Below are 55,199 nucleotides of genomic sequence, written 5' to 3' on the forward strand. Positions count from 1 at the left end.
ATGGGCCGAGTAATCCGTAGCCAACACATAAGCGACTTGAAGTATGAAGGGTATATATAACCAAGCTGAAACAGAACCTTACCAGCCAGCGATATCAGTTCAGGATTTTCAGGATAAAAACGCAGTAACGGCAAAAATACCGCCTCACCGATAATGCTCCGGCTATTAGCATGGTTTGGGCGCAATCCCCAGATATTCTGATAAGTGACCGGCACGACCTGTCCATTCATGCTTGTGTTACCGATATACAGCATAATATGCCCTGGAATATAGACCAGCGTAGTAAACGGTTTTCCATATCTGGTGAGATAATCGATCCGCATTTGGGGATTTTTATGACTAAGAGCCTATCCCACCAGGCGTTATTGGCGCAGCCAGTTTGGATACGGACAGCGCGCAAAAAACGGAGCGTACACGTAGTACGTGAGGATTTTGAGCACTGCCCAGGACCAAAATGGCAAGTAAAATAGCCCTAATGGGATAGGCTCTAAGATCGACTACCCGTCCAGCAGCTTCTACCTGCGCGGATGAATGTCTGGCCAGGAATATGCCAAACGGCATTAACAGGCTGCGGACTTCGGCTGAACAATCATTATAAAAGTTAAAATTTCCCCAACCGTAGGGGGCGCCGTGCATTGCTTTTATTAGCACGGCGATATTTTCCACGGCATAGCCGTAAACTCGTTACCGCTTAGCCAGACCCAATGGATAAACGCGCGACCGTTGCTGTCGCGAACTGGCGCCGCAATCAGAAACTGGCCCGCCCGTTGATGTCGGAACGGTAAAATAGTGCCCGGCCGCCCGGTGAAATAATAGACGCCTGCGGCATGGACAGAAACCGGCGCGTTGATAAATGCCCCCAGTTGCTTGTGAGCAAGCAAAACCCACTGTGTTATAAATTTCTGATCCGCACTGGCAATATCTTCACTATGAACCCAGCCTGTTACCGCTGGTGAAACGACATATTGCCAGCGTTGGTCTTTGCTCTCCGTCAGCGTATAGACCGGCGTACCGGGACGCAGCGAAGACATTTGTAAATTATCAAACGGGTACCCCTCGCCCGCCTGACGGGGATCGTTAAAGAGCGGATCATCCGTTGGCAGCGCTCTGACTAAACTTTCTCTGACCATAATGCCTCGCCGGGAGGCATGATAGATATTGTCAATCTGCGTATCCGTATTCCCTCTAACTCCCGCTTTCCAGTGAGAGGTATAAAGTCTGAAGTTTTCCCCCCAATAAGCACTGCCGTTGCTAAGAAACTGCTTAATACTGGCATCCCGCGCCTGTGCTGCGCTTTTTTTCAGCAACACGGTAATATAAAAACTATTCCACGGCGAGTGAGCTTCACTGTCCATTCCGAAATAATGAGATTTTAGTGCGCTAAAGTAGCGTTGTTGGGTTGCACTATCAATAACCGGAATAGTGTAATCAGCCGAGTCCGGAGGTATCCATTTATCAACCGACTGTGAATAATCCGCTAACGGAAAGCGTGTTTTGTCGGGTCAATATAGCTCCCTGCGAGAATTTCATATTTGGCTGTTGATCGGCAGGTCGTCTGGTGGCAAGCGGTGAGGCACAATGGCATCAATAAAACGACCCAGGTTTTCTTTTGCATCATCATCGCCATAAAACGGGGAAAGCATAATATAGAGACTGACCAAAACCACCATTCACGAAACCCGAAATTATCTATAGTTGACCCGTTATTAAGACAATATTGCAAAACGTGATTAAAGCATGATGCGGATCACATTACCTTGCGATGAATATTAGCCCGCTATCTACCTTTAATTAAATTGTACAGAAAATACCCCTGAACAGTTATATACTCGTTTAATCTGCATAAATACTCCACTGACCCGCCCCTGTTTTTTTCAGACAATACATACTGTAGCGCGTCAGTTCTACTGTTTTTATATACTCGGCAAAATCATTTGCATCGACGTAGCCAATAAAATTACGCGCATCACATGCCGAAGAGGAAAGCTCACCTGGAAGAGAGTAGGTTACGATTGCACTCTCAGGCTCATACAAAATAAAAAAAAGTAGAAAAGTGCAACCTACAATCCCAATATTAATGAAGCTAATAAATAATTTTGCATTATCGGTATATTTCACTGGCAGACCTACTCTCTTTATAAAGCAGGCATAAAACATAACAGCATTTTTTATAGAGATTAATGAATTTTATCGGCTGATTTACCCGACGTTTAGTATTTACCAGGCATAAGTTCTTGCGGGTCGGTAGCACGATAACTACTGTACTGGCAGAAATGCCGCTACCGGTGTTTTTTTACTGTGTATCGCGCTGGAGAGTTCACGCTCGCGGTCGGCATACAAACTGAAGGCACAAAAAAACCACCCGTAGGTGGTTTCACGACACTGCTTATTGCTTTGATTATTCTTGTCTTTCCCATGGTACCCGGAGCGGGACTTGAACCCGCACAGCGCGAACGCCGAGGGATTTTAAATCCCTTGTGTCTACCGATTCCACCATCCGGGCTCGGGAAAAATTGGAGGCGCGTTCCGGAGTCGAACCGGACTAGACGGATTTGCAATCCGCTACATAACCGCTTTGTTAACGCGCCAAATTTTTTTGGCTTTCAGCCAGCATCCGCTTTACGCCAATGCTTTTAAACTGGAGCGGGAAACGAGACTCGAACTCGCGACCCCGACCTTGGCAAGGTCGTGCTCTACCAACTGAGCTATTCCCGCAGTATCAAGCAACTTTGTTAATCACTTGATTTTGTTATCGTCTGGCAATCAGTGCTGCCGTTCGATGCGTTGCATTCTACTTACCTGACGCACTGAGTCAACGATATTTTTCGTCACTCACGATCGTTTGCTGAAATTTGCGGCGAAACGATCACTGATCAAGCAAATCTCCGCGTGCAGCGCTCAAATATTGCAACATGGACCACAACGTTAGTACCGCTGCGACAAAGAAAAGCGCGATCCCGGCATACTCTACCCAGATATTCGGACGCCACAAGAGCCACGCCAGCGCCACCATCTGCGCGGTAGTTTTGACTTTACCGATCCAGGAGACCGCTACACTACTGCGTTTGCCCAGCTCCGCCATCCATTCACGCAGAGCAGAGATAATAATTTCGCGGGCTATCATCGTCGCCGCAGGTAACGTCACCCACCAGCTATGATAATGCTCGGTGACCAGCACCATGGCGATCGCCACCAGCACCTTGTCGGCGACGGGGTCGAGGAAAGCGCCGAAACGCGTACTCTGGTTCCAGCGTCGCGCCAGAAAGCCGTCAAACCAGTCGGTAATAGCGGCAATACAGAAAATCAGCGCGCTGACCATCGGCGCCCAGGCGAACGGCAAATAAAACACCACGACAAAGAATGGAATCAGGATGACGCGAAACAGCGTGAGCAACGTAGGGATATTAAATTGCATAGTGACGGGTAACTATCTGTTGTCAGTGAAATTACCCCTATGTTGCTACAGTGGCCTCAATGTTTCAACGACCAGAAGATCTTTTCTGCCAGACCTTGCGAAATACCCGGCACTTTTGCAATTTCTTCTACGCTGGCGTTACGTAGTCCTTGCAAACCGCCCATATATTTCAGCAGCATCTGGCGACGTTTAGGTCCAACGCCTTCAATAGTTTCCAGCGTACTGGTATTTTTAACCTTCGCGCGTTTTTTACGGTGCCCGCCGATCGCGTGATCGTGCGACTCATCGCGAATATGCTGAATAACATGCAGCGCCGGCGAGTCCGGCGGCAGGCTAAACCCCTCGCCTTCTGGTTCAAAAAAGAGTGTTTCCAGACCAGCCTTTCTGTCCGCGCCTTTGGCGACGCCGAGCAGCAAAGGGCGATGCTTATCCCAGGGAACATCCAGCTCAGCGAAAACGGCTTTCGCCTGGGCGAGCTGCCCTTTTCCGCCGTCGATCAGAATAACGTCCGGAATCTTACTTTCTTCTATGGCCTTGCCATAACGCCGACGTAGCACCTGATTCATCGCCGCGTAGTCATCACCCGGCGTGATGCCCGCGATATTATAACGACGATACTCGGCGCGTAACGGCCCGTTAGCGTCAAATACCACACAGGATGCGACCGTTTGCTCCCCCATGGTATGGCTGATGTCAAAACATTCCATCCGCTTGATCGCAGGAAGTTTTAATACCGCCGCCAGCGCAGTCAAACGCTGCGTGATGGTGGACTGCTGCGAGAGTTTAGTGATTAAGGCCGTTGCCGCGTTGGTCCGCGCCAGCTTGAGATAACGGGCGCGATCGCCGCGCGGTTTTGTCTGGACATGAATACGCCGTCCGGCAAGTTCCGACAACGAGTCGGCCAACAGCGTTTTATCGCTAAGATTAAAATCGAGTAGTATCTCGCTCGGTAGCGTGCGCATCTGGCTACCCTGCAGGTAAAACTGCCCGACAAAGGTTTCCACCACTTCGCCCAGTTCCGTACCGCCAGGCACTTTTGGAAAATAGCTGCGGCTACCCAGCACCTTACCCTGGCGAATAAACAGCACATGCACACAGGCCATACCCGCATCAAAAGCCACGCCGATAACGTCGAGATCGTCGCCCGCATTGGAGACAAACTGTCTCTCCGTGACCCGGCGTACCGCCTGGATCTGATCGCGAATACGCGCCGCCTCTTCAAATGCCAGATCCTGGCTGGCCTTTTCCATCCGGGCAATCAGCTGTGTTAAGACCTGGTCGTCCTTGCCGGACAAAAACAACCGGACATACTCCACCTGTTGCGTGTACTCCTCCTCGCTGACCAGTCCGGCAACGCATGGGCCTAAGCAGCGGCCAATCTGGTATTGCAGGCAAGGACGCGAGCGGTTGCGATACACGCTGTTTTCGCACTGGCGGATAGGGAAAATTTTCTGTAACAGCGCCAGCGTTTCCCGCACGGCATAGCCATTAGGAAATGGACCGAAGTACTCGCCTTTCGCATGTTTGGCGCCACGGTGCATCGCCAGACGCGGATGGGTATCGCCGCTCAGAAAAATAAAAGGATAGGATTTATCATCACGCAACAACACGTTGTAACGCGGTTGATACAACTTGATGTAATTATGCTCAAGCAGCAGCGCTTCCGTTTCGGTATGCGTTACCGTGACATCAATGTGTTGAATTTGCGCAACTAGCGCTTCGGTTTTACGCGAAGCCAGGTTGCTGCGAAAGTAGCTGGAAAGACGCTTTTTCAGGTCTTTTGCTTTACCGACATAAATAACCGTACCGCCGGCGTCATACATACGATAGACGCCGGGTTGGCTGGTAACGGTTTTCAAAAACGCTTTTGCGTCAAACATTTCACTCACTGGCTTGTTAACGTCTCCGCATTACACAGGCCATGGCGGATTGCCAGGTGAGTCAGCTCAACATCACCATGAATGTTTAATTTACTGAACATACGATAGCGATAGCTGTTCACCGTTTTAGGACTGAGATTCAGCTGTTCTGAAATCTCATTGACCTTCTGACCCTTGGTGATCATCAGCATAATCTGCAACTCGCGTTCAGACAAACTGGCGAACGGCGTTTCCGTTTTTGCAGGCTCGATCTGACTGAGCGCCATCTGCTGAGCGATATCGGAGGCGATATAACGTTGTCCGGAATACACCGAACGAATAGCGCTCACCACCTCCTGAGGCGCAGCGCCTTTGCTGAGATAGCCAGCTGCGCCAGCCTGCATCACTTTGGCGGGCAACGGGTTCTCCGTATGGACGGTCAGCATGATCACTTTGATATCCGCTGTCGATCGGGCAATTTTACGCGTCGCCTCAAGGCCGCCAATACCGGGCATGTTCATATCCATCAGCACGACGTCAACGGCGTTAGTACGGCACCATTTTACCGCATCCTCTCCGCAGCACGCTTCACCGACAACTTTAATGCCCTTTATATCTTCAAGAATGCGTCGTATCCCTGCGCGCACCAGTTCGTGGTCATCAACAAGAAGAACGTTGATCAAAGGAATATCTCCAGAATAGGGATAACGCTACTGATAGTTAATCGTCCTTATATTAGCTGGTTTTATCTCAACTTTGAAACGTAAAAAAACACCGGGTATTCGATTTTGCTCTCGTTTTTGGAAATTATGTTGTACGTCATGCGGAAACTGCCAACGTTGTCGCCCCTTCTGGCGGCGCTGTTCCGGGCTGCCATTTCATAATGGTGACAAAAATTTCACGTTCCGCTGTCTAAACACTAATTAGGGAATCAACTTTGTAACAATAATTAACGAATGAAATACGCGTAATAAACAAAGAATGAAGAAAATATATGCATCACGCGGCAACGTTTATTTTGTGGGTAAACCTTCCGCTTCTTGATCAAAAAACAACCACTGCTATTTTTAGCGTAGCTTATGGTATACTCCGCCGCCTTAACATCTGCTATCGCACATTTTCACTGAAACATAACGAGGAAAATAAATGAGTACGCCTGATTTTTCCACCGCTGAGAATAATCAAGAACTGGCTACTGAAGTCAACTGCCTGAAAGCCATGTTAACGCTGATGCTGCAGGCGATGGGCCAGGCCGATGCAGGGCGCGTGATTCTTAAAATGGAAAAACAGATCGCGCAGATGGATGATGAAGCACAAGCGGCGGTATTTTCCAGTACGGTTAAGCAAATTAAACAGGCTTACCGCCAGTAGTAAAAAACCGGCTGTTAGCATCGCTTTCAGCCGGTTTCGCGTCTGGCGCGAAGCATCGTCAGCACGTCATATCAGACCTGTCGCCGCAGCGTAGCAGGCAATCTGTGTTTTATTTGGCGCATTGAATTTCTTCTGCATGTTTTTCTGATGGAAGTTAACGGTATTTTCAGAAATAGACAGAATAATGGCGATTTCCGATGAGGTCTTCCCTTCCGCCGTCCACTTCAGAATCTCTTTCTCACGTTTACTGAAACGCATCTCAGGCGCCATCACCGTGTCGTCTTCAAGTCTTGTCAGCGCCGAAAGACTCTCCCGCGCCAGCAGTTGCAACCTCAGCTCCACTTCATCGTAGGTAAACGAGGAGCAGCGTAAACTGCTACGGGAAACAGATAAAAAGCCCAGCGCCCGGTTCGGCAACATCACACACTGGGTTACGCCTCTGCGTAATCCGAAACGCTGGGCGGCATCCCACATTGCCTGCGCTTCATGAAATAGCACGTCATCCCAATGTAAATGACCCTGCCTGAAATTTTCCGGCTTTAATACCGGATCGATCGCAAAATAGTTTTCGGACTGGTAATGCGTTACCCACGCCGGAGGATAAGTGGTACGAAGCGATATTTTAGGCCGGGTAAAGGGGACGGGATGACGAACACACAGGGCATAATAATCAAATTCCAGCCGCTGTGTCTGATATTGCAATTCAGTATAAACATCCTCTGCTGCCGCCATCTCCTGAAAGCGTAACAACATTGCGCGTCGCCAGGTGAAGAAATCATTTTCCTGCATATTTTATGGTCACGCCTTTGATATTGATAATCATTATTATGAATGACTTAAATTAACACATAAATAGCGTTTATATATAAGAAATATCGGACGAAACGTAGAATACTTGAGCGGCATTACAGTTTTTCGGCTTCCGCCAGAGAGCGAGGTTAATAATCTGGCAGAATGACTTCATAATTATTCATTGCGCTCGCCCAAGGCGCGGCTAATTCGGGCGAGCGTTGAAAAGGTATTATTTCACTAAAAATTTCTCAAGGAACTGGCGGGTACGCGGATGCTGAGGATCGGCGAACAAGGTTTTCGCCGGCCCCTGCTCAACGATTTGCCCCTGATCCATAAATATTGCCCGGTCAGCCACGTCACGCGCAAAGCTCATTTCGTGAGTGACGATCACCATCGTGCGCTTTTCCTGCGCCAGCTGGCGAATCGTATTAAGCACCTCGCCGACTAATTCAGGATCAAGCGCCGACGTGGGCTCATCAAACAGAATCACTTCCGGGCGCATCGCCAGCGCACGCGCAATCGCCACGCGCTGCTGTTGCCCGCCCGACAGGCGGCGCGGATAACGGGTCTCTTTACCGGCCAACCCGACTTTGGCTAACAGTTCCCGCGCCAGCGCCGTCGCCTCGGCTTTCGGCTCTCCCTTTACAATCACCGGACCTTCAATGATATTTTCCAGCACGGTACGATGCGGGAACAGGTTAAAACTCTGAAAGACAAAGCCAACATGCTGACGTAGCTGGCGAATCAACCCTTTTTGCTGGCTAAGTGGGCGGGCGGTATCGATGATAATATCGCCCACTTTAATGGTGCCCGCTTCCGGTTGTTCCAGCAGGTTAATGCAGCGTAATAACGTTGTCTTCCCTGAGCCGCTCGGGCCGATAATGGCGACGACTTCTCCGGGCTTCACCTCAAGGTCGATACCGTGCAGCACCGTTTGACCATGAAATTTTTTGACCAGGTTGGTGACTTCGATCGCACTCATTTTGGCTCTCTCTCCTGGCGGTTAAGCTGGTTTTCAAAATAGTTTTGCAGTGCCGATAAGACGGTCGCCATTACCCAGTAGATTAACGACGCGGCCAGATACATGGTAAACACCTCCAGCGTTCGCGAGGTAATTAACTGCGCCTGGCGGAACAACTCCGGCACCTGGATCGTCGCGGCGAGCGACGTATCTTTCACCAGGCTGATAAAGCTGTTGCTCAACGGCGGAAGCGCAACGCGAGCGGCCTGCGGCAAAATAGCGCGACGTAGCGTTTGCCACGGCGTCATGCCAATGCTCGCCGCCGCTTCCCATTGCCCCTTGTCGATAGCCGAGATCGCCGCGCGCAGCGTCTCGGACGTGTAAGCCGCGGTATTGAGCGATAAACCAATCATCGCCGCCGGGATAGGGTCCAGCTCAATACCAAATTGCGGCAGGCCGTAATAGATCATAAATAACTGGGCGATAAGCGGCGTACCGCGAAAAATCGAGATATAAAAGCGCGCCAGCCAGCGAACCGGCCATAGCGGAGACATCCGCATCAGCGCCAGCACAAATCCCAGCAGCAGACCAAAAAACATACCGCCAATACTCAGTTGCAGGGTAAAGACGGCGCCTTTAAGCAAATACGGCAGCGATTCAATAACCAGTTGGATACTTTCTTGCATTCGCGTTGATTACCTGGAGGTTATACATGAGGATGGTAGGCAAACAGCGCAGGCGCCCCACCGGTGTGAATAAAGAGAATCGGCCCATCATCGTTAAAGCGTTTCTGGCTGATGCCGTCTATCAGACCCGCCATCGCTTTGCCGGTATATACCGGATCCAGCAGCACCCCCTCCAGGCTCGCCAGCAGTTTCACCGCCTCCATCCCCGCGTCATTTGGCACGCCGTAACCTGGGGCAAAATAGTCATCCCATAAATGAATATCCGCCGTCGCCGTCAGCGCCAGCTGACCGGCAATAGCCTGCTGCAAGGCAATCACTTTGGGTTTCTGCTCGGCGACAGAACGTGAAACGGTCACGCCAATCAGTTCGACATCCGGCATCAGATGTTCCAGCCCGACAGCTAACCCGGCGTGCGTTCCGGCGCTGCCGGAGGCCACCACCACTGAAGAGAGCCCGACGACCTCTTCACACTGCTGGGCGATTTCCAGGGCGCTCTCTACGTATCCCATTGCGCCCAGCGCGCTGGAGCCGCCGACCGGAATCACATAGGGCCTGAACCCTTGCGCCTCAATGCGCGTCGCCAGCGTTTGCAGCTGCGCATCCGGATCGGTCAGCGCATCGCACATCTCAATTTGCGTATTAAATAAATCCAGTAACAGGCGATTACCATTCGTCAGGTAATTTTCCGCGGTGGTACCGATTGGATTTTCCAGCAAAGCGACGCAATGCAGTCCCAATTTGGCCGCGACTGCCGCCGTCTGACGGACATGGTTCGACTGAATCGCCCCTGCGGTTATCAGCGTATCCGCCCCTTCTCGCAGCGCGTCGGCCACCAGAAACTCCAGCTTACGCAGTTTATTGCCGCCCATTGCAATGGGCGTAACGTCATCGCGCTTAATGTAAATCTCACGGCCAAGAAAATCAGACAATCGCGGCAGGTATTCGAGCGGGGTCGGCGCGCCGATAAACTCCAGGCGAGGAAAGCGCGTTAAGTGATGTAGTGGCATTGAGCCTCCGGTAACGTTGTGGTGTGTTCTTTTTATTATGCACGTTGATCTAACGGAAATAAAAAAGGCGCCGATTCACGCGCCTCCGTTTGCTGACATAGTATGAGGTTGATATTGCCCGGCGGCGCACTGCCTGCCGGGCAACGTAGAGCATTATTGGGTCACGTCAGCGCCAAACCATTTTTCAGAGAGCGCTTTTAAGGTGCCATCTTTTTGCATTTCCGCAATGGCGTTATCTACCGCCTTCAGCAAGTCTTCGTTGCCTTTACGTAACGCAACGCCGGACTCCTGACGCGAAAACGCATCACCGGTGACGGCCAGCGTACCTTTGGTTTTTTTCACCAGATCCAGCGCCGCCAGACGATCGACTAAAATCGCGTCAATACGGCCTACGCGCAGATCCTGGTATTTTGTAGGATCATCGTCATAAGTACGGATATCCACACCCTGAACATGTTGACGTAGCCACTCTTCATAGTTAGTCCCCAGCCCAACGCCGACTTTTTTGCCCTGCAGATCGGCCGCCGTTTTGATCGTGCCTTCATTGCCTTTTTTCACCAGCGCCTGAACGCCGGAGATAGTGTAAGGCGTAGAGAAATCATATTTTTTCTTACGGACGTCTGAAATCGTGACCTGGTTTATCACTACATCAATGCGTTTAGCGTCCAGCGACGCCAGTATTCCGTCCCATTTGGTCGGCTTCAACGACGCTTTAACGCCCAGATGTTTTGCCAACGCCTCGGCGAAATCGACTTCAAAACCGGTTAATTTGCCGTCTTCGCCCTGAAAGCTAAACGGCGGATAGGTACCTTCCAGCCCTACCAGCAGCGTGCCGCGTTCTTTAACTTTGTTCAGCAAACCCTCATCGGCAAAGCTCTTCGCGCTCATTCCCGCCACCAGCGCTACAGCCATTACTCCCATCAGTGCCTGACGTCCCAGCAGTGCTAATTTCATAGTAACCCCGAATATTGCCGTTAATGACCATAGACTGTGTCCCGCCATGGCGCATCGTCACGTCTCGCGAACCTTTGGGGGACTCAGCCTAATGTAGAAGGTTTGCCACGTTTCACCAACACGACTCTGCTACATCTTATGCTTTTTTAATATATATCAGAACTGGCGGTAAAGGGGGATTTCTGTCTGGGCGCAATCTGCTGATGCGCTTTATATTGCTGGTATTTACGTAGTGCGATACGGTAATTACTGGTGCTGGTTTCCGGCAACCATGGCGCCAGGCTTTCATCGAGAAAACCGTCCTGCAGCAGATCGTGGGAAATGTTTTGCTCGCTGAGGTAATTGCCAAGACGTCGTAAACGCACGACATATTCCCGCACCGTGCCATGGCTCATCTCGGTTTGTTCAAACAAATACTGCTTGAAACCGATAATATCGAAAAAATCACTCTGCTTTTTGCAGTGCAAATCGCCGCAAAATCGACACAGCGCCACCCACTCCTTCTGCTCCCGCTGCCAGGCAGCGTCGTCAAGTAGCATATCCAGCTGTGAAATAGCGATTTTATTAACGATCTTGCCACGGCGAACCAGCGTAATGCGGTCGAGCAGTTTGTGACAATGCGCGCAATGCGTCTGGCTGTGTTTAAAGTCTTTAAGATAGCGGCTCAAGGGCCGCCTTTTAGGTTGCTGCACCGTCATGAGAACTCCTGGTAGTCTATACGTTGTGCGGCACTTTTCGGGTGCGACCATGCGCGACCTATAACTTACCCAGTTTGGTGCGTAATCGTTTGATGGCCTGACTATGCAACTGGCTGACCCGCGATTCGCCGACTTCCAGTACTGCGCCAATCTCTTTGAGATTGAGCTCTTCCTGGTAATACAGCGTTAACACCAGTTGCTCGCGCTCCGGCAGCGATTCAATCGCATCCATTACCCGCTGTCGCAGGTCGCCCTCCAGCAGTTGATGTAACGGGTTTTCCTGTTGATGTTCTTCAGTCACCAGTTCGATGCTATCGCCATGCTCTTCCCGCCACTCATCGTAAGAGAAAAGTTGGCTGTTGTTGGTATCGAGCAACATCTGACGATACTCCGCAACAGGAATGCCAAGACGTTCCGCCACTTCGGTTTCCGTCGCATTACGCCCCAGTTCCTGCTCCAGTTGTCCCATCGCCTGCGCCACTTCGCGGGCATTACGCCGGACGCTACGCGGCACCCAATCGCGGCTGCGTAATTCATCCAGCATCGCCCCACGAATACGCTGCACTGCGTAAGTGGTAAATGCCGTTCCTTGCAAAGCGTCATATCGGTCGACCGCATTTAATAACCCGATGCCGCCCGCTTGTAGCAGATCGTCCAGTTCCACGCTCGCCGGCAATCGCACCTGCAGGCGCAATGCTTCGTGACGCACCAGCGGTACATAACGCTGCCACAGCGAGTGTTTATCCATTACACCTTCAGCGGTATACAGTGAATTCACGATAAACAGCCCTGCGTTAAATGAGTTATCGGCATGATTATCCGTTTCTACAGAGGGTTCTATCGAAGGAATAAGGCTATAAAAGAAGGGTTATTTCACTTATGTAACCTGTAGCGCCTTTTTAGCGGCTCAAAGAGCAGAATAAAATCAGCCAGATAGGATAAACGGGATGCGCAAAAGCCCACCCCGAGCAAAACTATGTCAGAAGATGAATCATCGACAGATCGTCGCCAGTACGCACCGTTTCTATATGGCGATGAAAATTCTTCGCCACCTCGCTGTTATGCTGGCTGCGGGAGTGAAAACTATACACAATATTAGTAACGTCATCCCACTCAAGCCGCCCGCGCTCATGCACGCTGGCTGCCGTTAATAGCTTAATAAAGGCATATTCCGCCACGATAATATACAGCGCGCGTAATGGGTCGACATTCGGCTGGTTGGGGAAATTATTTTCCCAAATTTTATAGAGAATTAAATTTCTGAAAGCCCAGTTCTTCTGCTGCTCATCCGCCTGTAAACAGCGCGCTAATGAGGACTCAATATCGCTAACCTTCTGCTCCATTGAAACGCCCTCTTCCGCCGTCAGCACCCGTAGAAGACACTGGATGTAGTGATCGAGGATAACACTGCCACGATTAAGCGGGAGCGAGCGGAAATAGTTCTGCATCTGCAATACCAGCGAGGTTTTTACCTTGCTATCCGGCGCGATATTCATCAATTCCTGCGCCAGCACGCCTGTCTGCAATTGCTCAAGTAACGCGGCATACACTTGTTCCAGTTCACCCAGCGCGGCATCATCAATTTTGGCAAATTTCTGCGCATACATGACAAATTTAATCAACGCATAGAGCGCGGCTTCCGTACTGCTGTTGGCATGATTGATCAGACTCAGGCAAAACAGATTGAGTAACTTTTGCTGCGCTGGGAATAACGGCGCAGTATTGAATGTCTGCTGAATGATAGTTTTTTCGCTGAGTGCCATTGCGTCAGGATCGTTCAAAATGCGGGACGTCACCTCCGGGCAGGCAAGACTCAGGGAATTACGTACCTCATTTTTGTAGGTATGATGCGCCCGCGGGAAAGAGGAACAGGTATGACTTAATGCCTTTGCGCCTAACGTTTTTTGTACCCGGCACAGACGGTCCTCATCCAGATAAGGGCAATTTCCCAGCGCGAAAGGCAGCTTAATTTCGCCCCAGTGGCTGTTGTTCTTTTTCAGCAGGATAATATGCTCTTGCGCGATGGTACGAATCGTCGTGTCTTTACTGGCGAGATACTTTTTAACCGTCGTCTTATCCAGCGTGATTTTCCAGCCCTTACAACAGTGGTCGCGACAGGCCGAGCCAGAACAGGAAAAGCGGGTGACAAAGGCAGGTTCAGTGACGGTGATTTCTTTCATTACACAGGCTCCGGAATTAAAAAAGGCAGCTTTCGCTGCCTTGATTGTGTACCACGTGTCGGTGAATCAATCGCCGGATTAACGCAGTAAAGAGAGGACGTTTTGCGGAACCTGGTTAGCCTGCGCCAGAACGGATGTACCGGCCTGCTGCAGAATCTGCGCGCGAGACATGTTGGAGACTTCGGTCGCGTAGTCGGAATCTTCGATACGGCTACGCGCTTCAGACAGGTTGTTTACGGTATTGCCCAGGTTGGTGATAGCGGAGTTGAAACGGTTCTGAACCGCACCCAGGTCAGAACGCAGCGCATCCACCTGCGCCAGCGCGGCATCAATTTTAGCCAGCGGGTTTTCAGTTTTAGTAGTTACAGCCTCGCTTAAAGCGCCACCACTCTGGAAATTATGCCCTTTTACATCACTAGCCTGATAAGTATTACCATCAACGGTGGTCACAACTTCAGTTTTACCATTCGCACCGCCAAATTTCACAGCACCGGTTTTTGTCGCACCAGTAGCGTCAGTATAATTTACAGTTTTAGCTTTTATCTCACCAGTTTTTTCATCGTAATCAGCGGCATAATAATCATTTCCAACTTTAAGCGCGTAACCCGCATCAGTAACTTTGCCATTTTTATCTTCAAATGACATTTTAACCAAGCTGGTATTACCTGTCGCACCTGTCACACCTGCATTGGTCAATGCAGTAGCTGCTGCGACTGTATCAACTGGCGTCGGTGTAACAGCGTCCACAATTTGGTTTTCGGTAACTGTGCTAGCCCCAGTTACTGTTGCTTTATTTGCGGTCATTGTCACCGCGCCAGCTGCATCAACTGTAGCTTCATACAGACCATCTTTAGCTGTACCGGTCACCTCAACGAAGTAGTTACCGTCTTTAAATTTCACAGCCGCAGTACCCGCCGCACCAGTCGTACCTAAAGCGGTATCAATTGCTGCTGCGTTAGGTGCTGCAAGAGTAGTACCACCATCTTTATAGGTGGTAACATCTCTGGTAACAGCGGTACCTTTTGGCGTATAGGCATCCTGTACACTTAAAGTATCCAGACCCAGGGTCTGAGAGTTGATCTGCTTCAGATCGATATCAATAGTTTCACCGTCGTTGGCACCAACCTGGATGGTCAGGGTGTTGTCCTGCGCCAGAACTTTCACGCCGTTGAACTGAGTCTGGCCGGATACACGGTCGATTTCGTTCAGGCGCTGGGTGATTTCAGCCTGGATGGAGTCGAGGTCAGATTGGGAGTTGGTGCTGTTAGCAGACTGAACCGCCAGTTCACGCACACGCTGCAGGTTGTTGTTGATTTCGTTCAGCGCGCCTTCAGTAGTCTGCGCAATAGAAATACCGTCATTAGCGTTACGGGAAGCCTGAGTCAGACCTTTGATGTTCGCGGTAAAACGGTTAGCAATTGCCTGACCTGCCGCATCGTCTTTCGCGCTGTTGATACGCAGACCGGAAGACAGACGCTCGATAGCGGTGCCCAGAGCAGACTGGGATTTGTTCAGGTTATTCTGGGTCAACAGCGACAGGCTGTTTGTATTAATGACTTGTGCCATGATCTTTTCCTTATCAATTACAACTTGATGTTATTGGGCTGTTGCCCACGGTTTCTCACCGTAACCCTTGTATCGGCACCTGAATTTCGAACTTTAGAAAATTTTTCACTTCCCCCGATCTTTTTCTTAGCCTGCGAAATAGCCGCTTTATGCATCATTATTCCGCGCATTATTTTTGCAAAATTATCATTAAACTTTGCCTCCAGATTGCCGATAACGCGCTTAACTACTGTTTGCAATCAAAAAGGAAGAAGGCATGGCTTCAATTTCATCATTAGGTGTGGGATCAAACTTACCGTTAGACCAGTTGTTGACAGACCTGACAAAGAACGAAAAAGGACGCTTAACGCCAATTACCAAACAGCAGAGCGCGAATTCGGCAAAGCTAACCGCCTATGGCACATTGAAAAGCGCATTAGAAAAATTCCAGACGGCAAATACCGCGTTAAATAAAGCGGATTTATTTAAGTCTACCGTGGCGTCCAGCACCACTGAAGATCTCAAAGTCAGTACTACCGCTGGCGCTGCCGCAGGGACTTATAAGATTAGCGTAACCCAGCTTGCCGCCGCACAGTCGCTGGCGACAAAAACCACCTTCGCGACCACCAAAGAGCAGTTGGGCGATACGTCGGTCACGTCCCGAACGATTAAAATTGAACAGCCGGGACGTAAAGAGCCGCTGGAAATTAAGCTGGATAAAGGCGACACCTCCATGGAGGCGATCCGTGACGCCATCAATGACGCCGACAGCGGTATCGCCGCCAGTATCGTTAAGGTCAAAGAGAACGAATTCCAGTTGGTGCTTACCGCCAATAGCGGTACCGACAATACGATGAAGATCACGGTGGAAGGCGATACAAAACTTAACGATCTACTCGCTTATGACAGCACCACCAATACCGGCAATATGCAAGAGCTGGTGAAAGCAGAAAACGCGAAGCTGAACGTAAACGGCATCGACATTGAGCGTCAGAGCAATACCGTAACCGACGCCCCTCAGGGAATTACGCTCACCCTGACCAAGAAAGTGACCGATGCGACCGTGACGGTAACGAAAGATGATACCAAGGCGAAAGAGGCGATTAAATCCTGGGTGGATGCCTATAACTCGCTGGTGGATACCTTTAGCTCATTAACTAAATATACCGCCGTTGAGCCGGGCGAAGAAGCCAGCGATAAAAACGGCGCGCTGTTAGGCGATAGTGTGGTTCGTACTATCCAGACCGGGATTCGGGCACAATTTGCCAATAGCGGTAGTAATTCTGCGTTCAAAACAATGGCGGAAATTGGCATCACCCAGGATGGGACCTCCGGCAAACTGAAGATTGATGATGATAAGCTGACCAAAGTACTGAAAGATAACACAGCCGCAGCGCGTGAACTGCTGGTAGGCGATGGTAAAGAAACGGGTATCACCACCAAAATTGCCACCGAAGTGAAAAGTTATCTGGCAGATGACGGTATTATTGATAATGCGCAGGACAACGTTAACGCCACGCTGAAAAGCCTGACGAAACAGTACCTGTCCGTTAGCAACAGCATCGATGAAACCGTTGCCCGTTACAAGGCCCAGTTTACCCAACTGGATACCATGATGAGTAAACTGAATAACACCAGTAGTTATTTGACCCAGCAATTTACAGCTATGAACAACTCCTGATAACAGAGGTCACCATGTACACCGCGAGCGGTATCAAAGCTTATGCGCAAGTCAGCGTGGAAAGCGCCGTGATGAGCGCCAGCCCGCACCAGTTGATTGAAATGTTATTTGATGGCGCGAATAGCGCTCTGGTGCGCGCTCGCCTGTTTTTAGAACAGGGCGATGTTGTCGCGAAAGGTGAAGCGTTAAGCAAAGCCATCAATATTATCGATAACGGTCTGAAAGCCGGCCTCGATCAGGAAAAAGGCGGTGAGATTGCGACGAATCTTTCCGAACTATACGACTATATGATTCGCCGTTTACTGCAGGCTAATTTGCGTAACGACGCTCAGGCCATCGAAGAAGTGGAAGGGTTACTCAGCAATATTGCAGAAGCCTGGAAGCAGATTTCACCGAAAGCATCTTTCCAGGAGTCTCGTTAATGACCTCAACCGTGGAGTTTATCAACCGTTGGCAGCGTATTGCGCTGCTCAGTCAGTCGCTACTTGAACTTGCGCAGCGAGGTGAATGGGATCTCTTACTGCAACAAGAGGTCTCCTATCTGCAAAGTATTGAAACGGTGATGGAAAAGCAAACTCCACCGGGTATTACGCGTAGTATTCAGGATATGGTCGCCGGGTACATCAAACAAACGCTGGATAATGAGCAGCTCCTGAAAGGGCTGCTGCAACAGCGACTGGATGAACTCAGCAGTTTGATCGGACAATCCACCCGCCAAAAATCACTCAACAACGCTTATGGCCGTCTTTCCGGTATGTTACTCGTGCCAGACGCGCCTGGCGCCTCATAATATTTTCCCGTCTCGTATGAAAATTCTTCCATACTCCAGAGGTCGGCTAAACGACTTCTGGAGCACGGAAGATGAAAAACCCCACGTTATTGCAGTACTTCCACTGGTATTATCCCGACGGCGGTAAACTCTGGTCTGAGCTGGCGGAACGTGCTGATGGGCTGAATGATATCGGTATCAATATGGTCTGGCTACCGCCCGCCTGTAAAGGCGCCTCCGGCGGCTATTCCGTAGGCTATGATACCTACGACCTGTTTGACTTCGGCGAATTTGACCAAAAAGGAACTATCGCGACAAAGTACGGCGATAAACGCCAGTTACTGACGGCGATAGACGCGCTCAAAAAAAATAATATTGCGGTGCTGCTCGACGTCGTCGTGAACCACAAAATGGGCGCAGACGAAAAAGAACGTATTCGCGTTCAGCGCGTGAATCAGGATGACCGCACGCAAATCGATGACAACATCATTGAATGCGAAGGCTGGACGCGCTACACCTTCCCTGCCCGCGCGGGCCAGTATTCCAACTTTATTTGGGACTATCACTGTTTCAGCGGCATTGATCACATCGAGAATCCCGACGAAGACGGCATTTTTAAGATCGTCAATGACTATACCGGCGATGGCTGGAACGATCAGGTTGATGATGAGCTGGGTAATTTCGACTATCTGATGGGTGAAAATATCGATTTTCGCAATCACGCGGTTACGGAAGAGATTAAATATTGGGCTCGTTGGGTCATGGAACAAACCCATTGTGACGGCTTTCGCCTGGACGCGGTAAAACATATACCCGCCTGGTTTTATAAAGAATGGATTGAGCATGTACAGGCGGTTGCGCCAAAACCGCTGTTTATTGTCGCAGAATACTGGTCGCATGAAGTGGATAAACTGCAAACGTACATCGATCAGGTCGACGGGAAAACCATGCTGTTCGACGCGCCGTTGCAAATGAAATTTCACGAGGCCTCGCGCCAGGGCGCGGAGTATGACATGCGCCACATATTCACCGGCACGCTGGTAGAAGCCGACCCTTTTCATGCGGTGACGCTGGTCGCTAACCACGATACACAACCGTTACAGGCGCTGGAAGCACCGGTAGAACCCTGGTTCAAACCATTGGCCTATGCGCTGATCCTGCTTCGTGAAAACGGCGTACCGTCGGTGTTTTATCCCGATTTATACGGTGCCAGCTATGAGGATAGTGGCGAAAATGGCGAGACCTGTCGGGTCGATATGCCGGTGATTAACCAACTGGATCGGCTGATCCTCGCTCGTCAGCGTTTTGCGCACGGTATACAAACACTCTTTTTCGATCATCCTAACTGTATCGCCTTTAGTCGCAGCGGCACTGAAGAGAATCCGGGCTGTGTGGTTGTACTTTCCAATGGCGACGACGGTGAAAAAACCCTCCTGCTCGGCGACAATTACGCTAACAAGACCTGGCGTGATTTTCTGGGAAACCGCAGTGAGCATGTTGTAACTAATGATCAAGGCGAAGCGACGTTCTTCTGCAACGCAGGCAGCGTCAGCGTGTGGATCATTGAGGACATGTGATGAGCGTTCCCGGCGGCAGAACGCGGCCGGGAAGCGAAATTACGGCAGCGGCGTCGGCAGCGGCGTTTTTTCTAACGCGGCGGCGCACTCCGGCGTCGGACGAGCGACCCGTTGCAGCGTCATGCCATCATATTCCAGAGTATTCCCGTCGCGCTCAATTTCATAGAGCTCACGCTTAACCGTAACATTGGTTAAGTCATCGGAGAGCATGGTCAGCTTGCCCGGCAGAGCAATAACGCGCTGCCACTGGCGGCAGTCCAGCGTATCGCCTTCTTTAGTCACCACCAGGCTGGCGATAGCTTCAGGGCTCACCAGCTTACGTTGCGGGCCTTTTGACTGCCAGTACCCTTCCAGACCGGCCGGCGCGGGCGTTTTCACCACATCATTATAGTTTTCCACCTCGGCGCATCCGGCCAGAACCAGCAATGCGCCAACGATCGCTACTTTTTTCATCATTCATCCTGCATCAGAAGAAAGAGGAATTGTGGCATTAAAGCCCTGACGCCGCCAGCCTTTCCAGGCGCTTGCCGCAATTTGATCCAGTCGGTATTACCGCTTATTAGGTGTAGGCAAATTCTGTGATCGGTGTAGTATGCGCACTTCTTGTTTCACACCTTCTGAGTTCAGAGGCTAAACACATGTCATGGCAACACTTCAAGCAAACCTGGTTAATTAAATTCTGGGCGCCGGCCCCTGCGGTGATCGCAGCCGGTATTCTCTCTACCTACTATTTTGGCATCACCGGCACGTTCTGGGCCGTGACGGGCGAATTTACCCGCTGGGGCGGGCAAATTTTGCAGCTTTTTGGCGTTCATGCCGAACAGTGGGGCTACTACAAGCTGATTCATCTGGAAGGTACGCCGCTGACGCGTATCGACGGCATGATGATCCTCGGCATGTTCGGCGGCTGTTTCGCCGCGGCGCTGTGGGCCAACAACGTAAAACTGCGTATGCCGCGCAGCCGAATCCGTATCGTACAGGCGGTGGTCGGAGGCATTATCGCTGGCTTCGGCGCGCGCCTGGCGATGGGGTGTAACCTGGCCGCCTTTTTTACCGGAATCCCGCAGTTCTCCCTACACGCGTGGTTCTTTGCGCTGGCGACCGCTATCGGTTCCTGGTTCGGCGCCCGCTTTACGCTACTGCCGATATTTCGCATACCGGTGAAAATGCAAAAGGTCTCCTCGGCTTCGCCACTGACGCAGAAACCGGATCAGGCAAGACGGCGTTTCAGGCTCGGTATGCTGGTCTTTATCGGCATGATTGGCTGGGCGTTATTAACAGCAATGCATCAGCCGAAACTGGGGCTGGCGATGCTGTTCGGCGTCGGGTTTGGGCTGCTGATCGAGCGCGCGCAAATCTGCTTTACTTCGGCCTTTCGCGATCTGTGGATCTCCGGACGCGCCCATATGGCAAAAGCGATTATTTTCGGCATGGCGGTCAGCGCCATTGGTATTTTCAGCTACGTGCAGTTGGGCGTTGCACCTAAAATTATGTGGGCTGGGCCGAATGCGGTCATTGGCGGACTGCTGTTCGGTTTTGGCATCGTGCTGGCGGGCGGCTGCGAAACCGGCTGGATGTACCGCGCCGTAGAAGGCCAGGTGCATTACTGGTGGGTGGGCCTCGGCAATGTCATCGGTTCGACCATCCTGGCTTACTACTGGGATGATTTCGCGCCCGCGCTGGCGACCAGTTGGGATAAAGTTAACCTGCTGAATACCTTTGGTCCGCTGGGCGGTCTGCTGGTCACCTACCTGTTATTATTTGCCGCGCTGATGTTAATTATCGGCTGGGAAAAACGTTTTTTCCGCCGTGCGGGGCTGACGCCTGCTAAGGAATCTGTATGAAAAATATCGTCCCTGATTACCGTCTGGATATGGTTGGCGAACCTTGCCCGTACCCGGCGGTCGCCACTCTGGAAGCGATGCCACAGCTAAAAAAAGGGGAGATCCTGGAAGTGGTGAGCGACTGTCCGCAGTCCATTAATAATATTCCACTGGATGCGCGCAATCACGGCTATACGGTGCTGGATATCCAGCAGGATGGTCCGACAATTCGTTATCTGATTCAAAAATAAGCACATACTCCCGCTGTACGTTACGGCGGGAGACCTTTTTACGGCATAACCGGCAAAAATCTAAAACGCATAAAAGAAATCAGACAAGGTCGTCTTGTGCGCCGTGGCATAAATCTATTATATAACGTATACCGTTTTAATTTTGTCTGAGCCGATGAAAAATCCAGGGTTATTTTAATCAAAATATAAAATAATTATTATTTTCCGTCTACGTCATAAAAGACTATCAGATATTAATACTTTTACTCACTGACGTCATCAGGTGATGATTTATTTATGCACAGCAGAAGCCAAAAAAATGATAAAAATTATTTTCATCTCCATTATTGGAGTCGTCTGTCTTGCCGCTGCCCGTTACTCACCCGTCACAGTGGTCAATGCACATCCGAGCGTCATTGCCCGCTGTCTCGCTGATAATCTGTCCCCGTATGGGTATATACTGGATCTCCATGAAACAGATATTCCAGGCATTAGTAAAGAATTTACCGTGTATTATCGCAACGGTGCATATATTGCAGGAACATTCTGGATTGCAAACTCAATGACAACAGCGCCAGAACGAATAGTAGGAATGAATGGCGTCAGTAAACAGGCGTACCCTATTTTTAATAAGTCTCTGCAACAATGTGCAACCCGCTTATCAATAAAATGAGCGCGCCTCGCAAAAAACAAGCCCACATAATCACGCACTGGTTGCATGGGCGTCGCGTCCCCCGCCGCTGACTGAGGTAAGCGCCCGGGAGTTCGCTGCGGATGTGTTGTCAGCTCTGGCTTAAACCTGCATGGACATGACTTCCTGATACGCGGCGACCAGCTTGTTGCGCACCTGAATCCCCATTTGCATGGAGACGGACGCTTTTTGCATATCGGCCATCACGTCATTAAGCGCAATGCCCGGCTCACCCAGAGTGAATTTTTCCGCCTGAACGCGCGCCGCCGTCTGTCTGTCGCTAATACGATCCAGCGCAGCATGTAGCTGGCCGGCAAAACTCACCGTCGACTGCGAGTGCGTGTCTTGCCCGCGCGCGGCCATCGCCGTCGCCTGTAACTGGCTAATAACCCCTTCAATCCCCTGTATTGCTGCCATGCTATTCCCCTGGATGATTTTTTACACAGCAGAGATTACCAGTTTGTCAATAAGATAAAGGCGTTAAATAACGATAAAAAACCTCGGTTTTTAGCGCATAGAAAAATTCGAAACCACAAATAATGAGACCGTCAATTTTTCGAGTTTGCTGACCCGGGAGTGAGTCTTGTTCCACTTTGCAAAAAACGCCGTCCACGATCAGTCACGAGGTGCGAGATGAGTGCGACTGCATCGGCTGCAACCCAACCTAAACCTCTCGAGTGGCTTAATCGCCTACGCGCGAATCCCCGAATTCCGTTAATTGTGGCGGGTTCCGCTGCCGTGGCGATCGTCGTTGCGATGGTGCTGTGGGCTAAAACGCCCGATTACCGCACGCTATTTAGCAACCTTTCCGATCAGGACGGCGGCGCGATCGTCGCGCAGTTGACCCAGATGAATATCCCCTATCGCTTTGCCAATGGTAGCGGCGCGATTGAAGTGCCCGCCGGCAAAGTGCATGAACTGCGTCTGCGTCTGGCGCAGCAGGGACTGCCTAAAGGCGGCGCGGTAGGCTTTGAACTGCTTGATCAGGAAAAATTCGGAATCAGTCAGTTCAGCGAGCAGGTGAATTATCAGCGCGCGCTGGAAGGTGAACTGGCCCGGACGATCGAGACTCTGGGTCCGGTAAAAAGCGCCCGCGTTCACCTGGCGATGCCAAAGCCGTCGCTATTTGTGCGGGAACAAAAATCCCCTTCCGCCTCCGTCACCGTCACACTGGAACCGGGCCGGGCGCTGGATGAAGGACAAATTAGCGCTGTGGTACATCTGGTTTCCAGCGCTGTCGCCGGTTTGCCGCCAGGAAACGTCACTCTGGTCGATCAATCCGGTCATCTGCTCACGCAATCCAATACCAGCGGTCGCGACCTTAATGACGCGCAATTAAAATTTGCTAATGATGTGGAAAGCCGCATCCAACGCCGTATCGAAGCCATTCTGTCGCCTATCGTCGGGAACGGTAATGTTCACGCTCAGGTAACCGCCCAGTTGGATTTTGCCAATAAAGAACAGACGGAAGAGCACTACAGCCCGAACGGCGATGCGTCGAAGGCCACCCTGCGTTCACGTCAGTTGAATATTAGCGAACAGGTAGGCGCGGGCTATCCCGGCGGCGTGCCTGGCGCGCTGTCGAACCAACCAGCGCCGCCTAACGAGGCGCCGATCGCCACGCCGCCGACCAATCAACAAAACGCGCAGAATACGCTACAAACCAGCACCAGTACCAACAGTAACAGCGCTGGCCCGCGCAATACACAGCGTAATGAAACCAGTAATTACGAAGTGGACCGCACCATTCGTCACACCAAAATGAATGTGGGCGATATTGAGCGTCTCTCCGTGGCCGTCGTGGTGAATTACAAAACGCTGGCGGATGGCAAACCGCTGCCATTGACCGCCGATCAGATGAAACAGATCGAGAATTTAACCCGTGAGGCGATGGGTTTTTCTGATAAACGCGGCGATACGCTAAACGTGGTGAATTCACCGTTTAGCGCAGTGGATGAAACCGGCGGCGAACTGCCCTTCTGGCAACAGCAGTCCTTTATTGATCAGTTGCTCGCGGCAGGTCGCTGGTTACTGGTGCTGGTGGTGGCCTGGATTCTGTGGCGCAAAGCGGTACGTCCGCAGTTGACGCGCCGCGTTGAAGAAGCGAAAGCGGCGCAGGAACAGGCACAGGTTCGCCAGGAAACCGAAGAAGCCGTGGAAGTACGCCTTAGCAAAGACGAGCAGCTCCAGCAACGCCGGGCTAACCAGCGTCTGGGCGCTGAGGTGATGAGCCAGCGTATTCGCGAAATGTCAGACAACGATCCGCGCGTAGTGGCGCTGGTCATTCGCCAGTGGATGAGTAACGATCATGAGTAATCTTAGCGGTATCGATAAAAGCGTCATTTTGTTGATGACCATTGGCGAAGACCGGGCGGCAGAGGTGTTTAAACACCTCTCCACCCGCGAAGTGCAGGCGCTAAGTACGGCGATGGCTAACGTGCGTCAGATCTCCAACAAACAACTGACGGACGTACTATCAGAGTTTGAGCAAGAAGCGGAGCAGTTCGCCGCGCTGAATATCAACGCCAACGAATACCTGCGCTCCGTACTGATTAAAGCGCTGGGCGAAGAACGCGCCTCCAGCCTGCTGGAAGATATTCTGGAAACGCGCGATACCACCAGCGGTATCGAAACGCTCAACTTTATGGAACCGCAGAGTGCCGCCGACCTGATTCGCGACGAACACCCGCAGATTATCGCCACCATTCTGGTCCACCTCAAACGCAGTCAGGCCGCCGATATTCTGGCGCTGTTTGACGAGCGTCTGCGTCATGATGTGATGCTGCGTATCGCGACATTTGGCGGCGTACAGCCGGCGGCGCTGGCGGAGTTGACCGAAGTGCTGAATGGCCTGCTCGACGGTCAGAACCTGAAACGCAGCAAAATGGGCGGCGTAAGAACCGCGGCAGAAATTATCAACCTGATGAAAACGCAGCAGGAAGAAGCGGTTATTACCGCAGTGCGCGAATTCGACGGCGAACTGGCGCAGAAAATCATCGACGAGATGTTCCTGTTCGAAAATCTGGTGGATGTGGACGATCGCAGTATCCAGCGTCTGCTGCAGGAAGTGGATTCCGAATCGCTGCTGATCGCTCTGAAAGGCGCCGAACCGCCATTACGCGAGAAGTTCCTGCGCAATATGTCCCAGCGCGCCGCCGATATCCTGCGCGACGACCTTGCCAACCGTGGCCCGGTTCGTCTGTCTCAGGTGGAAAACGAGCAGAAAGCGATTCTGCTTATTGTGCGTCGTCTGGCGGAAACCGGCGAAATGGTGATTGGCAGCGGCGAGGATACCTATGTCTAATGAATTGCCGTGGCAAGTCTGGACCCCCGACGATCTCGCCCCGCCGCCAGAAACGTTTGTGCCGGTTGAGGCTGATAACGTGACCTTGACAGACGATACGCCGGAGCCCGAACTCACTGCCGAACAGCAGTTGGAGCAGGAGCTGGCGCAGCTAAAAATACAGGCCCATGAACAAGGTTATAACGCCGGGCTGGCGGAGGGACGGCAAAAAGGACACGCACAAGGATATCAGGAAGGGTTAGCGCAGGGGCTGGAGCAAGGACAAGCCCAGGCGCAGACGCAGCAGGCGCCGATTCATGCCCGTATGCAGCAGTTAGTGAGTGAGTTTCAGAACACGCTTGACGCGCTCGATAGCGTTATCGCCTCACGGCTGATGCAAATGGCCCTGGAGGCCGCACGTCAGGTCATCGGCCAAACGCCGGCGGTGGACAACTCAGCGCTGATTAAACAGATCCAACAACTGTTGCAGCAAGAGCCGCTCTTTAGCGGCAAGCCGCAGTTGCGCGTGCATCCGGACGACTTACAGCGGGTGGAAGAGATGCTGGGCGCCACGCTCAGCCTTCACGGATGGCGGTTACGCGGCGATCCAACGTTGCATCACGGCGGATGTAAAGTCTCTGCCGATGAGGGCGATCTGGACGCCAGCGTCGCTACTCGCTGGCAAGAGTTGTGTCGCCTGGCGGCACCGGGAGTGCTCTGATGACCACGCGCCTGACCCGCTGGCTTACCGCGCTCGACAACTTTGAAGCAAAAATGGCGTTATTGCCGGCGGTGCGTCGTTATGGACGTTTAACCCGCGCCACGGGCCTGGTACTGGAGGCTACCGGTCTCCAGCTTCCGCTGGGCGCCACCTGCATTATTGAGCGCCAGGACGGCCCTGAAACCAAAGAGGTGGAATCGGAAGTCGTCGGTTTTAATGGCCAGCGTCTGTTTTTAATGCCGCTGGAAGAGGTCGAAGGCATTCTGCCCGGAGCCCGCGTTTACGCCCGTAACGGGCATGGCGACGGTCTGCAAAGCGGCAAACAGCTACCGCTCGGCCCGGCCCTGCTTGGTCGGGTGCTGGATGGCGGCGGTAAACCGCTCGACGGACTGCCTGCGCCGGATACGCTGGAAACCGGCGCGTTAATCACGCCGCCGTTTAACCCGCTACAGCGAACGCCAATCGAACATGTGTTGGATACCGGCGTACGCGCTATCAACGCGTTGTTAACCGTAGGGCGCGGTCAGCGTATGGGACTCTTTGCCGGTTCCGGCGTCGGTAAATCGGTTCTGCTTGGCATGATGGCGCGCTACACGCGGGCGGACGTGATTGTCGTGGGACTTATCGGCGAACGTGGCCGCGAAGTTAAAGATTTTATCGAAAATATTCTCGGCCCCGACGGTCGCGCGCGTTCGGTGGTGATTGCCGCCCCGGCGGATGTTTCGCCGCTGCTGCGAATGCAGGGCGCCGCCTATGCCACCCGCATCGCCGAAGACTTTCGCGATCGCGGACAGCATGTGTTGCTGATTATGGATTCGCTGACGCGCTATGCGATGGCGCAGCGTGAAATTGCGCTGGCAATCGGCGAACCGCCAGCCACCAAAGGTTATCCGCCCTCGGTGTTCGCAAAGCTGCCGGCGCTGGTCGAACGTGCCGGTAATGGCATCCACGGCGGCGGCTCTATCACCGCGTTTTATACCGTGTTGACCGAGGGGGACGACCAACAAGATCCCATTGCCGACTCGGCACGCGCAATCCTCGACGGGCACATTGTCTTGTCCCGCCGTCTGGCGGAGGCCGGGCACTATCCGGCCATTGATATCGAGGCGTCAATCAGCCGGGCGATGACCGCGCTCATTACCGAGCAGCACTATGCGCGGGTACGGCTATTTAAACAGTTGCTTTCCAGTTTCCAGCGTAACCGCGATCTGGTCAGCGTCGGCGCCTATGCCAAAGGCAGCGATCCGATGCTTGATAAAGCCATTACCTTATGGCCGCAACTGGAAGCGTTTTTACAGCAAGGCATTTTTGAACGGGCCGACTGGGAAGACTCTCTGCAGGCGCTCGATTTAATTTTCCCGACGGTGTGATAAAGCAGGAAGGCGACGATCATGGCACAACATGGCGCTCTGGAAACACTCAAAGATCTGGCCGAAAAAGAGGTAGATGACGCGGCGCGTTTACTGGGCGAAATGCGTCGCGGCTGCCAACAGGCGGAAGAACAGCTCAAAATGCTGATCGATTATCAGAATGAGTATCGCAGTAATTTGAACACCGATATGGGCAACGGCATCGCCAGTAATCGCTGGATCAACTATCAGCAGTTTATTCAGACACTGGAAAAGGCGATAGAGCAGCATCGCCTCCAGCTTACGCAGTGGACGCAAAAAGTCGACCTGGCGCTGAAGAGCTGGCGTGAGAAAAAGCAGCGACTTCAGGCCTGGCAAACCTTACAGGACCGACAAACCGCGGCAGCGCTGTTAGCTGAAAACCGCATGGATCAGAAAAAGATGGATGAATTTGCTCAGCGTGCAGCAATGAGGAAACCCGAATGATCACCCTGCCCCAACTGATCACCACCGATACCGACATGACCGCGGGTCTGACGTCAGGAAAAACCACCGGTTCAGCCGAGGACTTTCTGGCGCTCCTGGCGGGTGCGTTAGGCGCAGACGGCGCACAGGGCAAAGACGCCCGCATCACGCTGGCCGATTTACAGGCGGCAGGCGGCAAATTATCGAAAGGGTTACTGACCCAACATGGCGAGCCAGTTCAGGCGGCGAAGCTTGCCGACCTGCTGGCGCAAAAAGCGAATGCAACGGATGAAACGCTTACCGATCTGACACAAGCGCAGCATCTACTGTCTACGCTAACCCCATCGTTGAAAACCAGCGCCCTGGCCGCATTGAGTAAAACGGCGCAGCATGATGAGAAAACGCCCGCGCTGAGCGATGAGGATCTTGCCAGTCTGAGCGCCTTATTCGCCATGCTGCCCGGACAACCTGTCGCGACGCCTGTCGCCGGAGAGACGCCGGCTGAAAATCACATCGCCTTGCCGTCACTGTTGCGCGGCGACATGCCATCGGCGCCGCAGGAAGAGACACATACGCTCTCTTTTAGCGAGCATGAAAAAGGGAAAACCGAGGCGTCGCTTGCGCGCGCCAGCGACGATCGCGCCACGGGGCCATCACTGACGCCGCTGGTGGTTGCTGCCGCCGCGACCAGCGCGAAAGTGGAGGTGGATAGCCCGTCCGCGCCAGTAACGCATGGCGCGGCAATGCCGACGCTCAGCAGCGCCACGGCGCAACCGCTACCTGTCGCCTCAGCCCCGGTACTCAGCGCGCCGTTAGGCAGCCATGAATGGCAGCAAATGTTCAGTCAGCAGGTCATGTTATTTACGCGTCAGGGACAGCAAAGCGCGCAGCTTCGATTGCATCCGGAAGAGTTAGGTCAGGTGCATATTTCGCTCAAGCTGGATGACAATCAGGCGCAGCTCCAGATGGTATCGCCGCACAGCCATGTCCGCGCCGCGCTGGAAGCCGCTCTACCCATGTTGCGCACTCAGTTGGCGGAAAGCGGCATTCAGTTGGGACAAAGCAGTATCAGTAGCGAAAGCTTTGCCGGACAGCAGCAGTCTTCGTCGCAACAACAGTCTTCCCGCGCCCAACACCCGGACGCGTTTGGCGCTGAAGATGACATAGCGTTAGCGGCGCCGGCCTCGCTTCAGGCCGCCGCGCGCGGCAATGGCGCAGTGGATATCTTCGCCTAACGCCAGAGGTAGCATGATTATCCGCGTCTTTTCCACGCTTTGTCGTGGACAGGACACGGGATAATCAGCCAATAAGCAGTACCGAAACAGGAAGCCCGTATCAGATGACTGACTCCGCGATTAACAAAAAGAGCAAACGCTCGATTTGGATACCTTTGCTGGTGTTGATTACCCTCGCCGCCTGCGCGACCGCTGGTTATAGCTACTGGCGTATGCAGCAGCAACCGACCACGAACGCTACAGCGGAACCGGCTCCGCCGCCCGCGCCGGTATTTTTTGCGCTGGATACGTTTACCGTCAATCTGGGCGATGCGGATCGCGTGTTGTATATCGGCGTGACCCTGCGTCTGAAAGACGAAGCGACGCGCGCGCGATTAAATGAATATCTGCCGGAAGTGCGCAGCCGTCTGCTGCTGTTGTTTTCCCGTCAGAATGCCGCCGAGCTCTCAACACAAGCTGGCAAACAAAAACTGATTGCCGCCATTAAAGAGACACTGGCCGCGCCGCTCGTTGCCGGACAACCAAAACAGGTCGTCACTGACGTGCTTTATACAGCTTTTATTCTGCGGTAACGATATGGGCGATAGTATTCTTTCTCAGGCTGAAATCGACGCGCTGTTGAACGGCGACAGCGACACCAAAGACGAACCCACTCCCGGTATCGCAAGCGATAGCGATATTCGCCCTTACGATCCCAATACCCAGCGTCGCGTCGTGCGTGAACGCTTGCAGGCGCTGGAGATTATTAACGAGCGTTTCGCACGCCAGTTCCGGATGGGATTATTTAACCTGCTGCGCCGCAGCCCGGATATTACCGTGGGCGCCATACGTATTCAGCCGTATCACGAATTTGCGCGTAACCTGCCGGTACCGACCAACCTGAACCTGATCCACCTGAAGCCGCTACGCGGCACCGGGCTGGTGGTGTTCTCGCCGAGTCTGGTGTTTATTGCCGTCGATAACTTGTTCGGCGGTGACGGCCGTTTTCCGACCAAAGTCGAGGGCCGCGAGTTTACCCATACGGAACAGCGTGTCATCAACCGTATGCTGAAACTGGCGCTGGAAGGCTATAGCGACGCATGGAAAGCCATTAATCCGCTGGAAGTGGAGTATGTGCGTTCCGAAATGCAGGTGAAATTTACCAATATCACCACCTCGCCGAACGATATCGTCGTCAATACGCCGTTTCATGTGGAGATCGGCAATCTGACCGGTGAATTTAACATCTGTCTGCCATTTAGCATGATCGAGCCGCTGCGTGAGCTGCTGGTGAATCCGCCGCTGGAAAACTCGCGCCATGAAGATCAGAACTGGCGTGATAACCTGGTACGTCAGGTTCAGCACTCTGAACTGGAGCTGGTAGCCAATTTTGCCGATATTCCGTTACGTCTTTCCCAGATTTTGAAGCTGAAACCCGGCGATGTACTGCCGATTGAAAAACCCGACCGCATTATTGCTCATGTGGACGGCGTTCCGGTACTCACCAGCCAATATGGCACCGTAAACGGACAGTATGCGCTACGCGTAGAACATTTGATCAACCCAATTTTGAATTCGCTGAATGAGGAACAGCCCAAATGAGTGACATGAATAATCCGTCCGATGAGAATACTGGCGCATTGGATGATCTGTGGGCTGACGCGTTAAACGAGCAAAAAGCGACCACCAATAAAAGCGCCGCCGACGCGGTTTTCCAACAGCTTGGCGGCGGCGATGTCAGCGGTGCTATGCAGGATATCGATCTGATTATGGATATCCCGGTCAAACTGACCGTAGAACTGGGCCGCACGCGAATGACCATTAAAGAACTGCTGCGTCTGACGCAGGGGTCGGTCGTCGCGCTGGACGGGCTGGCGGGCGAGCCGCTGGATATCCTGATTAATGGCTACCTGATTGCCCAGGGTGAAGTGGTCGTCGTGGCGGATAAATACGGCGTACGTATCACCGATATTATTACGCCATCCGAGCGTATGCGTCGTTTGAGTCGTTAATGATGAAGACAGAAGCCACGGTTTCTCAGCCCACCGCGCCAGCCGGATCGCCGCTCATGCAGGTGAGCGGCGCATTAATTGGCATTATTGCGCTCATTCTGGCGGCGGCCTGGGTGATTAAGCGTATGGGATTCGCGCCAAAAGGAAATAGCGTACGGGGACTCAAGGTGTCAGCCAGCGCCTCGCTTGGTCCGCGCGAACGCGTGGTGATTGTCGAGGTCGAAAATGCGCGTCTGGTACTGGGCGTGACCGCCTCGCAGATCAACCTGCTGCACACCCTCCCGCCCGCGGAGAATGACACGGAAGCACCCGTTGCCCCACCGGCGGATTTCCAGAACATGATGAAGAGCTTACTCAAGCGTTCCGGGAGATCCTGATGCGCCGTTTGTTATTCCTTTCTCTGGCGGGTCTGTGGCTTTTTAGTCCCGCCGCCGCTGCGCAACTGCCGGGGCTTATCAGCCAGCCATTAGCGGGCGGAGGCCAAAGCTGGTCATTATCCGTCCAGACTCTGGTTTTCATCACCTCGCTGACGTTTCTGCCGGCGATTTTACTGATGATGACGAGCTTCACGCGTATCATCATTGTTTTTGGCCTGTTGCGTAACGCGCTGGGCACGCCCTCGGCACCGCCAAATCAGGTGTTACTCGGACTGGCGTTGTTTTTGACCTTTTTTATTATGTCGCCCGTCATTGACAAGATTTACGTGGATGCTTACCAGCCGTTTAGCGAGCAGAAAATTTCTATGCAGGAAGCGCTGGATAAAGGCGCGCAACCGTTACGCGCGTTCATGCTGCGCCAAACCCGCGAAGCCGATCTGGCGCTGTTTGCCCGTCTGGCCAATAGCGGTCCGTTACAGGGACCGGAAGCAGTACCGATGCGTATCCTCCTGCCCGCTTATGTCACCAGCGAATTAAAGACGGCGTTTCAGATCGGTTTTACGATTTTCATCCCTTTTTTGATTATCGACCTGGTGATCGCCAGCGTATTGATGGCGTTAGGGATGATGATGGTGCCGCCAGCGACAATCGCCCTGCCGTTTAAGCTGATGCTGTTTGTGCTGGTCGATGGTTGGCAATTGCTTGTGGGGTCGCTGGCCCAAAGCTTTTACAGTTAGAGGCGCAAAATGACTCCTGAATCCGTCATGATGATGGGCACCGAGGCGATGAAAGTCGCTCTCGCCCTGGCTGCGCCGCTGTTACTCGTCGCGCTGATTACCGGCCTCATTATCAGCATCTTACAGGCCGCGACTCAGATTAATGAAATGACGCTGTCGTTTATCCCTAAAATCGTCGCGGTATTCATCGCAATTATCGTTGCCGGCCCGTGGATGCTCAACCTGCTGCTGGATTACGTGCGCACTCTGTTCAGCAATTTACCTTATATCATCGGATAAACAGAACGATGATCCAGGTTACAAGCGAGCAATGGCTATACTGGCTGCATCTCTATTTCTGGCCTTTGCTGCGCGTACTGGCGCTGATTTCAACGGCACCCATTCTCAGCGAGCGCGCTATTCCCAAGCGGGTAAAACTGGGGTTGGGAATAATAATTACCCTCGTTATTGCGCCGTCGCTACCGGCAAACGATACGCCGCTTTTTTCTATTGCCGCCTTATGGCTGGCGATGCAACAAATTCTGATCGGCATTGCGCTGGGATTTACCATGCAATTCGCCTTTGCGGCGGTGCGTACCGCAGGTGAGTTTATCGGTCTGCAAATGGGGCTTTCCTTTGCCACCTTCGTCGACCCGGGCAGCCACCTGAATATGCCGGTTCTGGCGCGTATTATGGATATGCTCGCCATGCTACTGTTTCTCACCTTTAATGGCCATTTGTGGCTTATTTCGCTGCTGGTCGATACCTTCCACACTCTGCCCATCGGTAGTAACCCGGTGAACAGTAATGCATTTATGGCGCTCGCCAGGGCCGGAGGACTCATTTTCTTAAACGGACTGATGCTGGCATTGCCGGTCATTACCCTCCTGCTTACGCTCAACCTGGCGCTGGGGCTATTAAACCGCATGGCGCCGCAGCTCTCGATATTTGTTATCGGTTTCCCGCTTACCCTCACCGTCGGCATTATGCTGATGGCCGCGCTAATGCCATTAATTGCGCCGTTTTGCGAACATTTATTCAGCGAAATTTTCAATTTGCTTGCTGATATTGTTAGCGAGATGCCGATAAATAATAACCCATAATTTTTATCCTGTTTTACTAAGGGTTATCCGAAAATAAATTTTAAAAAACATTCACCAGGATATATCCGCTGCCCCTTATTTGTTTTTACTTCACTCACATAACGCAACATTCACTTTACTTTAAGATGATTCCTGGCAAATTATATGTAACTTTACGGGATAGTAAGTTCGCCTGAAAAACCGCGTAAGCGTTGTCTAAGGTGACTATTCGTGTTCCGTCTGATTATGGTGAGTTATTCAGGTAAGGGGAATTATCGTTACGCATTGAGTGAGGGTATGCCATGTCAACGATTATTATGGATTTATGCAGTTACACCCGGCTAGGGTTAAGCGGGTATCTGGTCAGCAGAGGGGTGAAAAAAAGGGAAATCAACGACATCGAAACCGTTGACGAACTCGCTATCGCTTGTGGCGCGCATCAGCCTTCGGTGGTGTTTATTAATGAGGACTGTTTCATTCATACGCCTTCAGACAGTCAACAAATAAAGCAAATCATTAATCAACATCCTGACACGTTATTTATTGTTTTTATGGCAATTGCTAATGTGCATTTTGATGAATATTTATTAGTAAGAAAAAACTTATTGATTAGCTCAAAATCGATTAAACCTGACTCGCTGGATACCCTTCTTGGCGATATTCTGAAAAAAGAGTCGGGTATTTCAGGAACCATAAATTTACCAACATTATCGTTAAGTCGAACTGAATCCAGCATGTTGCGAATGTGGATGGAAGGTCAGGGAACCATTCAGATTTCTGACAGAATGAATATTAAAGCAAAAACAGTCTCCTCCCATAAGGGGAATATTAAACGAAAGATAAAAACGCATAATAAACAAGTGATCTATCACGTAGTGCGGCTGACAGATAACGTTACTAACGGCATTTTTGTTAACATGCGCTGAGACATCCGGACTGGCAATGTACCTCCAGTCCGGCTCAATTAGTCCTGCTCCGCCTTCTCGACAAAAATACCATCCTGGTGACCTGACTCATTGAAGAACCAGATGCCGAGCGGGTAATCCTCCAGCGAAACCAGGTACATTGTGCCTTCACTAAATTCTTCCACTGCCAGTACCACGCCCGGTCGGCGGGGACCGCCGTCCGTTTTAACGGTTACCCGATCATTCACCTTCATCATTTTCCTCCTGTCGCTTTGTGCCAGTGTAGAACAATTTTCTGCGTCTGACAGCGCCTTGCCGGCGTGTTTGCTGGTTTTCTCAACGGTCTATACTTAGGCTGTCAGGAACCTGCGAGGTAGTGAAGATGAAAACGGCAAAAGAGTACAGTGATACGGCCAAGCGCGAAGTGAGCGTCGATGTAGATGCGCTACTGGCGGCCATCAATGAAATCAGCGAAAGCGAGGTTCACCGTAGCCAGGAAGATCCTGAGCGGGTGAGCGTAGACGGACGGGAATATCATACATGGCATGAATTAGCTGAAGCATTCGAGCTGGATATTCATGATTTTAGTGTAACAGAAGTAAACCGTTAAAAATGGCTGAAAAAAATCCCGGCCCTACGGGTCGGGATCAAACTTGCTTATGCAAGAAGCACTTGAAAATTCGTTACACCAGGAAATCTGATGTGAGATTTACCTTATCTGCAATTTTTTTGCATGACAAGTAAATATTTTTTACATGAATGATTAAGTGCACTAATAGTTCGGCAGCAAAAGTGTGACAACGCATGTGCTGTCTGGAAGCGACGGGATCGGTTCCAGTTAGCGTTCGACTTCTTTCGAGTGTGCTTTAGGACTTTTCCTGGAAATAAGCCCGCCGTTGCAACGGAAAATGAGGAAAAAATGCTCTCAATCCATGACCCCTTGCTGATTTTTACCGATCTGGACGGCACATTGCTGAACAGCCACACTTTTGAGTGGCAGCCCGCGGCCCCCTGGCTTACACGCCTGCATGAAAGCGGCGTGCCCGTGATCCTCTGTAGCAGTAAAACCGCGGCTGAAATGCTCCAGCTCCAGACGACGTTAAATCTACAGGGACTGCCGCTGATTGCGGAAAACGGCGCGGTGATCCAACTGGACGTTCATTGGGAAGACCATCCCAACTATCCCCGCCTGATAGCCGGTATTTCTCACAACGAAATCCGCCTCGTCCTGCATAAGTTGCGTGAAAAGGAACAGTTTAAGTTCACCACGTTTGATGACGTTGACGATCAGGTGATAAGCGAATGGACGGGCCTAAACCGGGCACAGTCTGCCCTAACCCGTCTGCATGAAGCGTCGGTGTCGCTGATCTGGCGCGATAGCGATGAACGCATGGCGCAGTTTGTCGCCCGTTTAAATGACCTGGGACTGCAATTTGTCCATGGCGCTCGTTTCTGGCATGTGCTGGACGCCTCCGCCGGCAAAGATCAGGCTGCCAACTGGCTGATTGAAGCATATCGTCGGCAGTGGCGCGCGCGTCCTCTGACGTTGGGACTAGGAGACGGTCCCAATGATGCTCCCTTACTGGATGTGATGGATTATGCGGTTGTCGTTAAAGGGCTAAACCGGGAGGGCGTACATTTGCGTAACGACGATCCTCAGCGCGTCTACCGTAGCCAGAATGAAGGGCCGGATGGCTGGCGCGAAGGAATGGACTATTTCTTTTCCCGCTCCTGAGTCGCGTCGCTGGCGCAAATACGGTTACGTCCGGACTGTTTGGCGTAATAAAGCCGTTTGTCGGCCAGCGACTGCAACTGCTCAAAATCATAGTCGCCGTATTCCTCCGCGCTACTGATCCCCATTGACGCGCTGATACGAAGCGTCGTGCTTTTCGTCACCAGAATCTCTTTGTCATTAATGCGCTGGCGTATGCGTTCGGCAATCTGCAGCGCCTGCGCTTTCGTCGCGCCGGGCAGCACGATACAAAACTCTTCGCCCCCTACCCGTCCGGCGATGTCGTGCGCTCGAATGGTGCTGCCAATGAGCCCAGCGGCATGGGACAACACGCGATCGCCTGCCTGATGGCCAAAGCGATCGTTAACGCTTTTAAAATAATCTAAATCCAGCTGTATCACAGAAAATGGCTGGCGGGCTTCCCGGTAGCGCTTTGCCAGCCTGGACGCTTTTTCAAACAGCGCGCCACGGTTATATAGCCGGGTCAGCGGATCGTGCCATGCCTGCCATTGCAGCGAATTTTGCAGAACAAACATGTTTTTGACCATATGTCGAATAACGCCCCAGGAGATCAACAGCATCGCCGTAAAAAGCACCCATAACAGCGTCAGCGCGATACTAATACTGCCAAAATTCCCTTGGATGCCTTCACGTAATGTATGCACGCGCAGCAGGACGCCATCAAAATGATCCAGCCGCTCCCAGCTTACATAATGCGTTCCTAAACGCAGCCCGCCCAGGGTATCTTTTTCTATTTCACGCGCCAGTAAGGCGCGCTCACGGTCATTTAACGTATTCGCGGTTTGTTGTTCCGGCGCGGAGTCCGTCAACAAACGGAGATGGTTATCGTATAGCTGATATTCCCCTTCAATATCCTTTTCGGCCGCATCGCGCAGGAACCGCTGTAATGACGCGACGGGAATATCCATTGCCAGTACGCCATACCAGTAATTATCGTGATCCAGCGGTAGACTGGCCGTCACTTTTTTCTGCTCGTCAGTAACATAGGGCTGTGCGGAGGTAAACCACCGCACGCCGCGCTGTGGGTTACGCCGTTGGCTTTGCTCGATAAACCAGGGCTGGGTCACGTACTGATAGTAACGGGAGACAATATCGCTACCGTATGCCGTAGGAAGAGTTGAGAGGTAAAACCCTGAGCGAGAAACATACATCGTCTCCAGCGTCAGCATGGCGGATGAGCGCGCCAGACGCGCCAGATACCCTAACTCCAGAGTGGCGGTTAATTCATTTGCCAGGTCACGACTCTCCCGCGAAAGAAGCGTCGTCCGGGCGACAAATTGATCGGAAACGCCATATAACGGCAATGTCCGCCGCTTATCCAGCTCCAGTTGCCAGAAATGTCTGACGCGTCGTTGCTCAAACTGCGTCACCGCGCTTTGCAATGCGGAAAAAGCCAGCGGCGCCACCAGCGCTTCATGCATACCGTTGCGTAAAAAGATCAACCTGTCCATGTTGAATTGCAGTTGGCGGTCAAGGACATTCGCGACGCTCCCCAGATGATTGCGCTGACTGGCGACATACGCGTCTTTCAGTATCATCACTTCCCGCCAGGTAAGTAGCGTCGAGAACAGCATTACGATCAGAAAGCAGGTGTTGACGACATGACCGGGACCAAAACGCCGCGCCAGCTTTTTAAACCAGCCTTGATTATCTAACAGTGTTTCGTGCGGCACCCTGGTAACTCCTGGTTATTGATACAACGCCCCCTGATGGCTTACGGTAGCCAGACCTCATCAAGGGATACCACTCAATCCTGGCATAACCAGGTAGCAGCATGTCGCAGCGCGACGACTCTTTTTCTCCACAGCAAAACGCCCGGCATTAACCGGGCGTTTTGTCATCGGGCTTCGTCCCGCCCGCGCCTTTCCTTGCCTGGCACGAGCTCATTCTCATGGAATGCCTCCCGCTTTACGCCAAAACCATCATACCAGCGACACTCTACCATTCCGCTGGAATAACCGGTGACGATCATCCGGGGCCCACCCTCTTTCACGGTAACTTCCTCACTGACAGAAAAGACCATACCTGCCTCCTGTATCAGATGAAACGTTTTCACCTTAGACGAGGATGGGCAATTTTGCATAATTCATTGTAGAAAATCAGTGCGAAACACCGCGAATTTTCGCCACACCTTTCACCAGCGCCACCACAATGGCGCCGATAATAAAGCCGAGCACCAGATTCAGCCCCGCAGGGATCGTATGCGCCATGAAAGCCCCCTGCTGCTGCGCAAAATGTTCAATGGCATGGTGTAGCGGCGCAATACCGTGTACGACAATCCCGCCGCCGACCAGAAACATCGCCAGCGTACCGACAATGGATAATGCTTTCATTAACCAGGGCGCGGTAATCAGTAATCCTTTACCGACGCCCTGCGCCAACACGCTACGCTTTTCCGCCAGCCAGTACCCCATATCATCCAGTTTGACAATAATACCCACCAGGCCATACACGCCAATAGTCACAACCAAAGCAATCCCCGCCAGCACCAACACCTGATTAAGCAGCGGCGCCTGCGCGACAATCCCCAGGGTAATGGCCACAATTTCAGCGGACAGAATGAAATCGGTACGGACCGCCCCTTTTACTTTATCTTTTTCAAAGGCCAAAGGATCTTGCGCAGCCAGCGCCTCAAGACGTTTTTGCCGCTCCGCCGGGTCTTCTTTGTGTTTTCGCGCCTCAAAGGTATGCAGGACTTTTTCTACCCCTTCAAAGCAGAGAAACGCGCCGCCTAACATTAATAAAGGCGTAATGGCCCACGGGATAAATGCGCTTATCAGCAGCGCCAACGGCACCAGAATAACCTTGTTGATTAATGATCCTTTCGCCACGCTCCATACCACTGGCAGCTCGCGATTAGCGCGAACGCCGGTCACTTGCTGCGCATTGAGCGACAGGTCGTCCCCCAGTACGCCCGCGGTTTTTTTCGCGGCCAATTTGCCCATTACCGAAATATCGTCCAGCAGCGTGGCGATATCGTCGAGTAATGTCAGTAAGCTACTTCCTGCCAAAATGATTTCCTCGGTCTTTTCTTCTAAGACGTTAAGTATGTAGCAAAACGCGCAATGCCGAAACCGGCGGCGCGGGTCAACGCCTTTTTATTCCAAAAGGACAATTATAATGCTCGCCAGCATAATAATTTTGACGTTTACTATATTCACCCTTTTTATTTCACCGTGAGTGATTATGCGTTTCCGGCAGTTATTACCTCTTTTTGGCGCGCTTTTTGCCTTGTACATCATTTGGGGGTCTACCTATTTTGTTATCCGCATAGGCGTTGAAAGCTGGCCGCCGCTGATGATGGCAGGCGTACGTTTTCTCTCGGCGGGGATGTTGCTCATGGCGTTTTTGCTGCTGCGCGGCGAAAAACTTCCGCCGCTACGCCAGACCATCAACGCCGCGCTGATTGGTCTACTGCTGCTGGCGGTGGGTAACGGTCTGGTGACGGTGGCGGAGCATCAAAACGTGCCATCGGGCATTGCTGCCGTCGTGGTCGCCACTGTCCCGCTATTTACGCTGTGCTTTAGCTACTTTTTTGGTATTAAAACGCGCAAATTAGAATGGGTGGGGATTGCCATTGGACTTGCCGGGATTATTCTGCTGAACAGCGGCGGCAATTTAAGCGGCAATCCGTGGGGCGCGATTTTGATCCTGATAGGTTCGATGAGCTGGGCATTTGGTTCCGTTTACGGCTCGCGCATCGCCCTCCCTGTGGGCATGATGGCGGGTGCGATTGAAATGCTGGCGGCGGGCGTGGTATTGCTTTGCGCGGCGTTTCTTTCCGGCGAAAAGCTCGCCACGCTGCCTGGTTTATCGGGGTTTATGGCCGTCGGCTACCTGGCGTTGTTCGGTTCTATTATCGCCATTAATGCCTATATGTACCTGATTCGCAACGTCAGTCCGGCGCTGGCGACCAGCTACGCCTATGTGAATCCGGTTGTCGCCGTGTTGCTTGGCACTGGCCTGGGCGGCGAGAGGTTATCGCCCGTTGAATGGGCCGCGCTGGGTGTGATTGTGTTTGCCGTAGTGCTGGTGACTCTGGGTAAGTACCTGTTTCCTGTCAAGGCGGTGGTCACGCCGTGTAAAACGGAAGATTCACGCCAGTAGATGAATCCCCTGGGTGTCGATCTGCGCGCTGGCGCCGCCGCCGCAGATCCACTCTTCCAGGCGCTCCGCCAACGCCGCGTCGCTCAATTTCGCTCGCCCGCGCAAGGCGCACTCCCAGACGATCAGTACCCGCCAGCCAAGCGCCTGTAAACGCTGAATATCGCGCTCATCGCGCTCAACGTTCTTACCGATTTTTTCCAACCAGAAAGCCGTCCGCGTGGCCGGTACTTTGAACAGATAACAGTGGTGATGATGCCAAAAGCAGCCGTGAGTAAAAATCACACAATCATAGTCATTCACCACAAAGTCCGGCTTGCCCGGTAATGCCGCGTCCTGAGTATGAAACGTAATCCCCTGCGCGCTTAGCAGGCCGGCAAGACGTTTTTCAATAGCCGTATCGCGGGTCGCTATCGCGCGCATATTTTTACTGCGCGTGGCTTTATCGTGAACGTCCGCCATCTACCGTCTCTCTCTGACGCAGCGTCACCGCCTGGTGAATTTTGGGTTCCAGCAGCTTTGCTACCGCGGCAAATACCGGCACCACCACGGAGTTGCCAAACTGGCGATAGGCCTGCGTATCCGAGACAGGTATCCTGAACTGGTACGTTTGCGGCGCCTCAAATCCCATTAAACGCGCGCACTCTCTCGGCGTGAGTCGGCGGGGACGGTGTTGTTGGTTGCCAGCATCGTCGAAATTCACTTCGCCTTTCGCCATATCCCAACCACGATCGATCAGAATTTCGGCGCCATCTTTGTAGTAGCGAGCAGATAACGTGCGCGCCACACTTTCCGGATTGTCAGGATAAACCATGCCATAGCCAAAACCGTTTCCCCGCGCCTGGTGCTTTTTCGCGTAGCGATATAAATATTTCCACAGCACCGGCGTCAGGATATATTTGGCTTCGACGACGGGCTCCAGCAGCTCTGCTAACGTCGGACGGCGCGGTGGATAACAACGGGCGATATTGCGTAACGTAAAATCGGTTTTCAGGTTTAAATCGCGACGGAATTCCACCAACACAATACGTTCCCGATGCTGAGGAAGAAAGTGCTGCCCGTCGATAATTTTCGGATCGTCCGGGCCATTGTCAGCGGCATCCGCCACGTCATATCCCAGTTCATCGAGCGTTTGCATAATAATGCGGAAGGTGTTGCCCTGGTCGTGACTTTTAAGGTTTTTCACGTTTTCCAGCACAAACAGCGCGGGGCGGCGAGCGTCGATAATTCTTACGACATCAAAAAATAACGTCCCCTGAGTCTCGCAGGCAAAGCCGTGGGCGCGGCCCAGCGCATTTTTCTTGGAAACGCCCGCCAGAGAAAATGGCTGACAGGGAAAGCCCGCCAGCAGGACATCATGTTGCGGAATATGCTGGCGAATGTGTTCCGCCGCCTCATCATCGCTGACCCCTTCCCGGTGGCTCAATGTGATATCGCGGATATCTTCATTAAAGCGATGTTGCAGCGGATCGCAAAAATAGTTCGCTTTATATGTCCGTACCGCGTGCTTATTCCATTCGCTGGTAAACACGCACTGTCCGCCTATCGCTTCAAATCCGCGGCGAATGCCGCCGATGCCCGCGAAGAGATCGATAAAGCGAAAGGCGTAATGCGGATGATGCGCTGGCGGCGTCGGCAACTCTGTTTTAAGACAGGTGAGTTCATTGTCGCTCAAACGATGCCATGCCGCGTTCATCATTACGCGCTTGAAGATGGCCGGGCTCCAGTGCTGTTCGCCCAGGCCGTTAAGGTGCGCCACCAGCGTTTTAACATCATAGATTTCCAGCAATTGACTCAGCATCGCCTGGATCTCGCTTCCGGCGTCGTCGGCGATGAGGTTCCGGGCGTGTGTTACTGAAATATTTTCCTGCATACATTTAACCGGCCAAAAATAATTGCCGACAGACTAACATAAAATGACGCGGTTTACGTTTCAGCGACAGGGGTTACTGATGCGTAGCAAACATCTGGATGACCGCCTCATCCCGTGTTTCATAGTCGCCTTTCAGCTCAGCGCTCAGTTTCGCCATGTACAACACCAGAAAATCCGCATTACGCTGCGCCAGGGACTTGCCCCGTTCGGTCTGCATCGTCAGCGGCAGTTGCAGCAGTTTGGTTTGAAAATGGTCGAGCGCGAATTGCTTATCGTTAAGAGGCCGTCTGTCGGCAAAGGGATCGTCGGCATCAAACAGCGCGACGCCCAGCGCGCCGGAGACCGCGAAGACCCGCGCCAGACCAATGGCGCCCAACGCCTCCAGCCTGTCTGCATCCTGTACGATTTTTGCCTCTGGCGTGGTAGGCGCAATTTTTGCGCTGAAGCTATGCGCTTCGATAGCATGGCAAATGCCCGCCAGTTTTTCTGCCGGAAAGTCAGGAAAATCCCGCAGAAAAATACGCCGGGTTTCTGCCGCCGCCAGAATGGAAGAACGATGCCGCTGCGGATGATTTTTCGCCAGGCTGACGATGTCATGGAAATAACATGCCGATAGCACCACCAGCCAGTCGACAGGACTGTTTTCCCCCAGCGTTTGCGCGGTTGCCCAAACACGACGAAAATGGAAGATGTCATGGGCGGCATCCTGCTCCTGGTGGTGGTGACGTAGCCAGTCTTCAAACTGCGATTGCCAGTATCCTGAGTCCATACGCCCTCTCTTTATAGCAGACCATTTTTATTACATGCCTGAGCACAGGGTTCGCTATCCTGACATATCCGCCACCACTTTACATCCCTGCGTGCTTGCGCGTTTCTGGCTTAGTGTCGGCGGGATACCCCCTGTTTTTGCGAGGCCGGGTGTACCAGGCAATACTCCCCAGAATAAGCCAGACGACGCCCAGCGAAAGCGCGTTAAGCCATTTTTCCGTTGCGCTGCCAGGAGTGCTGATTGGGCCGAGAACCGGCTCGGTTTGTATGGCGGGCATCAGCCACACGCAACGCGCCATCGCCCAGATGAAGTAGCCGCAAAAGGTATAAAAAACCCATAACGCCAATTTACCGCCTATGCTACGGGTGGCGTTGTCCTCCCTGGTACTCAAACTTTACTCCGCTTTTGTGATGTAAGTCATATGACATTAATTACATTATAATGTGATATTAGTCACATTTCGACCATAAAATACCTTATCCACCTGTTCTGGTTATTCATTTCAAAAATGGTTTATTCTCAGATAATGTTGCGCCTGGCGCTGAACCTGCTGTTAAATAAGGGGATGGTGATTGAATCGCATTCTGATATGGAATAACCTATAACCAGAACAACTTATTTTTGCCCACCGCGATAGCGTTTTATTTTATTAGTATTAAATGTCAGAATGATTCGGTTATTAGCCTTTTATCATTTATTTTATCATTACCCACATTACCGGCATTTATGCCGGTTTTTTTTATGCTTTTTCATAATCGAAACATCAAACACATATAAAAAGCAAATTATATTCACATCAATAATTATCAAGTAAAAATACATAACTTACTGATAAAAAATGATAATTATAGAATATACATTCTTGGTTACTTATATAATCAGTATTATAAAAAACCAAATAGAAACAAATTGAAATATTTTAAATACCTTTGTTACATGTTATTTTTTAAATTCCATGAACTTCATAGAATAGTATCAATTTGTAGTTTTGTTGAAGTGGCTACATATTCATATAAATTATTATCATAAGGGAATACATAATGAACAGAAAAGTTCTGGCACTGCTTGTCCCGGCGTTATTAGTGGCAGGCGCAGCAAATGCGGCTGAAGTTTATAATAAAAATGGCAACAAACTCGACCTGTACGGCAAAGTTGATGGTCTGCGTTACTTCTCTGACAATGCAGGCGACGACGGCGACCAGTCCTACGCCCGTTTTGGCTTTAAAGGCGAAACGCAGATTAACGATATGCTGACCGGCTATGGTCAGTGGGAATACAACATTAAGGTAAACACCACCGAAGGCGAAGGTGCAAACTCCTGGACTCGTCTGGGCTTTGCCGGTCTGAAATTCGGCGAGTACGGCTCTTTCGATTATGGCCGTAACTATGGCGTTATCTACGACGTTGAAGCCTGGACCGATGTGCTGCCGGAATTCGGCGGCGACTCTTACACCCAGACCGATGTCTATATGCTGGGCAGAACCAACGGCGTTGCCACCTACCGTAATACCGACTTCTTCGGTCTGGTGGACGGCCTGAACTTCGCGTTGCAGTACCAGGGTAATAACGAAGATCCTGGCGCAGGCGAAGGAACAGCCAACGGCAGCGATGCAAATAGTGGTTCTCGCAAACTGGCCCGTGAAAACGGCGACGGTTTCGGTATGTCTACCTCCTACGACTTTGACTTCGGGTTAAGCCTGGGTGCGGCCTACTCCTCCTCTGACCGTACGGACAATCAGGTTACTAGTGGGCGTAATGATGGCCATCATTACTATGCCAATAGCTATGCCGGCGGTGAAACTGCCGAAGCCTGGACCGTAGGTGCCAAATATGACGCCTACAATGTTTACCTGGCGGCCATGTACGCTGAAACCCGCAACATGACCTATTATGGCGGCGGCGATGGCGGTAATGGCGGTATCGCTAACAAAACCCAGAACTTTGAAGTGGTTGCGCAGTATCAGTTCGATTTCGGTCTGCGTCCGTCCATCGCCTACTTGCAGTCTAAGGGCAAAGATTTAGGCGGTCAGGAAGTCCATCGTGGCAACTGGCGTTACACCGACAAAGATCTGGTTAAATATGTTGACGTCGGTATGACTTACTACTTCAACAAAAATATGTCCACCTACGTTGATTATAAAATCAACCTGCTGGACGAAGATGATGACTTCTACGCAAACAACGGTATTGCAACCGATGATATCGTAGGTGTTGGTCTGGTCTACCAGTTCTAAGACGCTTTATGTTATTCAAGCCCGTGCTTAGCGCGGGCTTGTTATTATAGGGCAAGAATTAAATAACGGATAACGGCGCAAAGACAGGTGACCTGGCTTCATCGGATAGATGAGGACAACGTCGCTCTTTTCAGGCGCTGTCTGCAAGAGAAATAACACTTTTGAGGAAAAGAAAATGCCACTATAGATGATGGATGTCAGCGTCTATAGATGATAATCATCCGGGCATAAAAAAAGCTCCTGTACGGAGCTAATATGAGTTATTTTCTAAAATCTGGCGGAACCTGCCCTGAGCGAATATATAATCCAACATTATCAAAAGTGATCATGGTTGACTTACAAAAAATACATTTCGCGCCAAACGGGTTTTGCTCAGTAACATCGAATGTCGATGTTCTGTATTGTGAACCATGGCAACATGGACACCGGAAGTGAATTTTATTAGTAATATCAGTTGCCTTAAAGCGCCACAACGTTGACCGCTGATGGACCTTTTGGTCCCTGCTCTACTGAAAACTCCACTTCCTGATTTTCATTCAGAGTGCGGAATTCATTACTTTGAATGGCGGAAAAATGCACAAACACATCTTTGCTGCCATCTTTAGGCGTAATGAAACCAAAGCCCTTTTCAGGGTTAAACCATTTTACTAAACCAGTGATTTTCGTCGTCATAATATTGTTACCTTTTGAATGAGCCCTTGGGCGAAATGGCCTGAAGAAAATTATCAGAGAGAAAAAAACCTAAAGGAGATCTCAAGAGGAACAAATGATGAGAAATATTACAATCACTACTTCAGATAAGTTTGTATCAAACCGCACAACCATTAACGCATGGTTAACTGAACATAGCAAGCTTTAGTTTTGTTAAAAAAATATTAATTGTTTTTTAGCATTATCACGCTGATTGCCATACTCTTTTTTATCTATGCTCGTCGCTACGGCTGAAACCTGGCGTAAATAAGTTACGTCTCACAACGCTTACATAGCAATAAACGAGCAATAAACGCGCCACATTTCCTGATGTCGTAAACCAGGATACATGCGCCTCATCGTGAGAGGTTCCTGTGATCTTGTGCGACCAAAAGAATGGGGACGATTTGGCAACTATCTCAGGCATTGATCGCACAAGTTACTTAACACGCAGTAGATCAGAGTATCTTGTGGTGTACCGAGGCGAAAGCATTTCTCGCTTCATAGCCCACTGTTGCGACATCCCCTGCCCGGCGAAGTACAGCGTCCCCTTCCCGTCTTTTGCGTTAAGATGGTCCAGTACTTCCATCAACTTCGCACTACCGGCGCGCGGCGCGTTATCGTCGAAAAGGTTGAGTTGCGCTACGCCCTGACTGAAGAAGTCACCCAGCATCACCCCCGCTTTCTGGTAGCGATGGCCGTCGCGCCAGATTTTATCCAGACATTTCACAGCCGCATTGATAATGTCGCGTGAATCCTGCGTGGGGGTGAGAAGCGTCACCGCGGCGCTGTTACCGTAGTAGGGCTCGTTCAGGGCAAAGGGGGATGTTTTGACGAATGTTGAGATGAAACGGCAGTACTGGTGCTCGCCGCGGAGTTTTTCTGCCGCGCGCGCAGCGTAGCTGTAAATAGCCTGGCGCATTTCCTCATAGTCTGTGACCCGCTCGCCGAAAGAGCGGCTACAAACGATTTCCTGCTTTGCCGGCGCAAACTCTTCAAGCTCCAGACATGGCTCTCCGCGAAGCTCTCTCACGGTACGCTCCAGCACGACATTGAAGTGTTTCCTGATGATCCAGGTACTTTGTTCAGAGAGATCGAGAGCAGTCTTGATGCCCAGGGCATTGAGCTTCTTACTGATACGCCTGCCGACACCCCAGACATCCTCTACGGGTATCAGGGCCAGCAGCCGACGCTGGCGATCGATGTTCGATAGGTCAACCACCCCGCCGGTCTGGCGCTGCCACTTTTTCGCAGCATGATTAGCCAGCTTGGCAAGGGTTTTCGTCTGGGCAATGCCTACACCGACAGTCAGGTGCGTGCGCTTCAGGACCGTCGCTCTTATCTCGCGCCCGAAATCTGTCAGATCCCGGCAGTTTCGTACCCCCATCAGATCACAAAAAGCCTCATCAATGCTGTAAATTTCTACCCGCGGCACCATCTCCTCGAGTGTGGTCATTACCCGGTTCGACATATCAGCGTAAAGCTCGTAATTACTGCTGAAGCAAACAACACCGGATCGCCGGAAGCGTTCTTTCTGTTTGAAGTATGGCTCACCTGGTGCGATACCGAGCTGTTTCGCCTCGGCGCTACACGCGATAACGCAGCCATCATTGTTTGATAACACCACCACCGGTCGGCCACATAAATCAGGACGAAAGACCGTTTCGCAGGAGGCGTAAAAGCTATTAACATCGCAGAGCGCGAACATAATCAACTGACCGCTTTAATGATAAAGGTCACCACCCCGAATATGTCGAGCGTGTCTTCACTGCCGACAGGTATAGGTCGATAGGCGCCGTTCATGGGGATTAACTGCACTGTCGGGCGCAACTGCAACCGTTTTACGGTGAACTCTCCTTCAATTGCCGCAATTACAATGTCACCGTGGTCAGCGTTCCGTGAGCTATCCACCACCAGCAGGTCACCGTCGCTGATGCCGGCTTCAATCATTGAATCACCCGTGGCTTTGACAAAATATGTTGAGCTGGGATGAGAAACGAGCAACTCATTAAGATCGATACGCTGCTCAATGTAGTCCGCCGCGGGGCTGGGGAATCCACACGGCACTAAGTAACTGAAAAATGGGAGAGGAATAATTTCGCGCAACTCTATAGGTCTGAAAAATTCCATAATTCATACCTCTAATACTGTTTTTATATACAGTAGTATTATTTAAACATGCGCGCAAGATACCGGAGTCGCTACGGCTGTTTAAATCTTCGTCGCTTCGTTTGTAAGTTTCTCTCTCAGTTCAAATTATGGGTTTTGTAAATTTTCCGGTTGTATTGTCATGTGCGCATATTTAAGCCAGCCTGGAGGCCAGATTTTCTGTACAGCGTCGACAGTCCCGCAGCGTAAGTTATCGCCACGCGCCAGCGCGTTTCCCTGACAGCAAGTAATCTTTTGCCTGGCGACCATGTCTACAGGGGAACATTTCGGGCAACAGGCCGGGTGCGATGATTACCGAGGACGACGGCGTTAAGTCGCCGCGAGTGACATCACTGTGAATCCCGATGGGGTACGGCGAAAGACCGGGGCTGAAAACCAGGAGTTGACTTATAATCGAAAAGTAAAAATCACACCATCACTGGCCCCCTCTTCTGGCAGAAAAAGCATAAGATGGCAATACGTTTTTCACGTACTATTCTAACAGAATATTCTAAGTGTATTCTAAGTGTGAGACTGATCGCTGAAAGAAGATGAGCTAAGTGTTTGAATTGTGGCGGAGAGAGGGGGATTTGAACCCCCGGTAGAGTTGCCCCTACTCCGGTTTTCGAGACCGGTCCGTTCAGCCGCTCCGGCATCTCTCCGTATATTGCAATGATGCCAGGTAATTTGGCATTTTAACAGACCCTATTCGGGTAATTTTGTTCAAGTGACGAGTTTACGAGCAAAACGATGATTAAGTGGCCCTGGAAAGCACAAGAAATAACCCAGAACGAAGACTGGCCGTGGAATGATGCGCTGGCTATACCTCTTCTGGTAAACCTCACCGCGCAAGAACAGGCTCGGCTTATTGCGCTAGCCGAACGTTTTTTGCAGCAGAAAAGACTGGTAGCGCTACAGGGATTTGAGCTCGACTCGTTAAAAAGTGCGCGTATTGCGTTAATTTTTTGCTTACCGATCCTGGAGCTCGGTATTGAGTGGCTTGATGGTTTTCATGAAGTGCTCATTTATCCCGCGCCCTTTGTGGTAGATGATGAATGGGAAGATGACATAGGTCTGGTGCACAGCCAGCGTGTCGTACAGTCGGGGCAAAGCTGGCAACAAGGGCCCATCATTCTGAACTGGCTGGATATCCAGGACTCGTTCGATGCTTCGGGTTTCAACCTCATTATTCATGAAGTCGCGCACAAACTGGATATGCGTAATGGCGATCGCGCCAGCGGCATCCCTTTCATCCCGTTGCGCGATGTGGCTGGCTGGGAACACGATCTCCACGCGGCAATGAATAATATTCAGGATGAAATCGATCTTGTTGGCGAAAGCGCTGCCAGTATAGATGCCTATGCCGCCACCGACCCTGCAGAATGTTTTGCCGTGTTGTCAGAGTATTTTTTCAGCGCGCCAGAACTGTTTGCTCCGCGTTTCCCGGCGCTATGGCAGCGTTTTTGCCAGTTCTATCGCCAGGATCCTTCTCAGCGCTTACGGGTAAGCGCTGCCGAAGGCGACTACGGCGAGGAATCCGAACATTAATTCCTCACTTTGTGGGTTAATTAACCAATTGAATTGGCGCGTTAATTTTACTGTTGACACGTTATAGCTGGCCCAGTATTATGCGCCTCGTTGAAACAATTCCTCTGTAGTTCAGTCGGTAGAACGGCGGACTGTTAATCCGTATGTCACTGGTTCGAGTCCAGTCAGAGGAGCCAATTTTTAGTTTCGGGACATCCCAGCGAGTCCGGAGACGCTTAAAAAACAAGAACTTATCTTTACCCGGCTGACCTGCGAAGGTCTACTGGGTTTCTTGACATCCATAGTTTTTGGAGGCTTAATCGGGGGCCTCACGGTTCGGTGAGAAAATGGAGCCCCCCGCTATGGCACTCACTGATACCGCTATCCGCAAGACTAAACCCACTGAGAAACCCTTCAAACTGGCAGACAGTTCAGGACTGTACCTGCTGATCAAACCCAACGGCTCAAAACTCTGGTACATGAAGTACCGCATTGACGGGAAAGAGAAGAAGCTGGCCTTTGGCCCCTACCCGGATGTTTCCCTGTTCAAAGCGCGTCAGCTACGCGATGCCGCACGCGCCAGAGTGCGTGAAGGGGCCGATCCTGCCGCTGATAAGAAGATCGCGCAGCAGAAGAAGAAAAACGGACATACCTTCCGCCAGATCGCCATGAACTGGCACGCCGATCACCGACGCTGGTCTGCGCATTATGCCGCAACTATCCAGCGCAGGCTGGAAATGTATATTTTCCCGGATATCGGGGACAGATACATCGATCAGATCGTCACGGAAGATTTGCTGTTTACCTTGCGCAAGGTGGAAAGCAAAGGCTTTCTGGAGATCACCGCGCGGCTGAAAAATTACGTCACCGAGATCATGCGCTATGCGGTGAAAAAGCAGCTAATCAAATCAAACCCAGCGCTGGATCTGGACGGCGAGTTCACACCGCCGGAGACGCAGCATTACCCGGCCCTGCCCCTTGAGAAGCTGCCTGAACTGTTATCCCGGACGGATAGCTACCCCGGCAGGTGTTTTTCGTGCGCTCCAGCGAACTGCGCTTTGCCCGCTGGAGTGAAATCGACTGGCAGCAGAAGTTATGGATAATCCCGGAAGAACGGGAGCAGATCGAGAACGTCAAATTTTCTCATCGCGGTACAAAAATGAAAACACAGCACATCGTTCCGCTGTCCGATCGGGCTATTGCGATTTTAAAGCAAATTGAAGCGCTCTCCGGTCATCTGGCGTTTATCTTCCCCGGCGAATACGATCAGGATAAATGTATGAGCGACAACACCATTAACAAGGCGTTGCGCGTGATGGGCTACGATACTAAACAAGAGATCTGCGGCCACGGCTTCCGGGCGATGGCGTGCAGTGCGCTGAGCGAGTCGGGACTGTGGAGCAAAGAGGCCATTGAAAAACAAATGAGCCATCAGGAAAGAAACAGTGTACGAGCCGCCTATATTCATAAGGCTGAATATCTGGAAGAGCGGATCGCGATGATGCAGTGGTGGGCGAATTATCTGGATACGAATCTCAACGGGTATATTTCACCGTATCAGTTTGCCAGTCGGCTGAAAAAAGCATCGTAATAGAAATTTTTGTTAAAGGGGGAACGGGTGTTCCCCCTTTGGTGCGTTTCAATCCGTGAATTACTTCAGCAGATCAATCAGCCGCAGTAGAGCCAGTAAAAGCTCCAGTACGGCGATGAGCACAACCAGCTTATGCGTCAGTGTGTCCATCCGCTCTCCTTTTGAAAGGAGCGCAACGCCTGCATCTTACCCTTACACTGCCTGTCGGTGCAGGTGTACATTTGTTGGAACATACTGCCACGCTCCAGACCGGGGCACTGCCTGCGGCACCACCCGTCCGGCAGTCAGGGCTTGAAATCGGTCTGATCTGAAGCCTGACAATCCCAACGGCTGGCATTATAGAACTCCACTGGTGATTTGCAATGGGTTATGAAGACAGCTATAATTTGGACGTTGGAACGTACTGCCACGCAACGCCGCTCAGGTCGCCATCCGCAGCCTGAGAGCGAAAAATAAAGAACCCTGCCTCACCAGCAGGGTTTTTTATTTTCTGCGATCGGCCTTCCAGAGTGTCTCTTGATGTTGGCAGCTAATCGCGGTATCTTTTACCCGCACCTGCAAAAGCGGGTGCCGGGTTTGACAGCCTGAACCACAAAGCGGACAGCCGCTCATTTTTTAATGCGGTTTTTTTGTGTCCGTAATGAACCGAGTTACGTCCATATTATGGTGGGGCGTAGCGGGGGAGCGTTCGCGCTCGCCGGTTTCTTTGTGGCCGGTCTGTCAACCCTGTTACGTCTCACCACCCCGTTTGACAGCGTCTGGTGAGGTTTGCAAAACTACACAAAGAGGCTGCCTTATGGCTACTACCCCAAACCAGATACACCCGTTACTTGCTGTTTCCTTCAATGCCGCTACAGACTTTACCGTACTGGCTAATCATTGTGAAAATTTCGCCGAAACCCTGATTGAAAACAACGATCCTACGTTGAAAATGGCGCTTTGTGGCAGGATCAACGCCTGTCTGACATTATTGCAACCCACGCTGCTTGATCCGGTTCCTCCTCATCTTGTTGAAAGTCTGACCGTCGATACCCTTCCTACCAGCTATTCCCGCTTCGGGCCGGAATGCACCGAGATTTGTAACTACTGCCTTGCCCTGACCCAAACGCTGACTGGACAGGGATTTTCCTCTGAAACGGAAAAATATCTTAGCTGGCTGCTGTACGACCTGATCAATTACTTCGCTGCGGAAATGAAAGCCCCGCGCTGGCTGCGTACCGATGACGGCGTAAAGTTTATTGACGAGGTGGCCGCATGATGCAACCAGACTGGCACTCTGCCGACATTATCGCGGCGCTGAAAAAGCGGGGAACGTCGCTTTCTGCACTTTCCCGTCAGGCGGGGCTGGCATCCTCCACGCTGGCGAATGCACTGATAAGGCACTGGCCCAAAGGTGAAAGACTGATAGCTGAAAAGTTAGGCGTTGCGCCTGAGCAAATCTGGCCGTCCCGTTATCTCAGACCACGTTAAAACAGACTCTCCCGATCTTTTGTCAGCTCTGCTGGCGGAAGATCGGGAGAAGGCAAGCGAAGCGCGGCAGGCTGTCATTCACAGAATGACGAAAAAATCCACAAACAATTCAATTTTCGAAAAAAAGGTTTCCCCTTTTCATTCGCGTAAAACGGTTGTAATCTCGCTCCTGCCCTATGCTGTCGTCGACAGCGCCCAATGCTTCACGACCTGAAAGAAGCGCCTGACCTGTCAGGAAACGGTTGATCCCTTTACCGGTGCAGACCTCTGCAAACACCGGGCTGCAAGACATTGCGGCGGAGGTTCAGATACATTCTTTAACTGCGCCAGTCCATCGGCTGTAATTCCACCCAACCGGAAATCACCTGGTTTTACGGCTCACTTACACCTGCTGAATTTCAGCGCCTTTTACCTGCGCCAGATCTCTGGCCAATACTGCACCATGGCGGAAACTTTCCGTTAACCCCTGCACCTGCTGCAAAGCCAGAGCCTTTTACTTTACGGGCTGCGGCCTGCATTGCCGTAAGGCTTTGCTGCCGCGTGACCGTCAATCTGCGCCAGAATCCGCGATCTTTCGCGCCCGGCACTCAACCGGTGCGTCACTTTGCATCGCGCAAAGCGACAAAGTGACGCACAACCACCACACCGCGCCATGCCACTGTTTTCAGGGCTTCTGCGCATATTCCCTAATCTGATACGTCCTTTTTGGACCGCTGTCAGCAAAAAAGAGGAGAAAAAGATCGATACCGAGGGGGGCATGATGCCCCGGAGAATCCCCTGCTCACTCAGGCAGCCTGTACCGCGTACAGTCTGAAACTCCCTATACCTCAACAAGCTGCCACTCCGGCGTGAAGGTATCGTTCTGGCGCAGCCAAAAAGCATACGCCGGAGACCGTTTGTGTTCGCAAAATCATGGGAGAAGTGTATGGGTAAGTTAGGCGGTGAAATGAAGGCGCTGGCAAAACATTGTGGCGGCAGCCATAAAACGCTGAACGATCGCATTCATATCGTGCAACGTTTTGACCAGCATTTACGGGCGCTGAACGTCCAGATCCAGCGGGTGGCACAGATTAAGGTTCGCCACATTGAAAGCTATATTCATGAAAGGCTGGCGCAGGGGATCGGTAAACGCACGCTGCAAAATGAAGTGGCCTCGCTGCGTGCCGTGCTGCAACAGGCCGGGCGTAAGCAAGTGGCAGAACATGAGCGGTTGACTAACAAATCGCTGGGTTTGTCTGGTGCATCGCGCAATGGTACGCGACAGGCTATTACGCCGGAGCATTACCGTAATGTGCTGGAAACGGCCCGCGCAAAAGATCCTGGACTGGCAGCAGCACTGGAGATGTCGCGGTTGATGGGATTACGTTCACAGGAGGCGGTGCAAAGCGCACGATCACTGAAAACCTGGAAACAGGCCGTTGAACGTGGTGACACTCGCTTAACCGTGGTTTTCGGCACCAAAGGCGGACGCCCCCGGGAAACGGTAATTCTGGATGCTGGCGCAGTCAGAAAGGCACTGGATAATGCGTTAGTTGTCGCAGAAGACCATAATAACCAGCTGATCGATAAGCCCGATCTGAAAAGCGTAATGGACTACTGGCACAATCAGGCGGCGCGTATGGGTCTGACTGGCGCATACTCCCCACATTCCCTGCGCTACGCGTGGGCGCAGGATGCCATTCGTCACTATCTGGCGCAAGGGTTTAGCAGGAAAGAGGTGCTGGCAATAGTGGCGATGGATCTGGGGCATGGTGATGGGCGTGGGCGGTATGTGGCACAAGTGTACGGATAGTATGAGTCGGCTAGTGATGCCGAGTGATATCTGACTCAAAATCAGGCTACCGATGTTGTATCCCGACAAGCCCGGCAGTACTTATTTCTTCAGATTTGCTTGTCACCAATTGCTAGTTTAAGGCACGACAACTCTGTGGCATTATTGATAAAACACATGCCTAAGTGTAACACTCCACTACCAATTTCGCGGAAAGCCTGCTCCAGTAGATTAGCCGATTCAGTACTGATTGGACGCACACCATCTATCACTTGTCTCATTTTAAATGCAAAGCCAAAGCGTAAAGCATCCTCTTTGGAGACTAATGGCATACTTGAATTGCGTAATATCCTAACCCAGTCATCCACGCCTGCTGCTACACACAATCCTATAAATATTACGCTATCCTTAGGGGGATGTTCTTTTGTTGCATCCCATTCGGCCATTAATTTAAGTGCATCACTCATTGTTACATAATTCATTTTTTATTGTTGTTAATGCTATAAGATATTATTTAGTGTGAGGATAAAGCCTGATCCATTGTGGATAAGTCATTGTCTGTGGCACTGGGCCGACTGCACTGGCTCGCTTACGCCAACTAGTTCCGATATTTGGCATTCCTAACGATTCAGCGGGCTTCATCCATAAAACTACCGTACAGCGGCATCCATCGTGATGCGGTGGCATATGTACATTGCCGCTCTCAATTTCCTCCCACCGGTAATTACGTCCATCAAGAGAACCGCAAGTATTACACGTTTTCCAATCCAGAGTGGCCACCATGGTTATTCCATTTGCCAAATCACCATGTGATGCTTTTGTATAGGTCATAAGATGTATGTCCTTCCTGCAATTCTAATGGCGCGAGAATATCTTAAAGAATATTTGGGGTTTTGTTTATAGGTG

General features: G+C 51.6%; 60 protein-coding genes, 5 tRNA genes and 4 pseudogenes. 33 read left to right on the forward strand and 36 right to left on the reverse strand.

Annotated elements, in window-relative coordinates; translation table 11 throughout:
* The 10 genes and pseudogenes from ACLD4K_RS16650 to uvrY all read right to left on the reverse strand — a co-directional run.
* Nucleotides 1-344 (reverse strand): annotated as a pseudogene (locus ACLD4K_RS16650) (hypothetical protein); the annotation flags it as partial.
* Between the two features lie 148 nt (nt 345-492).
* Nucleotides 493-1,585: pseudogene (locus tag ACLD4K_RS16655) on the reverse strand (SH3 domain-containing protein); the annotation flags it as partial.
* Complete coding sequence (locus tag ACLD4K_RS16660) at nt 1,527-1,670, reverse strand: hypothetical protein (RefSeq protein WP_259468490.1); 144 nt, start codon at nt 1,668-1,670, stop codon at nt 1,527-1,529. The gene ACLD4K_RS16660 and the pseudogene ACLD4K_RS16655, both read right to left, overlap by 59 nt.
* 163 nt (nt 1,671-1,833) lie before the next feature.
* Nucleotides 1,834-2,165: pseudogene (locus ACLD4K_RS16665) on the reverse strand (hypothetical protein).
* Between the two features lie 251 nt (nt 2,166-2,416).
* Nucleotides 2,417-2,503: transfer RNA gene (locus ACLD4K_RS16670), tRNA-Leu, on the reverse strand.
* Between the two features lie 11 nt (nt 2,504-2,514).
* Nucleotides 2,515-2,588: transfer RNA gene (locus ACLD4K_RS16675), tRNA-Cys, on the reverse strand.
* A 51-nt stretch (nt 2,589-2,639) separates the two neighbouring features.
* A tRNA-Gly gene (locus ACLD4K_RS16680) sits at nt 2,640-2,715 on the reverse strand.
* Between the two features lie 151 nt (nt 2,716-2,866).
* Nucleotides 2,867-3,415 carry a CDP-diacylglycerol--glycerol-3-phosphate 3-phosphatidyltransferase gene (gene pgsA / locus ACLD4K_RS16685; protein WP_001160192.1) on the reverse strand — a complete coding sequence of 183 codons (549 nt, stop codon included), beginning with the start codon at nt 3,413-3,415 and terminating at the stop codon, nt 2,867-2,869.
* A 56-nt stretch (nt 3,416-3,471) separates the two neighbouring features.
* Nucleotides 3,472-5,304, reverse strand: a complete 1,833-nt coding sequence (gene uvrC / locus ACLD4K_RS16690) for an excinuclease ABC subunit UvrC (protein WP_411012181.1) — start codon at nt 5,302-5,304, stop codon at nt 3,472-3,474.
* Complete coding sequence (gene uvrY, locus ACLD4K_RS16695) at nt 5,301-5,957, reverse strand: UvrY/SirA/GacA family response regulator transcription factor (RefSeq protein ID WP_000611323.1); 657 nt, start codon at nt 5,955-5,957, stop codon at nt 5,301-5,303. The genes uvrC and uvrY overlap by 4 nt, the downstream gene beginning before the upstream one ends.
* Nucleotides 5,958-6,268: 311 nt before the next feature.
* On the opposite strand from uvrY, the gene ACLD4K_RS16700 reads away from it, so the two are divergent.
* A complete protein-coding gene (locus tag ACLD4K_RS16700) occupies nt 6,269-6,424 on the forward strand; it encodes a hypothetical protein (RefSeq protein ID WP_023137488.1) in 156 nt (51 codons plus the stop codon).
* Nucleotides 6,421-6,645 carry a DUF2594 family protein gene (locus ACLD4K_RS16705; RefSeq protein WP_000106483.1) on the forward strand — a complete coding sequence of 75 codons (225 nt, stop codon included), beginning with the start codon at nt 6,421-6,423 and terminating at the stop codon, nt 6,643-6,645. Before ACLD4K_RS16700 ends, ACLD4K_RS16705 begins: the two co-directional genes overlap by 4 nt.
* Nucleotides 6,646-6,711: 66 nt before the next feature.
* On the opposite strand, the gene sdiA is transcribed toward ACLD4K_RS16705, so the two are convergent.
* From sdiA to ACLD4K_RS16750, 9 genes are all read right to left on the reverse strand, one after another.
* Nucleotides 6,712-7,434 (reverse strand): transcriptional regulator SdiA, encoded by a 723-nt coding sequence (sdiA, locus tag ACLD4K_RS16710; protein ID WP_183060132.1) that lies wholly within the window; start codon nt 7,432-7,434, stop codon nt 6,712-6,714.
* 232 nt (nt 7,435-7,666) lie between these two features.
* Nucleotides 7,667-8,419: an L-cystine ABC transporter ATP-binding protein TcyN gene (gene tcyN / locus ACLD4K_RS16715; RefSeq protein WP_183060133.1), complete on the reverse strand. Its 753-nt coding sequence runs from the start codon at nt 8,417-8,419 to the stop codon at nt 7,667-7,669.
* Nucleotides 8,416-9,084, reverse strand: coding sequence for a cystine ABC transporter permease (gene tcyL, locus ACLD4K_RS16720; protein WP_001158238.1), 669 nt, complete (start codon nt 9,082-9,084; stop codon nt 8,416-8,418). The genes tcyN and tcyL overlap by 4 nt, the downstream gene beginning before the upstream one ends.
* Nucleotides 9,085-9,104: 20 nt before the next feature.
* Nucleotides 9,105-10,091, reverse strand: coding sequence for a D-cysteine desulfhydrase (gene dcyD, locus ACLD4K_RS16725; protein WP_411012182.1), 987 nt, complete (start codon nt 10,089-10,091; stop codon nt 9,105-9,107).
* 153 nt (nt 10,092-10,244) lie between these two features.
* A complete protein-coding gene (gene tcyJ, locus ACLD4K_RS16730) occupies nt 10,245-11,045 on the reverse strand; it encodes a cystine ABC transporter substrate-binding protein (protein ID WP_000761631.1) in 801 nt (266 codons plus the stop codon).
* Nucleotides 11,046-11,191: 146 nt separating this feature from the next.
* Nucleotides 11,192-11,743 carry a flagella biosynthesis regulatory protein FliZ gene (fliZ, locus tag ACLD4K_RS16735; RefSeq protein ID WP_183060134.1) on the reverse strand — a complete coding sequence of 184 codons (552 nt, stop codon included), beginning with the start codon at nt 11,741-11,743 and terminating at the stop codon, nt 11,192-11,194.
* A 58-nt stretch (nt 11,744-11,801) separates the two neighbouring features.
* Complete coding sequence (locus ACLD4K_RS16740) at nt 11,802-12,521, reverse strand: RNA polymerase sigma factor FliA (protein ID WP_001087453.1); 720 nt, start codon at nt 12,519-12,521, stop codon at nt 11,802-11,804.
* Between the two features lie 196 nt (nt 12,522-12,717).
* Nucleotides 12,718-13,923, reverse strand: a complete 1,206-nt coding sequence (gene fliB, locus ACLD4K_RS16745) for a flagellin lysine-N-methylase (RefSeq protein ID WP_411012183.1) — start codon at nt 13,921-13,923, stop codon at nt 12,718-12,720.
* Between the two features lie 78 nt (nt 13,924-14,001).
* On the reverse strand, nt 14,002-15,489 hold the full coding sequence (locus tag ACLD4K_RS16750) for a FliC/FljB family flagellin (protein ID WP_411012184.1): 1,488 nt from the start codon (nt 15,487-15,489) through the stop codon (nt 14,002-14,004).
* Nucleotides 15,490-15,745: 256 nt separating this feature from the next.
* On the opposite strand from ACLD4K_RS16750, the gene fliD reads away from it, so the two are divergent.
* From fliD to amyA, 4 genes are all read left to right on the forward strand, one after another.
* Complete coding sequence (fliD, locus tag ACLD4K_RS16755) at nt 15,746-17,149, forward strand: flagellar filament capping protein FliD (protein WP_079981550.1); 1,404 nt, start codon at nt 15,746-15,748, stop codon at nt 17,147-17,149.
* 14 nt (nt 17,150-17,163) lie between these two features.
* Nucleotides 17,164-17,571 (forward strand): flagellar export chaperone FliS, encoded by a 408-nt coding sequence (gene fliS, locus ACLD4K_RS16760; RefSeq protein WP_000287764.1) that lies wholly within the window; start codon nt 17,164-17,166, stop codon nt 17,569-17,571.
* Entirely contained in the window at nt 17,571-17,939 is a 369-nt protein-coding gene (gene fliT, locus ACLD4K_RS16765; protein WP_000204899.1) for a flagella biosynthesis regulatory protein FliT, read from the forward strand. The genes fliS and fliT overlap by 1 nt, the downstream gene beginning before the upstream one ends.
* Before the next feature lie 71 nt (nt 17,940-18,010).
* Nucleotides 18,011-19,495 (forward strand): alpha-amylase, encoded by a 1,485-nt coding sequence (amyA, locus tag ACLD4K_RS16770; RefSeq protein WP_411012185.1) that lies wholly within the window; start codon nt 18,011-18,013, stop codon nt 19,493-19,495.
* A gap of 39 nt (nt 19,496-19,534) precedes the next feature.
* Here amyA and yedD read toward each other — a convergent pair whose 3' ends face one another.
* Nucleotides 19,535-19,948, reverse strand: coding sequence for a lipoprotein YedD (gene yedD, locus ACLD4K_RS16775; RefSeq protein WP_000754694.1), 414 nt, complete (start codon nt 19,946-19,948; stop codon nt 19,535-19,537).
* 185 nt (nt 19,949-20,133) lie between these two features.
* Here yedD and yedE point away from each other — a divergent pair, with 185 nt between their 5' ends.
* The 3 genes from yedE to ACLD4K_RS16790 all read left to right on the forward strand — a co-directional run bounded on the left by yedE (nt 20,134) and on the right by ACLD4K_RS16790 (nt 22,221).
* The gene (gene yedE, locus ACLD4K_RS16780) at nt 20,134-21,339 is read left to right on the forward strand and encodes a selenium metabolism membrane protein YedE/FdhT (protein ID WP_411012186.1); all 1,206 of its coding nucleotides are present in this window, start codon (nt 20,134-20,136) and stop codon (nt 21,337-21,339) included.
* On the forward strand, nt 21,336-21,569 hold the full coding sequence (gene yedF / locus ACLD4K_RS16785; RefSeq protein WP_000790504.1) for a sulfurtransferase-like selenium metabolism protein YedF: 234 nt from the start codon (nt 21,336-21,338) through the stop codon (nt 21,567-21,569). Before yedE ends, yedF begins: the two co-directional genes overlap by 4 nt.
* 265 nt (nt 21,570-21,834) lie before the next feature.
* Nucleotides 21,835-22,221, forward strand: coding sequence for a hypothetical protein (locus tag ACLD4K_RS16790; protein WP_411012199.1), 387 nt, complete (start codon nt 21,835-21,837; stop codon nt 22,219-22,221).
* Between the two features lie 120 nt (nt 22,222-22,341).
* Here ACLD4K_RS16790 and fliE read toward each other — a convergent pair whose 3' ends face one another.
* The gene (gene fliE / locus ACLD4K_RS16795; RefSeq protein WP_000719037.1) at nt 22,342-22,656 is read right to left on the reverse strand and encodes a flagellar hook-basal body complex protein FliE; all 315 of its coding nucleotides are present in this window, start codon (nt 22,654-22,656) and stop codon (nt 22,342-22,344) included.
* 216 nt (nt 22,657-22,872) lie between these two features.
* On the opposite strand from fliE, the gene fliF reads away from it, so the two are divergent.
* The 14 genes from fliF to rcsA all read left to right on the forward strand — a co-directional run bounded on the left by fliF (nt 22,873) and on the right by rcsA (nt 34,384).
* A complete protein-coding gene (fliF, locus tag ACLD4K_RS16800) occupies nt 22,873-24,555 on the forward strand; it encodes a flagellar basal-body MS-ring/collar protein FliF (RefSeq protein WP_411012187.1) in 1,683 nt (560 codons plus the stop codon).
* Nucleotides 24,548-25,543: a flagellar motor switch protein FliG gene (gene fliG, locus ACLD4K_RS16805; RefSeq protein ID WP_023202361.1), complete on the forward strand. Its 996-nt coding sequence runs from the start codon at nt 24,548-24,550 to the stop codon at nt 25,541-25,543. The genes fliF and fliG overlap by 8 nt, the downstream gene beginning before the upstream one ends.
* The gene (gene fliH / locus ACLD4K_RS16810) at nt 25,536-26,243 is read left to right on the forward strand and encodes a flagellar assembly protein FliH (protein ID WP_000064158.1); all 708 of its coding nucleotides are present in this window, start codon (nt 25,536-25,538) and stop codon (nt 26,241-26,243) included. Before fliG ends, fliH begins: the two co-directional genes overlap by 8 nt.
* Nucleotides 26,243-27,613 carry a flagellar protein export ATPase FliI gene (fliI, locus tag ACLD4K_RS16815; protein WP_000213257.1) on the forward strand — a complete coding sequence of 457 codons (1,371 nt, stop codon included), beginning with the start codon at nt 26,243-26,245 and terminating at the stop codon, nt 27,611-27,613. The genes fliH and fliI overlap by 1 nt, the downstream gene beginning before the upstream one ends.
* Before the next feature lie 21 nt (nt 27,614-27,634).
* Entirely contained in the window at nt 27,635-28,078 is a 444-nt protein-coding gene (fliJ, locus tag ACLD4K_RS16820) for a flagellar export protein FliJ (RefSeq protein ID WP_000046981.1), read from the forward strand.
* Nucleotides 28,075-29,292 (forward strand): flagellar hook length control protein FliK, encoded by a 1,218-nt coding sequence (gene fliK / locus ACLD4K_RS16825; RefSeq protein WP_411012188.1) that lies wholly within the window; start codon nt 28,075-28,077, stop codon nt 29,290-29,292. Before fliJ ends, fliK begins: the two co-directional genes overlap by 4 nt.
* A 104-nt stretch (nt 29,293-29,396) precedes the next feature.
* Nucleotides 29,397-29,864, forward strand: a complete 468-nt coding sequence (gene fliL, locus ACLD4K_RS16830) for a flagellar basal body-associated protein FliL (protein ID WP_411012189.1) — start codon at nt 29,397-29,399, stop codon at nt 29,862-29,864.
* Between the two features lie 4 nt (nt 29,865-29,868).
* Nucleotides 29,869-30,873 (forward strand): flagellar motor switch protein FliM, encoded by a 1,005-nt coding sequence (gene fliM, locus ACLD4K_RS16835; protein ID WP_000502811.1) that lies wholly within the window; start codon nt 29,869-29,871, stop codon nt 30,871-30,873.
* The gene (fliN, locus tag ACLD4K_RS16840) at nt 30,870-31,283 is read left to right on the forward strand and encodes a flagellar motor switch protein FliN (protein WP_001282111.1); all 414 of its coding nucleotides are present in this window, start codon (nt 30,870-30,872) and stop codon (nt 31,281-31,283) included. The genes fliM and fliN overlap by 4 nt, the downstream gene beginning before the upstream one ends.
* Nucleotides 31,283-31,660 carry a flagellar biosynthetic protein FliO gene (gene fliO, locus ACLD4K_RS16845; RefSeq protein WP_000978276.1) on the forward strand — a complete coding sequence of 126 codons (378 nt, stop codon included), beginning with the start codon at nt 31,283-31,285 and terminating at the stop codon, nt 31,658-31,660. The genes fliN and fliO overlap by 1 nt, the downstream gene beginning before the upstream one ends.
* Entirely contained in the window at nt 31,660-32,397 is a 738-nt protein-coding gene (gene fliP, locus ACLD4K_RS16850; protein WP_001253411.1) for a flagellar type III secretion system pore protein FliP, read from the forward strand. The genes fliO and fliP overlap by 1 nt, the downstream gene beginning before the upstream one ends.
* Before the next feature lie 9 nt (nt 32,398-32,406).
* Nucleotides 32,407-32,676, forward strand: coding sequence for a flagellar biosynthesis protein FliQ (gene fliQ, locus ACLD4K_RS16855; protein WP_000187355.1), 270 nt, complete (start codon nt 32,407-32,409; stop codon nt 32,674-32,676).
* A gap of 8 nt (nt 32,677-32,684) precedes the next feature.
* Nucleotides 32,685-33,479 (forward strand): flagellar biosynthetic protein FliR, encoded by a 795-nt coding sequence (gene fliR, locus ACLD4K_RS16860; RefSeq protein ID WP_024798919.1) that lies wholly within the window; start codon nt 32,685-32,687, stop codon nt 33,477-33,479.
* 281 nt (nt 33,480-33,760) lie between these two features.
* Nucleotides 33,761-34,384, forward strand: a complete 624-nt coding sequence (gene rcsA, locus ACLD4K_RS16865) for a transcriptional regulator RcsA (protein ID WP_000103974.1) — start codon at nt 33,761-33,763, stop codon at nt 34,382-34,384.
* Between the two features lie 38 nt (nt 34,385-34,422).
* Here the strand turns inward: rcsA and dsrB are convergent, their stop codons facing one another.
* Nucleotides 34,423-34,617: a protein DsrB gene (gene dsrB, locus ACLD4K_RS16870; protein WP_000867218.1), complete on the reverse strand. Its 195-nt coding sequence runs from the start codon at nt 34,615-34,617 to the stop codon at nt 34,423-34,425.
* Nucleotides 34,618-34,745: 128 nt separating this feature from the next.
* On the opposite strand from dsrB, the gene yodD reads away from it, so the two are divergent.
* Together yodD and ACLD4K_RS16880 are read left to right on the forward strand one after the other, a co-directional pair.
* Entirely contained in the window at nt 34,746-34,973 is a 228-nt protein-coding gene (gene yodD / locus ACLD4K_RS16875) for a YodD family peroxide/acid resistance protein (RefSeq protein ID WP_000844798.1), read from the forward strand.
* Nucleotides 34,974-35,282: 309 nt separating this feature from the next.
* The gene (locus ACLD4K_RS16880; RefSeq protein ID WP_000948794.1) at nt 35,283-36,098 is read left to right on the forward strand and encodes a mannosyl-3-phosphoglycerate phosphatase-related protein; all 816 of its coding nucleotides are present in this window, start codon (nt 35,283-35,285) and stop codon (nt 36,096-36,098) included.
* Here the strand turns inward: ACLD4K_RS16880 and dgcQ are convergent.
* From dgcQ to ACLD4K_RS16895, 3 genes are all read right to left on the reverse strand, one after another.
* Nucleotides 36,077-37,789, reverse strand: a complete 1,713-nt coding sequence (gene dgcQ / locus ACLD4K_RS16885; protein WP_001119833.1) for a cellulose biosynthesis regulator diguanylate cyclase DgcQ — start codon at nt 37,787-37,789, stop codon at nt 36,077-36,079. The two genes, ACLD4K_RS16880 and dgcQ, sit on opposite strands and share 22 nt — an antisense overlap.
* 164 nt (nt 37,790-37,953) lie before the next feature.
* Nucleotides 37,954-38,139, reverse strand: coding sequence for a YodC family protein (locus tag ACLD4K_RS16890; protein WP_001521741.1), 186 nt, complete (start codon nt 38,137-38,139; stop codon nt 37,954-37,956).
* A 76-nt stretch (nt 38,140-38,215) separates the two neighbouring features.
* Nucleotides 38,216-39,133, reverse strand: coding sequence for a DUF808 domain-containing protein (locus tag ACLD4K_RS16895; protein WP_411012200.1), 918 nt, complete (start codon nt 39,131-39,133; stop codon nt 38,216-38,218).
* A 169-nt stretch (nt 39,134-39,302) separates the two neighbouring features.
* On the opposite strand from ACLD4K_RS16895, the gene yedA reads away from it, so the two are divergent.
* Nucleotides 39,303-40,223, forward strand: a complete 921-nt coding sequence (gene yedA, locus ACLD4K_RS16900) for a drug/metabolite exporter YedA (RefSeq protein ID WP_001212264.1) — start codon at nt 39,303-39,305, stop codon at nt 40,221-40,223.
* Here the strand turns inward: yedA and ACLD4K_RS16905 are convergent.
* The 4 genes from ACLD4K_RS16905 to drpB all read right to left on the reverse strand — a co-directional run bounded on the left by ACLD4K_RS16905 (nt 40,212) and on the right by drpB (nt 43,253).
* Nucleotides 40,212-40,682, reverse strand: coding sequence for a very short patch repair endonuclease (locus ACLD4K_RS16905; protein ID WP_219558732.1), 471 nt, complete (start codon nt 40,680-40,682; stop codon nt 40,212-40,214). The genes yedA and ACLD4K_RS16905 overlap by 12 nt on opposite strands.
* Nucleotides 40,663-42,093, reverse strand: a complete 1,431-nt coding sequence (locus ACLD4K_RS16910) for a DNA cytosine methyltransferase (protein WP_411012190.1) — start codon at nt 42,091-42,093, stop codon at nt 40,663-40,665. Before ACLD4K_RS16910 ends, ACLD4K_RS16905 begins: the two co-directional genes overlap by 20 nt.
* Before the next feature lie 73 nt (nt 42,094-42,166).
* Nucleotides 42,167-42,862, reverse strand: a complete 696-nt coding sequence (locus ACLD4K_RS16915) for a phosphohydrolase (RefSeq protein ID WP_411012191.1) — start codon at nt 42,860-42,862, stop codon at nt 42,167-42,169.
* Between the two features lie 79 nt (nt 42,863-42,941).
* On the reverse strand, nt 42,942-43,253 hold the full coding sequence (gene drpB / locus ACLD4K_RS16920) for a cell division protein DrpB (RefSeq protein ID WP_411012192.1): 312 nt from the start codon (nt 43,251-43,253) through the stop codon (nt 42,942-42,944).
* Between the two features lie 649 nt (nt 43,254-43,902).
* Between drpB and ompS1 the strand changes: the two genes are divergently transcribed.
* A complete protein-coding gene (gene ompS1 / locus ACLD4K_RS16925) occupies nt 43,903-45,096 on the forward strand; it encodes a porin OmpS1 (RefSeq protein ID WP_411012193.1) in 1,194 nt (397 codons plus the stop codon).
* 260 nt (nt 45,097-45,356) lie between these two features.
* Here ompS1 and ACLD4K_RS16930 read toward each other — a convergent pair whose 3' ends face one another.
* The 5 genes from ACLD4K_RS16930 to ACLD4K_RS16950 form a co-directional block, all read right to left on the reverse strand.
* Entirely contained in the window at nt 45,357-45,545 is a 189-nt protein-coding gene (locus tag ACLD4K_RS16930; RefSeq protein ID WP_024131109.1) for a hypothetical protein, read from the reverse strand.
* Nucleotides 45,546-45,555: 10 nt separating this feature from the next.
* A complete protein-coding gene (locus ACLD4K_RS16935; RefSeq protein ID WP_000208509.1) occupies nt 45,556-45,768 on the reverse strand; it encodes a cold shock domain-containing protein in 213 nt (70 codons plus the stop codon).
* A 457-nt stretch (nt 45,769-46,225) separates the two neighbouring features.
* Entirely contained in the window at nt 46,226-47,494 is a 1,269-nt protein-coding gene (locus ACLD4K_RS16940) for a Y-family DNA polymerase (protein ID WP_064013310.1), read from the reverse strand.
* A gap of 2 nt (nt 47,495-47,496) precedes the next feature.
* Nucleotides 47,497-47,916 carry a translesion error-prone DNA polymerase V autoproteolytic subunit gene (locus ACLD4K_RS16945; protein ID WP_023200548.1) on the reverse strand — a complete coding sequence of 140 codons (420 nt, stop codon included), beginning with the start codon at nt 47,914-47,916 and terminating at the stop codon, nt 47,497-47,499.
* A 590-nt stretch (nt 47,917-48,506) separates the two neighbouring features.
* Nucleotides 48,507-48,596: transfer RNA gene (locus ACLD4K_RS16950), tRNA-Ser, on the reverse strand.
* Nucleotides 48,597-48,684: 88 nt separating this feature from the next.
* Between ACLD4K_RS16950 and mtfA the strand changes: the two genes are divergently transcribed.
* The 6 genes and pseudogenes from mtfA to ACLD4K_RS16980 all read left to right on the forward strand — a co-directional run bounded on the left by mtfA (nt 48,685) and on the right by ACLD4K_RS16980 (nt 54,314).
* Nucleotides 48,685-49,482 carry a DgsA anti-repressor MtfA gene (gene mtfA, locus ACLD4K_RS16955; RefSeq protein ID WP_023214916.1) on the forward strand — a complete coding sequence of 266 codons (798 nt, stop codon included), beginning with the start codon at nt 48,685-48,687 and terminating at the stop codon, nt 49,480-49,482.
* Between the two features lie 100 nt (nt 49,483-49,582).
* Nucleotides 49,583-49,658 (forward strand) — tRNA-Asn (locus ACLD4K_RS16960).
* Between the two features lie 165 nt (nt 49,659-49,823).
* Nucleotides 49,824-51,052 (forward strand): annotated as a pseudogene (locus tag ACLD4K_RS16965) (tyrosine-type recombinase/integrase).
* A 796-nt stretch (nt 51,053-51,848) separates the two neighbouring features.
* Complete coding sequence (locus ACLD4K_RS16970; RefSeq protein ID WP_411012194.1) at nt 51,849-52,310, forward strand: hypothetical protein; 462 nt, start codon at nt 51,849-51,851, stop codon at nt 52,308-52,310.
* Nucleotides 52,307-52,522 carry a helix-turn-helix domain-containing protein gene (locus tag ACLD4K_RS16975; RefSeq protein WP_411012195.1) on the forward strand — a complete coding sequence of 72 codons (216 nt, stop codon included), beginning with the start codon at nt 52,307-52,309 and terminating at the stop codon, nt 52,520-52,522. The genes ACLD4K_RS16970 and ACLD4K_RS16975 overlap by 4 nt, the downstream gene beginning before the upstream one ends.
* A gap of 925 nt (nt 52,523-53,447) precedes the next feature.
* Nucleotides 53,448-54,314 (forward strand): integrase domain-containing protein, encoded by an 867-nt coding sequence (locus ACLD4K_RS16980; RefSeq protein ID WP_411012196.1) that lies wholly within the window; start codon nt 53,448-53,450, stop codon nt 54,312-54,314.
* Nucleotides 54,315-54,403: 89 nt separating this feature from the next.
* Here ACLD4K_RS16980 and ACLD4K_RS16985 read toward each other — a convergent pair whose 3' ends face one another.
* Nucleotides 54,404-54,760: a hypothetical protein gene (locus ACLD4K_RS16985; RefSeq protein ID WP_411012197.1), complete on the reverse strand. Its 357-nt coding sequence runs from the start codon at nt 54,758-54,760 to the stop codon at nt 54,404-54,406.
* Nucleotides 54,761-54,803: 43 nt separating this feature from the next.
* A complete protein-coding gene (locus ACLD4K_RS16990) occupies nt 54,804-55,124 on the reverse strand; it encodes a phage minor head protein (RefSeq protein WP_411012198.1) in 321 nt (106 codons plus the stop codon).
* Nucleotides 55,125-55,199: the final 75 nt, after the last annotated feature.

Source organism: Salmonella sp. 741265055_HSA (assembly GCF_046569525.1).
In the GTDB taxonomy this organism is placed as follows: Bacteria; Pseudomonadota; Gammaproteobacteria; order Enterobacterales; family Enterobacteriaceae; genus Salmonella; species Salmonella enterica.

What these genes read in the sequence shown, in the direction of transcription:
- yedA (WP_001212264.1), top strand. Translation starts at nt 39,303, where the DNA reads ATGCGTTTCCGGCAGTTATTACCTCTTTTTGGCGCGCTTTTTGCCTTG.
- ACLD4K_RS16880 (WP_000948794.1), top strand. Translation starts at nt 35,283, where the DNA reads ATGCTCTCAATCCATGACCCCTTGCTGATTTTTACCGATCTGGACGGC.
- fliH (WP_000064158.1), top strand. Translation starts at nt 25,536, where the DNA reads ATGTCTAATGAATTGCCGTGGCAAGTCTGGACCCCCGACGATCTCGCC.
- fliF (WP_411012187.1), top strand. Translation starts at nt 22,873, where the DNA reads ATGAGTGCGACTGCATCGGCTGCAACCCAACCTAAACCTCTCGAGTGG.
- fliJ (WP_000046981.1), top strand. Translation starts at nt 27,635, where the DNA reads ATGGCACAACATGGCGCTCTGGAAACACTCAAAGATCTGGCCGAAAAA.
- fliI (WP_000213257.1), top strand. Translation starts at nt 26,243, where the DNA reads ATGACCACGCGCCTGACCCGCTGGCTTACCGCGCTCGACAACTTTGAA.
- fliG (WP_023202361.1), top strand. Translation starts at nt 24,548, where the DNA reads ATGAGTAATCTTAGCGGTATCGATAAAAGCGTCATTTTGTTGATGACC.
- amyA (WP_411012185.1), top strand. Translation starts at nt 18,011, where the DNA reads ATGAAAAACCCCACGTTATTGCAGTACTTCCACTGGTATTATCCCGAC.
- yedF (WP_000790504.1), top strand. Translation starts at nt 21,336, where the DNA reads ATGAAAAATATCGTCCCTGATTACCGTCTGGATATGGTTGGCGAACCT.
- tcyN (WP_183060133.1), bottom strand. Translation starts at nt 8,419, where the DNA reads ATGAGTGCGATCGAAGTCACCAACCTGGTCAAAAAATTTCATGGTCAA.
- ACLD4K_RS16985 (WP_411012197.1), bottom strand. Translation starts at nt 54,760, where the DNA reads ATGAGTGATGCACTTAAATTAATGGCCGAATGGGATGCAACAAAAGAA.
- fliB (WP_411012183.1), bottom strand. Translation starts at nt 13,923, where the DNA reads ATGAAAGAAATCACCGTCACTGAACCTGCCTTTGTCACCCGCTTTTCC.
- ACLD4K_RS16975 (WP_411012195.1), top strand. Translation starts at nt 52,307, where the DNA reads ATGATGCAACCAGACTGGCACTCTGCCGACATTATCGCGGCGCTGAAA.
- rcsA (WP_000103974.1), top strand. Translation starts at nt 33,761, where the DNA reads ATGTCAACGATTATTATGGATTTATGCAGTTACACCCGGCTAGGGTTA.
- ompS1 (WP_411012193.1), top strand. Translation starts at nt 43,903, where the DNA reads ATGAACAGAAAAGTTCTGGCACTGCTTGTCCCGGCGTTATTAGTGGCA.
- sdiA (WP_183060132.1), bottom strand. Translation starts at nt 7,434, where the DNA reads ATGCAGGAAAATGATTTCTTCACCTGGCGACGCGCAATGTTGTTACGC.
- dcyD (WP_411012182.1), bottom strand. Translation starts at nt 10,091, where the DNA reads ATGCCACTACATCACTTAACGCGCTTTCCTCGCCTGGAGTTTATCGGC.
- fliD (WP_079981550.1), top strand. Translation starts at nt 15,746, where the DNA reads ATGGCTTCAATTTCATCATTAGGTGTGGGATCAAACTTACCGTTAGAC.
- ACLD4K_RS16935 (WP_000208509.1), bottom strand. Translation starts at nt 45,768, where the DNA reads ATGACGACGAAAATCACTGGTTTAGTAAAATGGTTTAACCCTGAAAAG.
- ACLD4K_RS16700 (WP_023137488.1), top strand. Translation starts at nt 6,269, where the DNA reads ATGCATCACGCGGCAACGTTTATTTTGTGGGTAAACCTTCCGCTTCTT.
- fliK (WP_411012188.1), top strand. Translation starts at nt 28,075, where the DNA reads ATGATCACCCTGCCCCAACTGATCACCACCGATACCGACATGACCGCG.
- ACLD4K_RS16750 (WP_411012184.1), bottom strand. Translation starts at nt 15,489, where the DNA reads ATGGCACAAGTCATTAATACAAACAGCCTGTCGCTGTTGACCCAGAAT.
- fliQ (WP_000187355.1), top strand. Translation starts at nt 32,407, where the DNA reads ATGACTCCTGAATCCGTCATGATGATGGGCACCGAGGCGATGAAAGTC.
- ACLD4K_RS16890 (WP_001521741.1), bottom strand. Translation starts at nt 38,139, where the DNA reads ATGGTCTTTTCTGTCAGTGAGGAAGTTACCGTGAAAGAGGGTGGGCCC.
- yedE (WP_411012186.1), top strand. Translation starts at nt 20,134, where the DNA reads ATGTCATGGCAACACTTCAAGCAAACCTGGTTAATTAAATTCTGGGCG.
- fliN (WP_001282111.1), top strand. Translation starts at nt 30,870, where the DNA reads ATGAGTGACATGAATAATCCGTCCGATGAGAATACTGGCGCATTGGAT.
- tcyL (WP_001158238.1), bottom strand. Translation starts at nt 9,084, where the DNA reads ATGCAAGAAAGTATCCAACTGGTTATTGAATCGCTGCCGTATTTGCTT.
- ACLD4K_RS16940 (WP_064013310.1), bottom strand. Translation starts at nt 47,494, where the DNA reads ATGTTCGCGCTCTGCGATGTTAATAGCTTTTACGCCTCCTGCGAAACG.
- yodD (WP_000844798.1), top strand. Translation starts at nt 34,746, where the DNA reads ATGAAAACGGCAAAAGAGTACAGTGATACGGCCAAGCGCGAAGTGAGC.
- ACLD4K_RS16915 (WP_411012191.1), bottom strand. Translation starts at nt 42,862, where the DNA reads ATGGACTCAGGATACTGGCAATCGCAGTTTGAAGACTGGCTACGTCAC.
- ACLD4K_RS16660 (WP_259468490.1), bottom strand. Translation starts at nt 1,670, where the DNA reads ATGGTGGTTTTGGTCAGTCTCTATATTATGCTTTCCCCGTTTTATGGC.
- fliZ (WP_183060134.1), bottom strand. Translation starts at nt 11,743, where the DNA reads ATGACGGTGCAGCAACCTAAAAGGCGGCCCTTGAGCCGCTATCTTAAA.
- fliS (WP_000287764.1), top strand. Translation starts at nt 17,164, where the DNA reads ATGTACACCGCGAGCGGTATCAAAGCTTATGCGCAAGTCAGCGTGGAA.
- ACLD4K_RS16980 (WP_411012196.1), top strand. Translation starts at nt 53,448, where the DNA reads ATGGGTAAGTTAGGCGGTGAAATGAAGGCGCTGGCAAAACATTGTGGC.
- yedD (WP_000754694.1), bottom strand. Translation starts at nt 19,948, where the DNA reads ATGAAAAAAGTAGCGATCGTTGGCGCATTGCTGGTTCTGGCCGGATGC.
- fliL (WP_411012189.1), top strand. Translation starts at nt 29,397, where the DNA reads ATGACTGACTCCGCGATTAACAAAAAGAGCAAACGCTCGATTTGGATA.
- fliM (WP_000502811.1), top strand. Translation starts at nt 29,869, where the DNA reads ATGGGCGATAGTATTCTTTCTCAGGCTGAAATCGACGCGCTGTTGAAC.
- ACLD4K_RS16905 (WP_219558732.1), bottom strand. Translation starts at nt 40,682, where the DNA reads ATGGCGGACGTTCACGATAAAGCCACGCGCAGTAAAAATATGCGCGCG.
- ACLD4K_RS16990 (WP_411012198.1), bottom strand. Translation starts at nt 55,124, where the DNA reads ATGACCTATACAAAAGCATCACATGGTGATTTGGCAAATGGAATAACC.
- ACLD4K_RS16705 (WP_000106483.1), top strand. Translation starts at nt 6,421, where the DNA reads ATGAGTACGCCTGATTTTTCCACCGCTGAGAATAATCAAGAACTGGCT.
- pgsA (WP_001160192.1), bottom strand. Translation starts at nt 3,415, where the DNA reads ATGCAATTTAATATCCCTACGTTGCTCACGCTGTTTCGCGTCATCCTG.
- fliP (WP_001253411.1), top strand. Translation starts at nt 31,660, where the DNA reads ATGCGCCGTTTGTTATTCCTTTCTCTGGCGGGTCTGTGGCTTTTTAGT.
- ACLD4K_RS16910 (WP_411012190.1), bottom strand. Translation starts at nt 42,093, where the DNA reads ATGCAGGAAAATATTTCAGTAACACACGCCCGGAACCTCATCGCCGAC.
- tcyJ (WP_000761631.1), bottom strand. Translation starts at nt 11,045, where the DNA reads ATGAAATTAGCACTGCTGGGACGTCAGGCACTGATGGGAGTAATGGCT.
- fliT (WP_000204899.1), top strand. Translation starts at nt 17,571, where the DNA reads ATGACCTCAACCGTGGAGTTTATCAACCGTTGGCAGCGTATTGCGCTG.
- fliO (WP_000978276.1), top strand. Translation starts at nt 31,283, where the DNA reads ATGATGAAGACAGAAGCCACGGTTTCTCAGCCCACCGCGCCAGCCGGA.
- fliE (WP_000719037.1), bottom strand. Translation starts at nt 22,656, where the DNA reads ATGGCAGCAATACAGGGGATTGAAGGGGTTATTAGCCAGTTACAGGCG.
- ACLD4K_RS16945 (WP_023200548.1), bottom strand. Translation starts at nt 47,916, where the DNA reads ATGGAATTTTTCAGACCTATAGAGTTGCGCGAAATTATTCCTCTCCCA.
- ACLD4K_RS16790 (WP_411012199.1), top strand. Translation starts at nt 21,835, where the DNA reads ATGATTTATTTATGCACAGCAGAAGCCAAAAAAATGATAAAAATTATT.
- ACLD4K_RS16970 (WP_411012194.1), top strand. Translation starts at nt 51,849, where the DNA reads ATGGCTACTACCCCAAACCAGATACACCCGTTACTTGCTGTTTCCTTC.
- dsrB (WP_000867218.1), bottom strand. Translation starts at nt 34,617, where the DNA reads ATGAAGGTGAATGATCGGGTAACCGTTAAAACGGACGGCGGTCCCCGC.
- fliR (WP_024798919.1), top strand. Translation starts at nt 32,685, where the DNA reads ATGATCCAGGTTACAAGCGAGCAATGGCTATACTGGCTGCATCTCTAT.
- mtfA (WP_023214916.1), top strand. Translation starts at nt 48,685, where the DNA reads ATGATTAAGTGGCCCTGGAAAGCACAAGAAATAACCCAGAACGAAGAC.